At 63.7% G+C, this 57671-nt stretch carries 52 protein-coding genes and 3 tRNA genes (1 of these 55 running past the window's edge); 28 read left to right on the top strand and 27 right to left on the bottom strand.

The window, feature by feature from the left end; genetic code table 11:
- The 5 genes in view from BLT66_RS25815 to BLT66_RS25795 are tightly spaced (at most 19 nt apart) and all read left to right on the top strand, a layout consistent with a single transcriptional unit that may run on beyond the window.
- On the top strand, positions 1-29 hold the 3' portion of the coding sequence (locus BLT66_RS25815) for an SMP-30/gluconolactonase/LRE family protein (protein ID WP_092762750.1). 886 nt of this gene lie to the left of the window's left edge; 29 of the gene's 915 nt are visible here — the last part of the coding sequence; the start codon falls outside the window, past its left edge; the stop codon is at positions 27-29.
- A gap of 5 nt (positions 30-34) precedes the next feature.
- Positions 35-964, top strand: a complete 930-nt coding sequence (locus BLT66_RS25810) for a YncE family protein (RefSeq protein ID WP_092762748.1) — start codon at positions 35-37, stop codon at positions 962-964.
- Positions 961-2487: a sugar ABC transporter ATP-binding protein gene (locus BLT66_RS25805; RefSeq protein WP_092762746.1), complete on the top strand. Its 1527-nt coding sequence runs from the start codon at positions 961-963 to the stop codon at positions 2485-2487. The genes BLT66_RS25810 and BLT66_RS25805 overlap by 4 nt, the downstream gene beginning before the upstream one ends.
- Positions 2484-3593, top strand: coding sequence for an ABC transporter permease (locus tag BLT66_RS25800; protein WP_092762744.1), 1110 nt, complete (start codon positions 2484-2486; stop codon positions 3591-3593). Before BLT66_RS25805 ends, BLT66_RS25800 begins: the two co-directional genes overlap by 4 nt.
- Before the next feature lie 19 nt (positions 3594-3612).
- A complete protein-coding gene (locus BLT66_RS25795) occupies positions 3613-4722 on the top strand; it encodes an ABC transporter substrate-binding protein (RefSeq protein ID WP_092762742.1) in 1110 nt (369 codons plus the stop codon).
- Positions 4723-4834: 112 nt separating this feature from the next.
- Here the strand turns inward: BLT66_RS25795 and BLT66_RS25790 are convergent, their stop codons facing one another.
- A complete protein-coding gene (locus BLT66_RS25790; protein WP_092762740.1) occupies positions 4835-5053 on the bottom strand; it encodes a SlyX family protein in 219 nt (72 codons plus the stop codon).
- Positions 5054-5196: 143 nt separating this feature from the next.
- On the opposite strand from BLT66_RS25790, the gene BLT66_RS25785 reads away from it, so the two are divergent.
- Positions 5197-6885, top strand: a complete 1689-nt coding sequence (locus tag BLT66_RS25785; protein ID WP_092762738.1) for an AMP-binding protein — start codon at positions 5197-5199, stop codon at positions 6883-6885.
- On the opposite strand, the gene BLT66_RS25780 is transcribed toward BLT66_RS25785, so the two are convergent.
- From BLT66_RS25780 to atzF, 12 genes are all read right to left on the bottom strand, one after another.
- On the bottom strand, positions 6882-7625 hold the full coding sequence (locus BLT66_RS25780) for a GntR family transcriptional regulator (protein WP_255407093.1): 744 nt from the start codon (positions 7623-7625) through the stop codon (positions 6882-6884). The genes BLT66_RS25785 and BLT66_RS25780 overlap by 4 nt on opposite strands.
- Positions 7626-7667: 42 nt before the next feature.
- Positions 7668-8339 (bottom strand): cysteine hydrolase family protein, encoded by a 672-nt coding sequence (locus BLT66_RS25775; protein WP_176955172.1) that lies wholly within the window; start codon positions 8337-8339, stop codon positions 7668-7670.
- On the bottom strand, positions 8336-9949 hold the full coding sequence (locus tag BLT66_RS25770) for an ABC transporter ATP-binding protein (RefSeq protein ID WP_092762734.1): 1614 nt from the start codon (positions 9947-9949) through the stop codon (positions 8336-8338). The genes BLT66_RS25775 and BLT66_RS25770 overlap by 4 nt, the downstream gene beginning before the upstream one ends.
- Before the next feature lie 13 nt (positions 9950-9962).
- A complete protein-coding gene (locus BLT66_RS25765; RefSeq protein ID WP_092762732.1) occupies positions 9963-10646 on the bottom strand; it encodes a biuret amidohydrolase in 684 nt (227 codons plus the stop codon).
- A 5-nt stretch (positions 10647-10651) separates the two neighbouring features.
- Positions 10652-11572, bottom strand: a complete 921-nt coding sequence (locus tag BLT66_RS25760; protein WP_092762730.1) for an ABC transporter permease — start codon at positions 11570-11572, stop codon at positions 10652-10654.
- Positions 11569-12639, bottom strand: a complete 1071-nt coding sequence (locus tag BLT66_RS25755; protein ID WP_092762728.1) for an ABC transporter permease — start codon at positions 12637-12639, stop codon at positions 11569-11571. The genes BLT66_RS25760 and BLT66_RS25755 overlap by 4 nt, the downstream gene beginning before the upstream one ends.
- 21 nt (positions 12640-12660) lie before the next feature.
- Positions 12661-13776 (bottom strand): BMP family ABC transporter substrate-binding protein, encoded by a 1116-nt coding sequence (locus BLT66_RS25750; RefSeq protein WP_092762726.1) that lies wholly within the window; start codon positions 13774-13776, stop codon positions 12661-12663.
- A gap of 102 nt (positions 13777-13878) precedes the next feature.
- Positions 13879-14997 (bottom strand): cyanuric acid amidohydrolase, encoded by a 1119-nt coding sequence (locus tag BLT66_RS25745; RefSeq protein WP_092762724.1) that lies wholly within the window; start codon positions 14995-14997, stop codon positions 13879-13881.
- Positions 14998-15013: 16 nt separating this feature from the next.
- Positions 15014-15391 (bottom strand): oxalurate catabolism protein HpxZ, encoded by a 378-nt coding sequence (gene hpxZ / locus BLT66_RS25740; protein ID WP_092762722.1) that lies wholly within the window; start codon positions 15389-15391, stop codon positions 15014-15016.
- A 9-nt stretch (positions 15392-15400) separates the two neighbouring features.
- Positions 15401-16822, bottom strand: coding sequence for an AtzE family amidohydrolase (locus tag BLT66_RS25735; RefSeq protein ID WP_092762720.1), 1422 nt, complete (start codon positions 16820-16822; stop codon positions 15401-15403).
- Positions 16819-17028 (bottom strand): AtzG-like protein, encoded by a 210-nt coding sequence (locus BLT66_RS26905; RefSeq protein WP_176955171.1) that lies wholly within the window; start codon positions 17026-17028, stop codon positions 16819-16821. Before BLT66_RS26905 ends, BLT66_RS25735 begins: the two co-directional genes overlap by 4 nt.
- A gap of 22 nt (positions 17029-17050) precedes the next feature.
- Positions 17051-18769 (bottom strand): allophanate hydrolase, encoded by a 1719-nt coding sequence (gene atzF / locus BLT66_RS25725; protein ID WP_092762718.1) that lies wholly within the window; start codon positions 18767-18769, stop codon positions 17051-17053.
- Between the two features lie 228 nt (positions 18770-18997).
- On the opposite strand from atzF, the gene BLT66_RS25720 reads away from it, so the two are divergent.
- Together BLT66_RS25720 and BLT66_RS25715 are read left to right on the top strand one after the other, a co-directional pair.
- Complete coding sequence (locus tag BLT66_RS25720) at positions 18998-20656, top strand: hypothetical protein (protein WP_176955170.1); 1659 nt, start codon at positions 18998-19000, stop codon at positions 20654-20656.
- A gap of 116 nt (positions 20657-20772) precedes the next feature.
- Entirely contained in the window at positions 20773-22401 is a 1629-nt protein-coding gene (locus BLT66_RS25715; protein WP_092762713.1) for a peptide chain release factor 3, read from the top strand.
- On the opposite strand, the gene BLT66_RS25710 is transcribed toward BLT66_RS25715, so the two are convergent.
- The 3 genes from BLT66_RS25710 to ffh all read right to left on the bottom strand — a co-directional run bounded on the left by BLT66_RS25710 (position 22398) and on the right by ffh (position 25924).
- The gene (locus BLT66_RS25710; RefSeq protein WP_092762711.1) at positions 22398-22745 is read right to left on the bottom strand and encodes a hypothetical protein; all 348 of its coding nucleotides are present in this window, start codon (positions 22743-22745) and stop codon (positions 22398-22400) included. The two genes, BLT66_RS25715 and BLT66_RS25710, sit on opposite strands and share 4 nt — an antisense overlap.
- A 102-nt stretch (positions 22746-22847) precedes the next feature.
- On the bottom strand, positions 22848-24389 hold the full coding sequence (locus tag BLT66_RS25705) for a methyl-accepting chemotaxis protein (protein ID WP_092762709.1): 1542 nt from the start codon (positions 24387-24389) through the stop codon (positions 22848-22850).
- Positions 24390-24559: 170 nt separating this feature from the next.
- Positions 24560-25924, bottom strand: coding sequence for a signal recognition particle protein (gene ffh / locus BLT66_RS25700; protein ID WP_092762707.1), 1365 nt, complete (start codon positions 25922-25924; stop codon positions 24560-24562).
- 195 nt (positions 25925-26119) lie between these two features.
- On the opposite strand from ffh, the gene BLT66_RS25695 reads away from it, so the two are divergent.
- From BLT66_RS25695 to BLT66_RS25660, 8 genes are all read left to right on the top strand, one after another.
- Positions 26120-26920, top strand: a complete 801-nt coding sequence (locus BLT66_RS25695; protein WP_092762705.1) for a cytochrome C assembly family protein — start codon at positions 26120-26122, stop codon at positions 26918-26920.
- The gene (locus BLT66_RS25690) at positions 26917-27135 is read left to right on the top strand and encodes a PP0621 family protein (RefSeq protein WP_092762702.1); all 219 of its coding nucleotides are present in this window, start codon (positions 26917-26919) and stop codon (positions 27133-27135) included. Before BLT66_RS25695 ends, BLT66_RS25690 begins: the two co-directional genes overlap by 4 nt.
- Entirely contained in the window at positions 27132-28856 is a 1725-nt protein-coding gene (locus BLT66_RS25685) for a sensor histidine kinase (protein WP_255407092.1), read from the top strand. The genes BLT66_RS25690 and BLT66_RS25685 overlap by 4 nt, the downstream gene beginning before the upstream one ends.
- A gap of 3 nt (positions 28857-28859) precedes the next feature.
- On the top strand, positions 28860-30338 hold the full coding sequence (locus tag BLT66_RS25680; protein WP_092762700.1) for a sigma-54-dependent transcriptional regulator: 1479 nt from the start codon (positions 28860-28862) through the stop codon (positions 30336-30338).
- Positions 30328-30945: a 1,6-anhydro-N-acetylmuramyl-L-alanine amidase AmpD gene (ampD, locus tag BLT66_RS25675; protein ID WP_255407091.1), complete on the top strand. Its 618-nt coding sequence runs from the start codon at positions 30328-30330 to the stop codon at positions 30943-30945. Before BLT66_RS25680 ends, ampD begins: the two co-directional genes overlap by 11 nt.
- Before the next feature lie 398 nt (positions 30946-31343).
- Positions 31344-34283, top strand: a complete 2940-nt coding sequence (locus tag BLT66_RS25670) for a ribonucleoside-diphosphate reductase subunit alpha (protein WP_092762696.1) — start codon at positions 31344-31346, stop codon at positions 34281-34283.
- Positions 34284-34426: 143 nt separating this feature from the next.
- Positions 34427-35629, top strand: coding sequence for a ribonucleotide-diphosphate reductase subunit beta (locus tag BLT66_RS25665; protein WP_092762694.1), 1203 nt, complete (start codon positions 34427-34429; stop codon positions 35627-35629).
- A gap of 176 nt (positions 35630-35805) precedes the next feature.
- Complete coding sequence (locus BLT66_RS25660; RefSeq protein ID WP_092762692.1) at positions 35806-36411, top strand: histone; 606 nt, start codon at positions 35806-35808, stop codon at positions 36409-36411.
- A 59-nt stretch (positions 36412-36470) separates the two neighbouring features.
- Here BLT66_RS25660 and BLT66_RS25655 read toward each other — a convergent pair whose 3' ends face one another.
- From BLT66_RS25655 to BLT66_RS25630, 6 genes are all read right to left on the bottom strand, one after another.
- Positions 36471-37505 (bottom strand): DUF3426 domain-containing protein, encoded by a 1035-nt coding sequence (locus BLT66_RS25655; protein WP_092762690.1) that lies wholly within the window; start codon positions 37503-37505, stop codon positions 36471-36473.
- Between the two features lie 39 nt (positions 37506-37544).
- A complete protein-coding gene (gene prmA / locus BLT66_RS25650; protein WP_092762688.1) occupies positions 37545-38429 on the bottom strand; it encodes a 50S ribosomal protein L11 methyltransferase in 885 nt (294 codons plus the stop codon).
- Positions 38430-38442: 13 nt separating this feature from the next.
- The gene (gene accC / locus BLT66_RS25645) at positions 38443-39792 is read right to left on the bottom strand and encodes an acetyl-CoA carboxylase biotin carboxylase subunit (protein WP_092762686.1); all 1350 of its coding nucleotides are present in this window, start codon (positions 39790-39792) and stop codon (positions 38443-38445) included.
- A gap of 21 nt (positions 39793-39813) precedes the next feature.
- Positions 39814-40269 carry an acetyl-CoA carboxylase biotin carboxyl carrier protein gene (accB, locus tag BLT66_RS25640; protein WP_092762684.1) on the bottom strand — a complete coding sequence of 152 codons (456 nt, stop codon included), beginning with the start codon at positions 40267-40269 and terminating at the stop codon, positions 39814-39816.
- 137 nt (positions 40270-40406) lie between these two features.
- A complete protein-coding gene (locus BLT66_RS25635) occupies positions 40407-40955 on the bottom strand; it encodes a TlpA disulfide reductase family protein (protein ID WP_092762682.1) in 549 nt (182 codons plus the stop codon).
- The gene (locus BLT66_RS25630; protein WP_092762680.1) at positions 40952-41542 is read right to left on the bottom strand and encodes a hypothetical protein; all 591 of its coding nucleotides are present in this window, start codon (positions 41540-41542) and stop codon (positions 40952-40954) included. Before BLT66_RS25630 ends, BLT66_RS25635 begins: the two co-directional genes overlap by 4 nt.
- A gap of 64 nt (positions 41543-41606) precedes the next feature.
- Here BLT66_RS25630 and mpl point away from each other — a divergent pair, with 64 nt between their 5' ends.
- Entirely contained in the window at positions 41607-42977 is a 1371-nt protein-coding gene (gene mpl / locus BLT66_RS25625) for a UDP-N-acetylmuramate:L-alanyl-gamma-D-glutamyl-meso-diaminopimelate ligase (protein ID WP_092762678.1), read from the top strand.
- Positions 42978-43028: 51 nt separating this feature from the next.
- Here the strand turns inward: mpl and BLT66_RS25620 are convergent, their stop codons facing one another.
- From BLT66_RS25620 to BLT66_RS25600, 5 genes are all read right to left on the bottom strand, one after another.
- Positions 43029-43886, bottom strand: coding sequence for a hypothetical protein (locus tag BLT66_RS25620; RefSeq protein WP_092762676.1), 858 nt, complete (start codon positions 43884-43886; stop codon positions 43029-43031).
- A gap of 88 nt (positions 43887-43974) precedes the next feature.
- Positions 43975-45096 (bottom strand): 3-deoxy-7-phosphoheptulonate synthase, encoded by a 1122-nt coding sequence (locus BLT66_RS25615; protein WP_092762674.1) that lies wholly within the window; start codon positions 45094-45096, stop codon positions 43975-43977.
- Positions 45097-45326: 230 nt separating this feature from the next.
- On the bottom strand, positions 45327-46799 hold the full coding sequence (gene tldD, locus BLT66_RS25610; RefSeq protein ID WP_092762672.1) for a metalloprotease TldD: 1473 nt from the start codon (positions 46797-46799) through the stop codon (positions 45327-45329).
- Positions 46800-46860: 61 nt separating this feature from the next.
- The gene (gene rodA, locus BLT66_RS25605) at positions 46861-48015 is read right to left on the bottom strand and encodes a rod shape-determining protein RodA (RefSeq protein ID WP_092762670.1); all 1155 of its coding nucleotides are present in this window, start codon (positions 48013-48015) and stop codon (positions 46861-46863) included.
- A gap of 52 nt (positions 48016-48067) precedes the next feature.
- Positions 48068-49609, bottom strand: coding sequence for a GGDEF domain-containing protein (locus BLT66_RS25600; protein ID WP_092762668.1), 1542 nt, complete (start codon positions 49607-49609; stop codon positions 48068-48070).
- Positions 49610-49721: 112 nt separating this feature from the next.
- Here BLT66_RS25600 and BLT66_RS25595 point away from each other — a divergent pair, with 112 nt between their 5' ends.
- The 11 genes from BLT66_RS25595 to BLT66_RS25545 all read left to right on the top strand — a co-directional run.
- A complete protein-coding gene (locus tag BLT66_RS25595) occupies positions 49722-50312 on the top strand; it encodes a YqiA/YcfP family alpha/beta fold hydrolase (protein WP_092762666.1) in 591 nt (196 codons plus the stop codon).
- A gap of 43 nt (positions 50313-50355) precedes the next feature.
- Positions 50356-52404, top strand: a complete 2049-nt coding sequence (locus BLT66_RS25590; protein ID WP_092762664.1) for a ribonuclease catalytic domain-containing protein — start codon at positions 50356-50358, stop codon at positions 52402-52404.
- Positions 52401-53267 (top strand): energy transducer TonB, encoded by an 867-nt coding sequence (locus BLT66_RS25585; RefSeq protein WP_092762661.1) that lies wholly within the window; start codon positions 52401-52403, stop codon positions 53265-53267. Before BLT66_RS25590 ends, BLT66_RS25585 begins: the two co-directional genes overlap by 4 nt.
- A 26-nt stretch (positions 53268-53293) precedes the next feature.
- On the top strand, positions 53294-54121 hold the full coding sequence (gene aroE / locus BLT66_RS25580) for a shikimate dehydrogenase (protein ID WP_092762659.1): 828 nt from the start codon (positions 53294-53296) through the stop codon (positions 54119-54121).
- A 4-nt stretch (positions 54122-54125) separates the two neighbouring features.
- Positions 54126-54872, top strand: a complete 747-nt coding sequence (locus BLT66_RS25575; protein WP_092762657.1) for a transglycosylase domain-containing protein — start codon at positions 54126-54128, stop codon at positions 54870-54872.
- A 57-nt stretch (positions 54873-54929) separates the two neighbouring features.
- Complete coding sequence (trpC, locus tag BLT66_RS25570) at positions 54930-55724, top strand: indole-3-glycerol phosphate synthase TrpC (protein ID WP_092762655.1); 795 nt, start codon at positions 54930-54932, stop codon at positions 55722-55724.
- Positions 55725-55751: 27 nt separating this feature from the next.
- Positions 55752-56492, top strand: coding sequence for a uracil-DNA glycosylase (locus BLT66_RS25565; RefSeq protein ID WP_092762653.1), 741 nt, complete (start codon positions 55752-55754; stop codon positions 56490-56492).
- Positions 56493-56652: 160 nt separating this feature from the next.
- Positions 56653-56738: transfer RNA gene (locus BLT66_RS25560), tRNA-Tyr, on the top strand.
- A gap of 87 nt (positions 56739-56825) precedes the next feature.
- Positions 56826-56899, top strand: a tRNA-Gly gene (locus BLT66_RS25555).
- Between the two features lie 66 nt (positions 56900-56965).
- Positions 56966-57040 (top strand) — tRNA-Thr (locus BLT66_RS25550).
- Positions 57041-57117: 77 nt separating this feature from the next.
- The coding region (locus BLT66_RS25545) for a GTP-binding protein (protein WP_143029299.1) at positions 57118-57671 on the top strand (554 nt) is incomplete at its 3' end.

The raw sequence follows: 57671 nt of genomic DNA, 5'->3' as shown, positions 1-57671 counted from the left end.
GCATCACCCTCCACACCCGAGGAAACTGAAAACCATGTCCAAAGAAATCCTGCTGCTGGTAGAAAAATGCAGCCACTGCTTCAGTTACTACGATATTGATAGCGGCACACGCTTGCACAGCGTGCAGCTACCTGAGTTTCCGCATGAATTTGTGGTGGACGCGGCGCAGCGCTATGCCTACATAGGCCATTACGGCGTGGAGACCTCGGGCCATCTGGGCCATGGCGGCACCAGCATCTTCCAGATCGACATCGCCGAAAAACGCCTGGCGCGCACCATCGACATCGCGCCGTTCAACCGCCTGCACGGCATGCAGATCGACGACCAAGATCGGCTCTACGCGCTGAGCGAAGACCGCGCCCAGCTGGTGGTGATGGACCACCCCGCCACCGACACCGCACCCCGCCGCGCCGTGCCCACCGGCGGCATCAAGTCGCACCTGTTCGCGCTAAGCCGCGACGGGCAAACCGCGTATGCGATGAACCTGCTGTCGCACACCGTGACCAAGATCAAACCCTATGACGCGACCTTTGCCCCACAGGCCTGCGCGCCCGGCGACAAGCCCGAAGGCTATGCACTGAGCGAAGACGAAAAAACCTTGTTCGTCACCTGCCGCTGGAGCAACACCCTGGCCGCCATCGACACCGCGACCATGCAGGTGCTGCGCACCGCACCGAGCCGCGACGATGCGACCCGTTTGTACCTGTACCGCGATGGCCGCATCGTGGTGACCAACTACGGCGAGCGCTCGCTGAGCGTGGTGGACCCAGTCACTCTGAAGGAGCTGGCCCACATCCCCATGGAGGCCCGTGCCATCGCACTCAGCTACCACCCGACCAAGCCGCTGGCCTTCGTGAGCCAGGACAACGACAAGCTGGGCTACTTCAACATGGAGACGCTGAAGTTCGAGCGCTTCATCGCCACCCAGCGCGAACCCGATGTGTCGCGGGTGGTGATCCTGTGAACGCGCCGGTTGTCAGCATCCAGAACCTGGGCAAGCGCTTCGGCGGCACCCAGGCGGTGGATGGCGTGTCCATAGACCTGTTCCAGGGCGAGATCCTGGCGCTGCTGGGCGAGAACGGCGCGGGCAAGTCCACGCTGATCAAGATCCTGGCCGGGGTGTATGCGCAAGACGTGGGCAGCATCACGCTGCAGGGCGAGGCCGAATCCGTGTGGCGCGCCCGGCCCAAGGACAAGCAAGGCATCGCCTTCATCCACCAGGACCTGGGCCTGGTGGAATGGATGACGGTGGCCGAGAACGTGGCCCTGGGCATGGGCTTCCCCAAGCGCCGCGGCTTTATCGACTGGAAGCAGGCCGAGGTGAATGCCGCCCGCGTGTTAAGCCATGTAGGCTGCGACATCGACCCGCGGCGACGCGTCTTCACCCTGACCCGCGCCGAGAAGTCGTTACTGGCCATCGGCCGCGCACTGGACACCCAGGCTAAGGTGCTGGTGCTGGACGAGCCCACGGCCAGCCTGCCGATGGCCGATGTGCAGCGCATGTTCGAGCTGCTGCGCCAGCTGAAAAGCCAGGGCGTGGCGATGATTTACGTGTCACACCGGCTCGACGAGATCATGGACATCTCCGACCGTGCCGCGGTAATGCGCGACGGCAAGCTGGTCGGTACCCGCACCACGGCCGAGACCACCGATACCGAGCTGGTGGAGCTGATCGTGGGCCGCAAATTTTCCGGCACTCTGGCCAAGGCCGATGCGCGCAGCCGCGAGGTGGTGCTGCAGCTGGACCAGGTGTATTCGGCCAACGCAGGCCCGGTGAGCCTGGATGCGCGCAAGGGCGAGGTGCTGGGCCTGATCGGCCTGCGCGGCGCCGGCCACGAGGCCATCAGCCGCGCGCTTTTCGGCCTGGCCGAGGTGTCGCAAGGTCGCATGCTGCTAGGTGGCAAGGCCATCGCGCCGCGCAACCCCGCGCATGCGATTGCGCTGGGCGTGGGCCTGGTGGCGGCGGACCGGCTGGAAGAAAACCTGGGTGCGAACCTGAGCGTGCAGGAGAACCTGTTCCCCAATCCAGCCCTGGTGCTGGGCTCGCTGCTGGCCCGCTTGCGTCGCACCACCGAGGAGAAGCAGGCCCGCGCGCTGATCAAGCAGTTTGACGTGAACCCGCCCGCGCCCCAGGCCGATGTGCAGAACCTCAGCGGCGGCAACCAGCAAAAAGTGGTGCTGGCGCGCTGGATCAACCTGCAGTTGCCGCTCTTGATTTTGGAGGAGCCCACCGCCGGCGTGGACGTGGGCGCCAAGCGCCAGATCTACGACATCCTGCGCGAGCAGGCGAATGCCGGCGTCTGCGTGCTGGTGGTGTCCACCGACTTCGAAGAGGTGGCCAACGTCTGCACCCGCGCCCTGGTGTTCCGCGACGGCCAGGTCGCCACCGAACTCAGCGGCGATGCTCTCAGCGTAGCCGGCCTGCTGGTCGCGGCATCGGGCCAGCAAAACACAACAAACAAGTTAACGGAGACAAACACACCATGAGCAGTTCCATCAAAGCCACGGCGCTAGAGCCGGACCCATCTTTCGACAACCAGCAGAGAGGCTTGCTGGCCGGCATCAGCCAGCTGATTCCCGTCTACGGCCTGCCCGCGCTGACGCTGGGCCTGATCCTGCTGTTCTCAGTGCTGCTGCCCGACAGCTTTCCGACACTGTTCAACCTGCGCTCCATCCTCAGCGACAAGTCGGTGATCGCCATCCTGGCGCTGGCCGCCACCATCCCGATGATGACCGGCAAGATCGACCTGACCGTGGGCTACGGCATCGTGCTGTGGCACATCCTGGCGATCAGCCTGCAGACCAAGTTCGGCCTGCCCTGGCCGGCCGCGGTGCTGGTGGTGTTGCTGTGCGGCGCGCTGTTCGGCCTGCTGAACGGCATTCTGGTGGAGCAGGCGCAGATCGACTCCTTCATCGCCACCCTGGGCACCGGTACCGTGCTGTACGCGGTCGCGCTGTGGCACAGCGGTGGCCGCCAGGTGCTGGGCGAGCTGCCGGATGGCTTCTTGAACATAGCAGGATCGGACTTCCTGGGCCTGCCCATCACCGCCTTCTACGTGCTGGCGATTGCGGTGGTGCTGTGGCTGGTGAGTGAGCACACCCCCATTGGCCGGGCGCTGTATGTGATCGGCTCCAACCCCAAGGCGGCCGTGCTGAACGGTATTGCGCTGGAGAAATGCGTGATGGGCGCCTTCGTCGCCTCGGGCACCTTGTCGGCCTTTGCCGGTGTGGTGCTGGCATCGCGCCTGCAGATCGGCCAGGCCGGCGTGGGTCTGGAGTTCTTGCTGCCAGCCCTGGTCGGCGCCTTCCTGGGCTCGACCACCATCCGGCCCGGTCGCGTTAACGTCTGGGGCAGCCTGGTGGGCGTGGCGATTCTGGCGGTAGGCATCTCCGGCATCCAGCAATTTGGCGGCGCCTTCTTCGTCGAACCGCTGTTCAATGGACTGACCTTGCTGGTCTCCATCGGTATCGCCGGCTACGCACAGCGCAAGCGTGGCCAATCCATCAAACGCCGTATTGCCGAGCTGCATATGGCGGTTGCTCCCGCCGCGCCGTCACCCGACGGTGCACCTCTCAAAGTCCATTCCAACTAAATTATCAGGAGACAAAAAAATGGCTAAATTTTCCTTTCCACTGCGCGCCATCGTGCTGGCCGCAGCCGCCTTTGGCGTAGCGGGCCACGTGCTGGCCGACGACTTTCTGGACGCCGCTAAAAAGCGCGTGACCGTGGCCACCGCGCCGGCCGACAAATGGGATGGCCCCACCACCGGCCCCAAAGCCGCCGTGGGCAAAACCATCGTCTATGTCGCTGGCGACCTGAAGAACGGCGGCCACCTCGGCACCTCGCAGGGCGTGGAAGAAGCCGGCAAGGTGATCGGCTGGACGGTGCGCGTCATCGACGGCCAGGGCTCGGTCAGCGGCCGCACCGCCGCGCTGAACCAGGCGCTGGCGCTCAAGCCGGCGGGTATCGTGGTCGGCGGCTTTGATACCTCTGAGCAGAAGGTGGCTTTCGAAGCCGCGGCCAAGGCAGGCATTCCGCTGGTCGGCTGGCATTCGGGCGAGCAACCCGGCCCCAACCCGGCCGCAGGCCTGTTTGCCAACGTGACCACCCTGCCCGCCGACGTATCCGAAACCGCCGCCTCCTGGGTGGTGGCCGACTCGGGTGGCAAGGCCGGCGTGGTGATCTTCACCGACTCGCAGTACGCGATTGCGCTGTTCAAGGCCCGCGCCATGGAAGCGGTGATCAAGAAGTGCGGCGGCTGCACGGTGCTGAGCTTTGAAGACAGCCCGATTTCTGAGAGCTCGACCCGCATGCCCCAGCTGACCACCTCGCTGCTGCAGCGCTTTGGCGACAAGTGGACGCATTCGCTGGCCATCAACGACCTGTACTTCGACTTCATGGGGCCGACGCTGCAAGCCGGCGGCAAGAAGGGCGACGGCGCGCCCAAGGCCGTGTCGGCCGGCGATGGCTCCGAGGCCGCCTACCAGCGCATCCGCACCAAGCGCTACCAGGCCGGTACCGTTCCCGAGCCACTGAACATGCAAGGCTGGCAGCTGGTGGACGAACTGAACCGCGCGATGGCCAAGGTCGCCTGGTCGGGCTACTCGCCCAAGGTGCATCTGGTGACGCCGGAGAACGTGGGCAAGGACGGCGGCCCGAAGAACATCTTCGACCCCGACAACGGCTACCGCGCCCAGTACAAGGCGATCTGGGGCAAGTAAGCGGCACCGGGCAAAAGGCGGACCGAAGCATCCGCCTTTTGCATTTCGCTATCAAATAAAGAGCTGCTTGCGCAATCAATACCTGCGCTTGCGGCCTTTTTCTTATGTAGGTTCAATAATGCGGTGGCAGCTCGTCGCGCAGGCTGCGCGGCGCACCCAGGCCGCCGTCGGTAGAAGGCTGGTCCAGTCGGGCCACTTGGCGCAGCAGCAAGTCGATCTGTTGTTGCTGGCGGATGATGATCTGTTCCAGCTGCTCCAGCAGGTCTTCGCTGAAGCTGGCCTTGATCTCCAGCGCAGTCAGGCGCTGGTCGGTGTCGTGCGGGTGTTCCATCGCCCTATTGTCTCAGTGGTCTCAGCCTGCCAACTATGTCCCCCAAGCGACCGCAGCCTGCTGGCCCTAGGGGCTTGCCCGGTAACACCTGCTGACACTCCCCTCCCAGAATGGCCCCAACTGACAACCGACGGAGACACCGCATGGACAAACCCTGGCTGAAGAACTACCCCGCCGACGTAGCGCACGAGATCGATGTCAATGCCTATGGCTCCTTGACGCAGCTGCTGGACGAGTCGTTCGCCAAGCACGCCGACAACCCGTTCTCGGTCTGCATGGAGCGCTGGATGTCCTATCGCGAGCTCGACCAGCTGTCCACCGCGCTCGGCGCCTGGCTGCAGGCCCAGGGCTTGGCTCCCGGTGCCCGGGTCGCCATCATGCTGCCGAACATCCCGCAGTTTGCCGTCACCATGGCCGCCGTGCTGCGCGCCGGCTATACCTGCGTGAACGTGAATCCGCTGTACACCCCGCGCGAGCTGGAGCACCAGCTGAAGGACTCGGGCGCCACCGCCATCGTGATCCTGGAGAACTTTGCCCGCACCCTGGAAGAAGTGGTAGACCGCACCCAGATCCAGCATGTGGTGCTGGCCAGCATGGGCGACCTGCTGGGCGCAGTCTTTGGCACGGTGGTCAACTTCATGGTCCGCCACGTGAAGAAGATGGTGCCCGCCTTCAACCTGGGCGGCAGCGCCCGGCTGAAGATCACCCACTTCAACGCCGCCCTGGCCGACGGCCGCGGTCGCCAGTTGCAACGCACCGCCAGCACGCTGGATTCGGTGGCCTTTCTGCAGTACACCGGCGGCACCACCGGCCTGTCCAAGGGCGCGATCCTCACGCACCGCAACATCGTGGCCGCCGTGCTGCAGGCCGAAGCCTGGTTCAAGCCGGCGCTGGCGCGGGTCGGCGATCCGCACAAGGTCAACTGCATTGCCGCCCTGCCGCTGTACCACATCTTCGCGCTGACCCTGTGCCTGATGGGCATACGCCTGGGCTCGCACATGACGCTGATCCCGAATCCGCGCGACTTCAGCAAGTTCATCGCTACGCTCAAAAAGCGCCCCTTCCATCTGCTGCCGGCGGTCAACACCTTGTTCAACGCCCTGCTGCTGCAGCCGGACTTCAAGACCATCGATTTCTCGCAGCTCTACGTGTCGCAGGCCGGCGGCATGGCGGCCTCGGAGGGCACGGCCCAGCGCTGGCTGGAAGCCACCGGTTGCCCCATGGTCGAAGGTTGGGGCATGAGCGAAACCTGTGCCATCGGCACCAACAACCCGGTACTGGCCAAGACCTTCAGCGGCACCATCGGCCTGCCCCTGCCCAGCATAACTCTGGCGATCAAGGACGACGACGGCACCGACCTGCCCCTGGGAGCAGCCGGCGAGATCTGCATCAAAGGCCCGAACGTCACCGTGGGCTACTACAACCAGCCGGAGGAAACCGCCCGCTCGTTCACCGCCGACGGCTATCTGCGCACCGGCGACATCGGCATGATGGACGAGCGCGGCTACACCCGCATCGTCGACCGCAAGAAGGACATGATCCTGGTCAGCGGCTTCAACGTGTTCCCGAACGAGCTGGAAAACGTGATTTCGCTTTGCCCCGGCGTAGTCGAATGCGCGGCCATCGGCGTGCCCGACGAAAAACAGGGCGAGGCCATCAAGGTGTTTGTGGTCAAGCGCGACCCGGCCCTCACCGAGGCCGATGTGATGCTGTTCTGCAAACAGCAGCTCACCGGCTACAAGCTACCCAAGTCCATAGAGTTCCGCAAAGAGCTGCCCAAGTCCAACGTGGGCAAGATCCTGCGCCGCGAGTTGCGTTCGCCGACGACTTAGGTCGCCGGGCTTTGGCCCACCTGCCGGGCCACGTGCACCTGGTGCAGCGTGATCTTGCGCACCTCGGCCTGGCTGGCCTGGATGTGGGCACGCAGCAGCATCGCCGCCTGGTCACCGCGCCGGCTGCGGATGGCTTTCAGAATCTTCGCGTGCTCGTCGTAGGTGGCGGTGATGCGCGCCTGCTTGGTGAAATCCAGCCGGCGGATGATGCGGATGCGCTCGGTGACGTCGCTGTGCACGCGGGCCATCTCGGTATTGCCGGCAGCCCGCACCAGGGCGCAATGGAATTCCTCGTCCCACTGCGCAACCTGCAAGGTGTCGGTGCTGCGCTGGGCCACAGGCACCAACCAAATGGCGAGCAGCTCGTCGAGCAAGCGGTGGTCGATCTGGATATGCGGCGCTGCCGCACCCGCGCCACATTCGCATAGGCGGTGGGCGGCGGTGGTTTCCAGCACCATGCGCAGGTCGTACAGCTGCTCGAACTGGTCAAAGTCGAACGGCAGCACACGCCAGCCGCTGCGGAACAGCACCTCCACATAGCCCTCTTGCTGCAGCCGGGTCAGCGCCTGGCGCACGGGGGTGCGCGACACGCCCAGGCGCTCGCTGATCTCGTTTTCGGTAAAGCGGTCGCCGGGCACGAGCTTGAACTCGGCAACGTCGCGCTTCAGCTGGGCGTACACCTCTTCGGCGCGCGAGCGGTATACGGCGGGTTCTACAGGGGATATGGGGGATGGGGTCAAGGAGTGCACAGGGCAAACTTTAGCAGCTGCAATGCAGCGGGCTCACAGCGAGGCCAATGCCTGCAGCACCACCGTGGACGGCGCCGTCCATCCAACGATGCCGCCCTGGGCCCGCACCATCTCCAGCGTGGCGGCCTTGAACTGCGGAAAGTAGCTCTCGGTGCAGTCCTCCAGCAGCAGACCGTCGTAGCCGCGGTCATTGGCCTCGCGCATGCTGGTCTGCACGCAGACCTCGGTGGTCACTCCCATAAACAACAGCTGCTGGATGCCGTGCTCTTGCAGCATCTCGTGCAAGCCGGTGGCGTAAAACGCGCCCTTGCCGGGCTTGTCGATGACGATCTCGCCATCCACCGGCGCCAGTGCATCGATGATCTGGTTGCCCGGTTCGCCCGCGATCAGGATGCGGCCCATATTCCCTACATCGCCGATGCGCAGCGCCGGGTTGCCGCGGTTCAGCTTAGCCGGCGGGCAGTCGGACAGATCCGGCTTGTGCGCCTCACGGGTGTGCACCACCAGGCCACCGGCCTGGCGCCAGGCCGCCAGCATCGCCTGGCTGGCCGGCACGATGGCCTCCAGCAAGGCCACGTTGTTGCCCAGGGTCTCGCCAAAGCCGCCGGGTTCGATGAAGTCGCGCTGCATGTCGATGATGACCAGGGCGGCACGGGCCACATCCAGCGGGTAGTCGAACGGCAGCGCGGAGATATTCAGGCTCATGCGGCCTCCTTGTGGTCGTCATGCCCACCGCCCATGTGGGCACCGAGTACGTGGCGCTCGGCGGTGGCGGCGGGGGTTTCAAACACGATGCGGCCTTCGCTCATCACCACGATGCGGTCGGCCAACTCCAGCAGTTCGTCCAGGTCTTCGCTGATCAGCAGCACCGCGCCGCCGCGATCCCGCACGCCGAGGATGCGGCTGTGGATTTCGGCCACGGCGGCAAAGTCCAGGCCGAACACCGGGTTGGCGGCGATCAGCACATTGATGTCGCCGGCCAGCTCGCGCGCCAACACCGCGCGCTGCACATTGCCGCCGGACAGGCTGCGTATCGGCGCGCCCTCGCCCTGCGTCTTCACGCCGTATTCCTTGATCCAGTCGCGTGCCCGGTTGCGCCAGGTGGAAAAGCGCAGCAGCCCGCCGACGTTCAACGGCGGCTGGTCAAAGTCGCGCAGCGCCATGTTCTCGGCTACCGACAGATCGCCGACGCAGGCGTTGCGCAGCGGCTCTTCCGGCAGGCTGCGCACCTTCAGGCGGTGGTTGTCTGCGCGCCGCGCCGCGTAGTCTTCGCCCATCACCTGCACCCGGCCGCCCAGGCGTGCCCGCTGGCCCACCAGCGCCTCGACCAGCTCGCGCTGGCCGTTGCCCGAAACCCCGGCCACGCCCAGCACCTCGCCCTTGCGCACCGCCAAGCTCAGGCCGTGCAGCGCCAGGGTGCCGCGGTCGCCCTGGGCTTTCAGGCCGTCTACCTGCAAAGCGATGGGGCCGTCGTTTGCTGCACTTTGTGTAGCACGTTGCGCAGGTGCTTCCTGCGCCAGAGCACTATTCGGCTCTAAACTTTCGCCCATCATCGCCTGCGCCAGGGTTTGCGTCAGCCGCTGCGGCGCGGTGCCGGCGACGCGGCCGTGGTGCACCGCCTTGCCGCGGCGCAGCACCGTCACGCCATCGGCATAGGCCAGTACCTCGCGGAACTTGTGGGTGATGATCAGCACGCTGCACTGACCGCTCTGGGCGAAGGCGCGCACATGGCCCAGTACCTCGTCGGCCTCTTGCGGCGTCAGCACCGAAGTAGGTTCGTCCAGGATCAGCAGGCGCGGCTTCAGGTACAGCTGCTTCAGCAACTCCAGCTTCTGCTTTTCACCGGCGGCCAGCTCGGCCGGGCGTGCGTCCAGGTCCAGGCTGAATGGCGTGGTGGCCAGGAAGGCTTTCAGCTCGGCGCGCTTAGCCGTCCAGTCGATCACCGCCGGCAGGGTGCCGCCGGCCAGCAGCAGGTTCTCGGCCACCGTCATGCCCGGCGCCAGGGTGAAGTGCTGGTAGACCATGCCGATGCCCAGGGTGCGCGCGACGATGGGGTTGGCGATCAGCTGCTCGCGTCCGTCGAGCATGATGCTGCCCTCCTCCGCGCGCTGGAAGCCGGCCACGCACTTGACCAGCGTGCTCTTGCCGGCGCCGTTCTCGCCCAGCAAGGCATGCACGGTGCCGGGCTCCACGCGCATCGAGACACTGTCCATCGCGGTGAAGCTGCCGAAGCGCTTGGTCAGCAGATAGGTTTCCAGCGCCAGCGCGCCGGTGCCTGCGGGAAGCGCGCCAATGGGGGTGGAGTCTGGGGCCATGGCATTCCTTGGGTTAGACAACGTCGAGCAGCGCGCCCGATGGCGCGTGCGCACCGAAGACGCCGCCCTGCATGGTCACCATATTCAGCGCCGCCTGGTGGTTCGCCGGGTCGGTGGCCGCGGTGCAGTCGGACAGCAGCAGGCATTCGTAGCCGCGGTCGTTGGCATCGCGCATGGTGGTGTGCACGCAGACATCGGTGGTGATGCCGGCCAGGATGATGTTTTGCACGCCGCGCTGGCGCAGCACCATGTCCAGGTCTGTGGCGTAGAACGAGCCCTTGCCGGGCTTGTCGATGATGACCTCGCCCGGGAACGGCACCAGCTCGGGAATGATTTCCCAGCCCGGCTCGCCGCGCACCAGGATGCGCCCGCAGGGGCCGACGTCGCCAATGCCGACGCCATCAGCGCCGATCTGCCGCGAACGCCAGCGTTTGTTGGCCGGCAGGTCTGAGAGGTCGGGTCTATGACCTTCACGGGTATGGATGATGTGGTAGCCCAAGGGGCGCAGCCGCGCCAGCACATAGGCTATCGGCGCAATCGGCGCGCGGGTCAGGCTGATGTCGTAGCCCATCACATCCACATAGCCGCCGACGCCGCAGAAGTCGGTTTGCATGTCGATGACGATCAGCGCCGTGTTGTCGGGGCGCAGCTGGCCGTTGTAGGGCCAGGCGTAGGGATTCGCAGCAACATAGGCCATAAGATTTACCTTGTAGAAGACAGCTCGCCCGGGCTGCCGACAGCCACGCTGCCGGGCTTGCAGGTGAAAACCAGAATCACCAAAGTCAGCACATAGGGCACGGTATTGAACAGGTGGTAGCCCCAGCCTATGCCGACCGACTGCATCGCCGGACCGATGGCGCCGGCACCGCCGAACAGCATGGCGGCACCCACGCAACGCAGCGGGCTCCAGCGCGCAAAAATCACCAGAGCCACCGCGATCAGGCCTTGGCCGCTGGAGATACCTTCGTTCCAGCTGCCGGGGTAGAACAGGGTCAGCGACGCACCGCCCAAACCCGCCATGAATCCGCCGGCGGCCGTGGCCGCAATGCGGATGCCGGACACCGAATAGCCCAGCGCCCGCGTGGCATTCGCCGAGTCGCCCGCCAGTCGCACCAGCAGCCCCCAACGGGTGCGGGCGAAAGCCCACCACAGCCCCACCGCCAGCGCGATGCCGATGGGCAGCAGCGCATTGATCTGCAAGGCCGACTGCAACACGCTGGAGCCGCTCCAGCCGCCGAGGGGAATGGCCGGAATCTGCGGGGCCTGCGGCTGGATCAGCGGCTTGCCCAGGTAGAACGCCAGGCCGGTGCCGAGCAGCATCAGCGCGATGCCGGTGGCCACGTCGTTCACCCGCGGCAGTGAGCACAGCACGCCGTGCAAGGCGGCCAGCAAGGCCCCGGCGCAGGCACCGGCCAGCACGCCCAGCCAGGGTGATCCGGTGAGGTAGGCGCCGCCGAAGGCGCTCATGGCCGACAGCACGAGAACGCCTTCCAGACCCAGGTTGATACGGCCAGATTTTTCTGTCAAACACTCACCGAGGCTGACGAATAGGAAGGGCGTTCCAACGCGTAAAGCGCCCCCCACAATCCCAGCGAATAACGCCACCCATTGGTCAGCGGTCATGTTGCCTCCACGCCAGCAATCGCCGGTTTACGCATCTTGGAAAACAGCAGCTTCCAGTCCACATCGCGCAGCGCTTCGCTGGCCAGGATCAGCACGAAGGCAATGCCCTGCAACACCATCACGGACGCATCGGGCAAACCGAGGCGACGCTGCAGCAGGCTGCCCGCCGCACCAAAGCCGCCGAACAAAATGGCCACCGGCACGATGGCGACCGGGTTATGCCGGGCGATGAAGGACACCAGGATGCCGGCATAGCCATAGCCGGCGATCAGCGCGGCATTCGCATTGGTGTGCACGGCGGCCACTTCCACCGCGCCGGCCAGGCCGGCACTGGCGCCACCGAGGGCGCAGGCCGTCAAGATCAGTTGCGTGGCAGGCAAGCCCACCAGTTGCGCGGCCCGCGGGTTGCCGCCAACCACACGAATCGAAAAGCCGGAGGCCGTCCAGCGCAGCCACAGCCCCAGCGCCACGCAGGCCAGCACACCCAGCACCAGCCCCCAGTGCACGTCCGAACCGGCAATGCCGGTGATCAGCAAGCCCTCGGCCAGGCTGTGCGTGGCCGGCTTGTTCAGGCTGGCCGGGTCGCGCAGCGCGCCCTCGACCAGGTGCTTGAAGATGCCGATCGCCACATAGGCCAGCAAGAGGCTGCTGATGGTCTCATTGATACCGCGCGCCTGGCGCAGCCAGCCCGCCAGCATGATCCACAGCGCCCCGGCCAAGGCGCCAGCGGCGCAGGCGATCACGGTGCCCAGCAGATTCGCCGGCAGCGGTAGCAGCGTGCCCACCGCGGCACAGGCCAGGCCGCCCAACACCAAAGCCCCCTCGCCTCCGATGATGATCAGGCCAGCGCGCGCCGGCAGCGCCACGCACAGGGCGGTGAGCATCAGCGGCGCCGAGCGCTGCAGCGTGTTCTGCCAGGAGAACCAGTCGCCGAACGCGCCCTTGAACAGCGTCAACCACATGTCCACCGGGTTGACGCCCGCGAACCAGACGAAGACGCCGAACAGCAGCAGCGCCAGCAGGATCGCCGTGACCGGCAGCAGGATGTCTTTGGCAGTGGAGTGCATGCGAGCTCCTGTGGGCGGGGTTTAGAAACTGCCTTGCACGCCTTCCACCAGGTAGTTCATTCCTTCCAAAACCGGATCGGTCTGCTTGAGCACCTTGCCGGCCGCAATCACGGTAGCGCCCTTGTTGTCCTTCAGCGGGCCTTTGAAGATGTCGAAGCTGCCAGCCACCATCTGCGCCTTGATGCCATCGGCCTGCTTCTTCGCCGCGTCGGTAACCATGCTGCCGTAGGGCGACATCTTCACGTAGCCCTCTTTCAGACCGCCGCGCAGGAAGTTGGGGTGCGGCTTTCCCGCCTGGGCCGCGTCGATGGCGGTTTTGTAGGCGGTGAACCAGTTCCATTCGGCGCCGGTGAGGTAGGCATTGGGTGCCAGCTTGGCCTGGCTGGCGTGGTAGCCGCAGACCATCTTGCCGCGCTTGGCGGCGGTCTCGACGATCACCTTGGGGCCGTCCACATGCATGGTGAACACGTCGCAGCCCTGGTCGGCCAGGCTGTTGGTGGCCTCGGCTTCTTTCACCGCCATCGACCAATCGCCGGTGAAGATCACGCTGCAGGTGATGCCGGGCTTGACGGAGCGTGCCCCCAGCGTAAAGGCGTTGATGTTGCGCAGCACCTGCGGAATCGGTTTGGCCGCCACGAAGGCGATCTTGCCGCTCTTGCTCATATGGCCGGCGATCACGCCGTTCAGGAACTGGCATTCGTCGATGTAGCCGAAGAAGCTGCCCACGTTCTTGGGGTTCTTTTCGGTCCACATACCGCCGCAATGCGAGAAGCGCACATCGGGGTACTTGGGCGCCAGTGCCAGGATGTGCGGGTCGAAGTAACCGAACGAGGTAGGGAACAGCAGGCTCGCACCATCCTGGGCAATCATCCCGGTCATGGTTTTTTGCACGGCCGAGGTCTCGGGTACGTTCTCTTCTTCCACCACCTTCACACCGGGCAGCTTCTTGATTTCGGCCGCGGTTTGCGCATGCGCTTGGTTGTAGCCGTAGTCGTCGCGCGGGCCGACGTAGATCACGCCCACGGTGAGCGGCTTTTGGGCCAGTGCACGTGGCGCCCAGCTACCCAGGGTGCCCGCAGCCGTCAGGGCGGCCAGCGTTTGGAGGGACTTGCGGCGATTCAGGCTGTCAGAGCTCATACGTTTCTCCAGAAGAGTGGTTACCAAAATAGTGCGTAAGACGATATTCCAACTTGGATACAAGATGGGACGCAAAATGCATGCCTGCGGATTCAGCCATGCTCAAGCCCCACCCACCCGCACGATGGCCGCCACCGGCCCACCGCCAGCAGGCCCCTGGTGCTCGGCCCCGCCAGACACATACAGCGCGGTGCTGCCCACCAGCGATGCCAGCACCGCGCCCACGGCGGCGCGGGCATGGCGTGTGGCATTGATGTCGGAGTCGTTCAACATGGTGTGGCGCAGGCCGCGCACCAGGCCATCCGGGCTAGCCTCGGCCTTGGCCAGCAGATTCACCAGGCCGGGCAAGGCCGATGCACCATCACCCTCCATGCCGAAGGCGCTGCGCAGCAGTTGGCGCACGCTGGCGGCATCCACCGCATCGCGCATCACCGTGTGGGCGATGCGGTAGGGCGACAGTGCGCCTTCGGCCTCGCCCAGCACGATCACCACATTGCCCTCCAGCTCGATACCTGCCGAGGCGGAGGCTCGGGCTGAATACAGCGACCAATCATTCAGCAGCGCGGCTGCGGCATCAGCCTGCGGTGGCACTTCACCCAATGCCACGGCCACGGCCAGGGCCGAAGCGCCACGCGAGTACGCCATGGACTCGTAGCTGTCCTGCGTGACCGTCTGGGCGCCGCGCTGCAAGGCGGCATTGACCTTGGCCGAGGTCAGCAACGGGCATTTGATCTGCACAAAATGCACGTCGGCCGCGTCGTATATGCCGGCGTCCTGCATGGCCTGCCGCACCGCCGTGGCCGTGCACGCGATCTGGGCGGCACGGCCTATCTCCTCGGGCAGGAAGTCGCGCGTATGGGCGACACCCACCACCAAGCGCTTGCCTTGGGCCGGCACCGCATCGACCCAGCGGCGCGAGAAGACCGTCCAGTGCGGCGACAGCACCCCTTCGGTGCCGCCCGACATGACCAGGGCCACGCGCTGCCCCACTTCGGCGGGCGTGCAAGCCAGATGCGGGCCGAGGAAATGGCACCAGCTGGTGGCGGCGAAGTCGCGGGTGAAGTCATTCACACAGCCATTGCCCTCGGTCTTGCCCATCACGGCTACGATGTCCGCTGGGTGCAGACTGCCGCTGGTGATCAAGGCCTGCACACCCGACAGATCCCCAGGGCCGCTGCACAGCACCCGGTGCACCTCCACGTGTTGGACCTTGGGGTTCATGCGCGCACCACCGGCATCACAACAAGCTGACGTGGGCCGCCACCACGCGCCAGCCCTCGGGTGTGCGCAGCCAGGTCTGGCTCTGGCGGCCGGTCTGGCTGCTGCCGTCGCGTTGGAACTCCACGTTGGCTGTAGCGAAGTCTTGCCCATAGGTGGTGATCACCGTCTTCAGCAGCTGGCGCTGCAGGCCTTGGGCCGGGCGCCCAGCGCGGAAGGCCTGGATCGCATCGAAACCATAGAGGTTCTCGGTCGCGCCGTAGCGCAGGGTGTGCGGGCTGCGCCAAAACAGTTCGTCCAGCACCTCGACGCGGTTGTTCACCAAGGCATCTTCGTAGCGGTCGAACACGGCCTGCACCTCGGCCAGCACTCCGGGCAAATTGATAGCGTGGTCCATCGTGGTCCCTCAAAGTTTGGCTACCGGAGCGCGGCACACGCCAGCCGCCTCCAACGCCGCGGCGGCGCGCAGCACCAGGTCTTCGCGCCAGGGCGCAGCAATCACCTGCACGCCTATTGGCAAGACCGGGTGCGCGCCCCACACCGGCACCGCGCAGACCGGCAGGCCGATGCAGGAAATCGGCTGCGTCAGCACACCCATATTCGGGCGCAACGGCAGGTCGCGGCCATTCAGGTTCAAACGGTCTGCGCCCAAGGGCGTGGCGGCGCACGGCGTAGCGGGCGCCAGCAGCAGGTCGTACTTTTCAAACACCTGGGCGGCGGCCCGTGCATACCGGGCGCGCACCCGTTGGGCCCGTGCCACCCAGGCCGCAGGGATCAGCGCGCCGGCCAGAAAGCGGTCGCGCGACAGGGGTTCAAAGTCGCCAGGCCGCTGGCGCAGGTTGTCCAGGTGCAGGGCCGCGCCCTCTGAATTAGTGATCAGAAAAGCCGCGGCGCGGCCGGCTTCGACGAGAGGCAGCTCGACCGTATCGCGCGCACCCAAGGCTTGGGCGACCTTGGCCACGGCGGTGCGGGCCTCGGGCAAGGCGTTGTCGTGGAAATAGCCGCCCAGCACGCCAATGCGCAGACCCTGGATGCCCAAGTTCACATCAGTCACTACAAATTCTGTAGCGCGCTGCGCACATCCTGCATCCCGGTGCAGCCCTTTTTCTTCAAAACCCTGCATCGCGTCATAAGCCAGTGCGAGGTCGCGCACGCTGCGCGCGAACGGCCCCAGGTGGTCCAGGCTGGTGACGAACGGAAAGCTGCCGGTGCGCGGCAAGCGCCCGAACGTAGGCTTCAGGCCAAAAATGCCGCACAGCGAGGACGGCACGCGGATCGAGCCATTGGTGTCCGAGCCCAGGGTCAAAGGCACCTGGCCAGCTGCCACAGCGGCAGCACTTCCGCCCGAGGAGCCGCCGGCCGTAAGGTCCAGGTTGTGCGGATTGTGGCAAGCGCCTTCGTGGCTGTTCTCGGTGGTGAAGCCGTAGGCGTATTCGTCCATGTTGAGCGCGCCGACCAGGATGGCGCCAGCCGCCTCCATGCGCCGCACCAGCAGGCCGTCTTGAGTGGCCGGCACGCTATCGCGCTCGATCTTCGAGCCGGCCAGGGTGCGCAGGCCGGCGATGTCAAACAGGTTCTTCACGGCGAAGGGCACGCCCAGCAAGGGCAATGCGGCCTGGGTACCGTCGGCCAGGCCCGCATCGATCTGCGCCGCACGCTGCAGGGCTCGCTCCTGGACCAGATCGGTGAAGGCGTTGACGCGCCGGTCGGTGGCCGCAATCCGGTTTAGGCAGGCTTGTACCAGCTGCGTAGCCGTTACTTCGCGGGCTGCCACGGCATAGGCCATGCGGGTTGCGTCCTGCTGCCACCATGCCTTAGTGGGCGTCATGGCGCGTCTCCGGGCACAACTGGCGAAACGGGGATGAAGGCCATGGGCGACTCGTCCTGCACCGTCAAGGGCACGGCCTGCACCAGCTCGGCCATGCCCGCAGCCAGCGCGAAATAGCGCAGCACGCCAGGGCGCGCATCGCCCAGCGCCAGGCCCAGCGCGGTGGCGGCCGCATCGACATAGGTTTCCATTTGCTGCTCCGTCATCACCGCGCCTTTCGCTGAAAAATCACCCGGCATGGCTGCCACCGGCCATGTACGCACGCCACCCGCCGAAATGCGAGATGTCCGTAGCCCCGTGCAAAGCCTGCGGCTCGCAGATAAAGCCCTGCACCGTGCTGCCATCGGACAGGGTCAAGCTGCCGATACCCAATGGCGCAGGAATGAGCGCAACGAACGAACCGTAGTGCGCCAGCGGCATCTCCCACACCTCGACCGCAATCTGCGTGCCCGCGCCGGGGGCGACGCGCAGCAGGCCGGGCTTGGGCGGCACGGTGCCGGGCAAGGCGTACAGCTGGTAGTCCGATGCAGTAGTGGTGCTGGCGACCAAGGTGGCCTGGCGTTCGGTCAACTGGCCGTTCAGCGGCATGCCGGACAGGTGGGCGCCGACCACGGCCACGCGCACCACCACCGCGGGGAGCAGGCCCGGCACGGGTTGCGGCGCAGGCAAAGGCAGATCCAGCGCGCCTTGCAGCAGGCCCGTCGCATGGTGGTAGCGCTGGCCCAACTCGGCCAGCTGCCAGTCGCTGCCACAGGGTCCAATCAAGGTGATGCCAAACGGCAAGCCGTCGGGCCGGATGCTGCTGGGCACGGAGATAGCCGCGTAGTCCAGCAAATTCACAAAATTGGTGTACGCACCCAGATTGCGGTTCAGCACCACCGGGTCGGCCTGCATGGCCGCAATCGTGTAGTGGGTGGGCGCGGTGGGCACCAGCAGCAGGTCGATGCCACTCCACATGGCAGCGGCCTGCTGGCCGTAGGCGCGCAGCTTGACCTGGGCCTCGTACACATCGGCCGCGCTATAGCCTCGGCCGGCCGCCAGAATGCTGCGCACGGGCTCGACCACCTGGTCGGCATGCGCATCAAAGAAGCTGCGCACCGCGGCGTAACGCTCTGTCACCAGCGCGCTGTCGTACAGCAGCGCCGCAGCGCCGGCCAGCGGGGCGTAGTCAATGGCAACGGGCGTGCCGCCCATATCGCGCAGCCGCTGGATGGCTTGCTGGAAGGCCGCCTCGGCCAGACTGTCACCGAAGAATGCCAACTCAGACGGCACACCAAAGCGGAACTGCGCCGGCAAAGCCTGGCTTGCGAGGTTCAGCGCGCGCGAATACGGGTCCAGCGGGTCGTAGCCGATAGCGGCTTGCAGCACGCTGGCGGCGGTGGCCACAGTGCGGGCAAAGATGGACACGCAATCGACGCTCTGCGCGGCCGGCACCAGTCCGCGCGTGCTGATCAAGCCCTTGGACGGCTTGATGCCAACAATATTGTTCAGCCCAGCCGGCACCCGGCCCGAGCCAGCAGTGTCGGTACCCAGAGCGAAATCCACCTGCCCCGTGGCCACCACATAGGCCGAGCCGGAGCTGGAGCCGCCGGACACATAGGCTGGATCAAAGGCATTCGGCACCGCGCCATACGGGGACCGGGTGCCGTTCAAGCCGCACGCAAACTGGTCCAGATTGGTCTTGCCCTGTAGCGACGCACCAGCCTTGAGCAGCTTTTGCACCACAGCGGCGTGGGCTGTAGGCGCGTAGGCAAAGGCCGGACAGGCCGCCGTGGTGGGCAGGCCCTGTACGTCCAGGTTGTCTTTCACCGCAAACCGGAGGCCCGACAAAGCGCCCTCCGGCATGCCCGCCAAGGGCGGATCGCACCGCGACAGCCAGGCCGTAGCCGCATGGCCGGCAGGAGGGCCTAAGGTTTCACCAGCTTCCAGGATTTCGGTTCGCACCATTTTTAAGCATCCCAACTTGTATCCAAGATGAGATGCAAACACTGTGCCAGTTTGAACGATCACAATGGGCATCGGGCCGAGCGCCTCAAGCGCTGTGTGTTCTGGGTCGCATCGTGGCCCGCAACGCGAATAAGGGCAAAGTCTGAGGGGTGTGCGGGTGCTGTAAAAATGCCCCATATGAAAAACACGATGTCCCACCGCAAAACCTCGCCCGGCACTAGCGCACCGATGTTGACAGTGATCGCCATCGTCTGGAACGCGCTGGCCTGGGGGCTGGTTATGCCCCACCCCGGAACCGCTGAATGGTTCAAGGGCTTGGCGGTGCTCGCGGGTATGGGGATTGCGGCCGGCGCCCTGCTGCTCTGGTTCGGTCGTCTGCGGGGCACTGGCGTCACGCTGCATCTCTCGCAGGACCCGGTGCCCCACGGCGTCCCCACAAGGGCGACGTTCAACCTGACCCGGCCTCTGAAGGCGCAGGCATGGACGCTGCTGGCGACCATTGACTCGCCGGACGAAGATCTGAGTGGCTTTGGGAGCGTCTGGGAGCGCAAGTTTGTCGCTAGCCCCGTCCCCATGCTGGTGGCCGGCGAGCTCATGGTGCAGTCGGTCACGGCGGAATTCACGCTCCCTACCGATCTGCCAAGTACGCAGAACGACTTCTGGTACGTTTCCCTGGTGCTCCAGGGCGAGAACGACGTATGGCCATTTGAAATTGCGACCCGCCCCGCAACGTCCGGCGCAACGGGTTTAGACAGCGGGCACGACGCCTGGGATGCATCTCAGCCGGCGACTGACGCGCCGCCGCAGCCGTCGAGCCTGCCCGCACCAGACACCGGGTCTCGATTGCCGTCTCCAGCACGCGTCCGAAGTGGCCTTCGCTGGGTCCGGCGCGGCGCGTTCGCAATGTCGCTCGGTGTGGTGGGCTGGGTCGCGTGGAGTTGGCTAATGCCCATGTGGTCCTCAGATGCGCAGCCCGAGGACTGGCCGGTCATGACCATGTCGGAGGACAGCGTGGCGGTCGATGACGCATCGGTAGCGGGGGTGGAACGCGCGCGGGGCGTGGACGAAACCGATGCCTCCTGGCGCCTGAGCACGCGCGTGCGCACACCGGAGTTTGGAGTGCTGCTAAGCAACTGGTTACTCGACGATGGGCACTTGCGCGCCCACCTGCAAGGCCAGGCACAAGTGAACCGCGGGGAGTTGCGCATGCGCATTCAGCAGCTGGCGCTCGCGCCAGCGAGTGCCTGTAAACCGGCTGTCAACTGCCGGGTGGAAAGCATTCGTCTGGTGCTGAGCCAGGCCGCCAGCGACGGCACCACCGCCACCTTGGCGCAAAGCGAGCCCCTGCCCTGGGTGGTCGATCTGGCAAAAGACCCCGTGGCCCTGCGCAGCGATGGCATCTTTCAACTCACGCTGCCGCAGAGCCTGGCAGGCGACCAGGATGTACGCTTGCAGTTGGTGGTGCAAACGGCGAACGCCGATGGGCACTCCACCTTTCTGCTCTCGGATGACACGACGTATGCGTCGAACGGCAACTACATGGGCTTGCAACTGGCGCTGCGCGCGGCCGGCCCCGCAGGCGATAACGTGATGGACCCATGCGACCGGGTGGGCTCCTTGGGCGAAGCGGTGCGCGCCCATTGCGAAGGACAGGTCCAGTTTCGGCTCGACTCCAACGCCTTCTCAGGGCGCAAGGAACTCGACGCAGCCTTGATCGACGCCATCAAGCACTACAACAGTGCTGCCGTGGGCCCGCTGCTCAAGGCGGGCGCGAGCCCCAATGCGGTCGACCCCGGACAAAGGAGCATCAGCGCGCTGATCCTGGCAACCTCCGGCGATCAACAAGAGGTACGGGCTGCGCTGATCAAGGCGGGCGCCAAGGTCTAGGGACGCTCTGCAAAACTCCCTGGCAAGGGCGCGACGCTGCACGGCGGGGGTCGCTGGTTAAAATTGCGGGTTGCCTGCCCACCCGGCAGTGCCCCGCTCTTGCCTTGGAAACCACCTTGTCCTACGCCTCCGAAACCCGCCGCCGCCGCACGTTTGCGATCATTTCCCACCCGGATGCGGGTAAAACCACGCTGACCGAAAAGCTGTTGCTGTTCTCGGGCGCGATCCAGATCGCAGGATCGGTGAAGGCCCGCAAGGCGACCCGCCACGCCACCAGCGACTGGATGGAAATCGAAAAGCAGCGCGGTATCTCGGTGGCCTCGTCGGTGATGCAGATGCTGTACCGCGACCACGTGATCAACCTGCTGGACACCCCGGGCCACAAGGACTTCTCGGAAGACACCTACCGCGTGCTGACCGCAGTGGACTCGGCACTGATGGTGATTGACGCGGCCAACGGCGTGGAAGCGCAAACACGCCGCCTGATCGAGGTCTGCCGCCAACGCGACACGCCCATCATCACCTTCGTCAACAAGATGGACCGCGAAGTGCGCGAGCCGCTGGACATCCTGGACGAGATCGAACGCGAACTCGGCATGCCTTGCGTACCCATGACCTGGCCGGTCGGCCAAGGCAAGACCTTCGGCGGCATCATGAACCTGCGCACGCAAACCATGACGGTGTTCGACTCCGGCAAGGAACGCCTGCCGCAGGAATTTGAAACCATCGCCCTGGACAACCGCGATGAGCTACTGAAGCGCTTCGGCCACGAATTCGAAACCGCCGAACAAAGCATGGAACTGGCTGCCGGTGCCTCGCCCGCCTGGGACCTGCAGGCCTTTCTGGCCGGCAAGCAGACGCCGGTGTTCTTCGGCTCCGGCGTAAACAACTTCGGGGTGATGGAAGTGCTGGACGCTCTGGTCGACCTGGCACCCGCGCCGCAGCCACGTACTAGCACCACTCTGGTGAACCGCCAGCCGGTGGTCAAGGAAATTCAGCCCGAAGACAAAGCCTTCGCCGGCGTAGTCTTCAAGGTGCAGGCGAATATGGACCCCGCGCACCGCGACCGCATCGCCTTTGTGCGCATGGCCTCCGGCAAGTACACGCCGGGCATGAAGCTCAAGGTGCAACGCACTGCCAAAGAGCTGCGCCCGACCAGCGTGGTGACCTTCCTGAGCCAGCGCCGCGAAGCCGTGGACGAGGCCTATGCGGGCGACATCATCGGCTTTACCACCCACGGCGGCGTGCAGCTCGGCGACACCATCACCGACGGCGCCAGCCTTCAGTTTACCGGCCTGCCTTTCTTCGCGCCCGAGCTGTTCATGACGGTGATCTTGAAGAACCCACTGCGCACCAAGCAGCTGCAGCAGGGCCTGGCCCAGCTGGGCGAAGAAGGCGCGATCCAGGTGTTCCGCCCCAACGTCGGCGGCCCAATGCTGCTGGGCGCCGTGGGCCAGCTGCAGTTTGAAGTGGTACAGCACCGCCTGAAAGCCGAGTACGACGCCGATGTCCGCCTGGAAGGCTGCCAGTACACCGGCGCGCGCTGGATCACCGCCGACACCCCGGCCGAGCTACGCGCGTTTACCGACGCGTATCCGATGCGCATGGCCAACGACGCGGCAGAAACCCTGGCCTACCTCTGCACCTCGCCCTACGACGTGCGGCTGGCGCAAGAGCGCTTTCCGAAGATCCATTTCCACCCGCTGCGCGAGCATGCGGGGTTGGCGCTGCAGAGCGCGGGCTAAACCGGGGGCGGCGGTTCGACCTGCAAGCTCGAATCACAGCCCACACCCGCCGCGATCCAGCGCCGCGCCCAACGACTTAGCAGCGGCGCCGCCCAGCGCCAGCGCGGGGCAAGAACATCGGCGGGCTGGCTGATGGCGCCACACAAATAGCGGCTGTGCTCACCATCCCAGCGCAGAGCCGCGCAGGCCCCCGTGCGGCGGCGCGACAACAGTATGCCCAGTGGGCATGGTGCCGACAGGCAGCACACGCCGCAGCCATTGCAGGGCGCGCCGACCACAGGTTTGGCCGGTGCAGCAGGATGGATGTGCAGCACCTGCCATTCGGACGCTGGGGAATGGGGCATACGCGATTGTGGCCCAGGCGGCAATCGCTATGGATTCAAGAGCTGCCTCCGCTTACCGCATGTGCACTACAAGCCTAAAAGGCTTGAAGTTTGCGCGCAGCGCTAGGCGAGCTTGAAGACCGCCACTGCGTCCACCAGGTCCTGCGCCTGGGCGCGCATGCTGCTGGCGGCGGCTGCCATTTGCTCGACCAGGGCGGCATTCTGCTGGGTGGCCTGGTCGATCTGGGTCACGGCTTCGCCGATCTGGGCTACGCCCGAGCTTTGCTCGCTGCTGGCGGCGGTGATCTCGCCCACGATGCCGGTGACGCGGCGGATGGCGTTGACCACCTCGGTCATGGTGGCGCCAGCTTTGTCCACCTGGGCGGTGCCGCGCGCGACCCGCTCGACGCTGGTGGAGATCAGCTGCTTGATTTCCTTGGCCGCGTCGGCCGAGCGGCCGGCCAGGCTGCGCACTTCGCTGGCCACCACGGCGAAGCCGCGGCCCTGTTCGCCGGCGCGGGCGGCTTCGACCGCGGCGTTGAGTGCCAGGATATTGGTCTGGAAAGCGATGCCGTCGATCACGCCGATGATGTCGGCGATCTTCTGCGAGCTGTCGTTGATGCCCTTCATGGTTTCCACCACGTCGGCCACCACGGCCCCGCCCTCGGCGGCGACCCTGCTGGCGCTGAGGGCCAACTGGTTGGCCTGCGTGGCGCTATCGGCGTTTTGCCGTACGGTGCTATTCAGTTCCTCGGTGGACGCCGCCGTTTCCTCCAGCGCGCTGGCCTGGTGTTCGGTGCGGGCGCTGAGGTCGTGGTTGCCCTGGGCGATTTCGGCGCTGGCGGTGGCCACATTTTCAGAGCCCTGGCGCACGGTGGCCACCACTTGGGACAGGCTGATCTGCATCGCGGCCAGAGCCTGCATCACCGTGGCGACTTCGTCCGTGCCGGTGGTATCGATGCTCTGGCTCAAGTCGCCGCGGGCCACAGCGTTGGCCACCTCGCCGGCCTGCAGCAGCGGCTGGGTAATGCCGCGCATCAGCGCCAGGCCGAACAGCACGGCAAACAGCACGCCGCCGGCAATCGAGGCGACGAAGATATTGCGGATGGTCTGGTAGCGGGCCGCAGAGTCCTCGTAAGCCAGGGCCGCCTCTTGCTTGGTCAAGGCCAGCAAGGCACTGATGTCCTCGGCGATGGGGTCGAACAGATCGTCGAATTTGCGCACCACCAGCACCCGGGCAGTGGCCACGTCAGAGTCCTTCAAGGCGGCGAGCGCGGGGCTCAGCCCGTCTTTCATGATGCGCTGGTGTTTGCCGGCGATCACCTGCACCAGCTTCTCGCCGTCCGGGCTCATCTCAACGGCCACCAGGGATTCCCAGACTTTGTTGCTCTTCAGGATATTCGCCTCGGCCTCGGCGATGGCCTTGGCGACTTTTTCTGGCGCGGGGGACAGCAGCGCGTTGGAGATGAGCTGCCGGTTGCGGGTGGTCAAAAACTGGAAGTCGGCCACCGAGGCCTGGGCCTGCATGCGGTCCTGGTACATCGATGCCATGGCGGCATTCGACTTGGCGATGCCAAACAGGCCCAGCGCGCCAATCGCCACCAGCAAAGCCGACAGCACGCCCACCAGTACCAGCAGACGGGTGGATATCTTGAAGTTTTTCATGCGCGATTACCTGCAGCCACTTGTAAGCAAATGTGCAGGGTAACCGAACCAATGGGGCATTTCCGCCGCAAACCGCGCCTATGGCTGGCACACCAGGGTAAAGCCGGATAGGTTTTTTAACCGCCAGCGATTGCCATTTAGGTATCGCGGTGGCGCAAGCGTCCGATGCTTTAGAAGGGCATCTTCGGCATGCCCTTCATGCCGCCCATGCGCTTGAGCATCTTCATCATGCCGCCGCCCTTCATCTTCTTCATCATGTCCTGCATCTGGCCGAACTCGTTGAGCATGCGGTTGACCTCTTGCACCTGCACGCCGGCGCCGGCGGCAATACGGCGCTTGCGGGTGGCTTTGATGAGCTCGGGCTTGCGACGCTCCAGCGGGGTCATGCTGTAGATGATGCCTTCTTTGCGGCGGATGTCGCGCTCGGCCTTGTCCATGTCCATGGTTCCGGCCTTGGCGGCCATTTGGGCGGGCAATTTGTCCATCAGGCTGGACAGGCCGCCCATCTGCTTCATCTGCTGGATCTGGCCCAGGAAGTCGTTCAGGTCGAAGCTTTCGCCGCTTTTGACCTTGGCTGCCAGCTTTTGCGCAGCTGCCATGTCCACCCCGGAGGTGACTTGCTCGACCAGCGCGAGGATGTCGCCCATGCCCAGCACACGGCCTGCATGGCGCTCGGCGTCAAAGACTTCCAGGCCGTCGATCTTTTCGCTGGTGCCGGCAAACTTGATCGGCACGCCGGTCACGTGGCGCACCGACAGCGCCGCACCGCCGCGCGAATCGCCATCGGTCTTGGTCAGAATGATGCCGGTCAGCGGCAGGGCATCGGAGAAAGCCTTGGCGGTGTTGATAGCGTCCTGACCTTGCATGGCATCGACCACAAACAAGGTTTCCACCGGCTTCAACAGCGCATGCAGGCCCTTGATTTCGTTCATCAGCACTTCGTCAATCGCCAGGCGACCGGCGGTGTCGACCAGCAGCACGTCAAAGTAGTGCTTGCGCGCATAGTCGAGCGCGGCGGCGGCGATGTCGGCCGGCTTTTGGTCGGCCGTGCTGGGGAACCACTCGGCGCCCGCCTGCTTGGTCACCGTCTTCAGCTGCTCAATGGCAGCCGGGCGGTACACGTCACCCGACACGGTCAAGACCTTCTTCTTGCGCTTTTCGATCAGGTGCTTGGCCAGCTTGGCGGTGGTGGTGGTCTTACCCGCACCTTGCAGGCCAGCCATCAAGATCACCGCGGGCGGCTGGGCCGCCAGATTGATGTCGCTGACGCCCTCACCCATGGTGCGGCTGAGCTCACGGTTGACGATGCCGACCAGCGCCTGGCCAGGCGACAGCGAGCCCATCACCTCCTGGCCCAGGGCTTTTTCCTTTACCCGTGCGATGAAGTCGCGCACCACCGGCAAGGCCACGTCGGCTTCCAGCAAGGCCATGCGCACTTCGCGCAGCATGTCGGCCACGTTCGACTCGGTAATACGGGCCTGACCACGGATTTCTTTGACCAGGCGGGAGAGTTTGTCGGTAAGGGCGGAGGCCATAAGAAGTTTCCGAAGAAGGTTGTATTGCCAGGCGAAACTCGGATTCAGCCCCCAGAGAGGCCAGAACATAAACCCGCCAGAAACACCGCAGAACTGGCTACGCCAGGCTGCTGGTGTTGCCCCCTGCAAGGGGGTTGGCGAAAAGTGCGCAGCACTAGAGCCTGGGGGTGAGCCACTAATAGTTAAACTGCGGACATGATTTTAACGACTGCGCCTCTTGCCACCGTGCTGCTGTTCACGGCTACGGCGCTGGCCTACGCGGTGCCCGCGCTGGGTGCCGCGCACTTGAGCATGCGCGCCAGTCGGTCGGCCTTGTGGCTGGCCTGGCTGCTGCATGCCCTGGTGCTCTGCATCGGCCTGTTTGACAAGCCCGCACGCTTTGGCTTTGCGCCGGCGCTGTCGGTCACGGCTTGGCTGGTGTTGACGGTCTACGCGGTGGAAAGCCACTTATTTCCCCAACTCAAGGCGCGCTGGACCTTGGCCGGATTGGGCGCAGTCGCGGTGCTGCTGGCATTGCTGTTCCCGGGGAGCCCGCTGCATGCCATGGCCTCGCCCTGGCTGCCCTTGCACTGGGCGCTGGGGATTGCCTCGTATGGCTTGTTTGCCGCGGCAGTAGTACATGCCTGGCTGATGACCCGGGCCGAACAACAAATGCGCCTGGCCGCCGACTCGCCCAGCGGTATCCCGCTGCTGACCCTGGAACGGCTGACGTTTAGACTGGTCAGCGCGGGCTTTGTACTGCTGTCGGCCACCTTGCTGGCGGGCTGGCTGTTCGGCGAGCAGCTGTACGGCGTGAGTGGCTGGAAGTGGAGCCACAAGACGGTGTTCTCGGTACTGTCGTGGCTGACATTTGCGGTGCTGCTGATCGGGCGCAGCCGGTTTGGCTGGCGCGGCCGTACCGCCGTGCGGGTGCTGTACGCTGGCGCCGGCCTGCTGCTGCTGGGCTATGTGGGCTCGCGCTTTGTGCTGGAAGTGGTACTGGAGCGCATCGCATGAAGCTGTTGCTCGTCTTGGTGGTGCTGCTGTTTGGCGTGTGGCTCTGGCGCTCGCGGCGGATAGCGAACAAACCGGTACCACCGCGCCCCCCCAAAGTGCTGCCCAGCATGGTGACCTGCGAAGTTTGCGGCCTGCATCTGCCCCAGACCGAAGCTCTGGTGACCGAACGCGGCGTGTACTGCAGCCCACAACACCAGCAGCAGGCCAAGCAGTGATACCGGGTCTGGCTCGCTCCACGGAGCAGCCCCTGCTGCCTACCGACCCAGAAGCCGACCCGATGGCGCTGGCCCGGGTCTGGTACGGATTTATGACCGCCCGGGTCACGATTGCCCTCGCGATCTTGCTGCTGCACAGCTCCCTGCTGGCACTAGGCCAGCCTATTTCCCCCTGGTTGCTGCTGTTTTGCCTGGGCTACTTTGCCAGCGCCTTATTACTGCGGCTCAGCACCCGCCCTAGCCAGACCGAACGCCCTTCGGCCAAATTCTGGATCGGCACAGTGGGCATCGATGCGGTGGTGTTCTCCACCCTGCAACTGCTGCAGTTGGGTGGCATCAACTACAGCCCTTTGCTGGGTCTGCCGGTCTTGCTGGCCGCGGTACTGGGCTCGCGCATCATGGCGCTGGGCACCGCTGCGGGCATGACGTTGCTGCTGCTACTGCTCGACACCTGGCGCATTTCGACCCACCAAGTGGGCGACGAAACCACTCTGCTGGTGCAAAGCGGCTTCACCGGCATGGGTTACTTCATCCTGGCCTTTCTGGTCAACCAGCTGGCAGCCCGGTTGGTTCGGGAGGAACAGCTGGCCCGGCGCAGCCAGATGGATGTCCGGCTGCAAACCCATGTCAACGAGCTGGTGATCGAGGCATTGACCGATGGCGTGCTGGTCGTGGACGGCAGCGGCGCCACCCGGGCCGCCAACCCCGCCGCCCGGCTGCTGCTGGGCACCGATGGAGGCGCCGACCGCGCGCCGCTGCAGCTGGGCAGCGAACCCGGCTGGCGGGCGCTGCTGGCCTTAGCCCAGAAAACCTTTGGCGAAGAAACAGCACAGCAGGCCGACATCCGCGTGCAGTACCCGGGGAAAAGCCCGCGCCGCGTGCGGGTGCGAACCAAGCTGACGGTGGCCCACGAGGTGCAGGCCGAAAGCCTGTGTGTGATGTTCCTGCACGATCTGCGCGAAATGGAGGCCCGGCTCCGCACCGAAAAGATGGCTGCGATGGGCCGCATGTCTGCGGCCGTGGCGCATGAAATCCGCAATCCCCTGGCCGCCATCAGCCAGGCCAATGCCTTGCTGGAAGAAGACCTGAGCGATCCGGCCCAGCAGCGGCTGACCGCCATGGTGCGGCAAAACGCCTTGCGGCTGTCCAAGATCGTCGACGAGGTGCTAGAGATCGCCCGGGTGCCGCAACACGCCATCCAGCGCAGCACACCCATGCAAACCCAGCTCGACGAAGCCACTGAAAGCATCTGCCGCGACTGGTCGCTGCACGACAGAGCCCGCCGGCAGGTCCAGGTATCTCTGGGCACACTCGGACTGCCGGTCGACTTCGACCCCGAGCACCTGCGGCGCGTGCTGGTGAACCTGCTGGACAACGCCTTGCGCTATGCCAGCAACCAGGCCGATGCGATCCAGGTCAGCACCCACCTGGCCGCCAACCGCCAGTCCGGTCTGCAGGTCTGGAGTGACGGCCCGCCCATGGAGCAGGCGGTAGAACAGCATTTGTTTGAGCCTTTTTTCAGCTCGGAGAGCCGCTCCAGTGGCCTGGGTCTGTATATTTGCAGGGAACTGTGTGAGCGCCACCGCGCCACCATCGGCTACCAGCGTGCGTCCCGCATGCGGGACGGCTTGGCGGTGCAAGGCAACGAGTTTTTTGTGCAGTTCAGGCCCCCCAAACCACCGACGCGCCCCGCGCATCCTGAAGACATCCAACTGGTTTAACCCATGGCCCAGCCTCTTTCCAACCCTGCTGCCACCGTTCTGGTCGTTGACGACGAGCCCGACCTGCGCACGCTGTATGAGCTGACATTGCTGCGCGAGGGCTACCGCATCGAGACCGCCGGCGACCTGCAGGAGGCGCGGCAACTGCTGCAGCACAGCCGCTTCGACGTGGTGATCACCGATATGCGCCTACCCGACGGGCTGGGGCTGGAGTTGTTGCAGGCGCTGAAAGCCCAGCAACGGCCCGAGCGGGTGATCGTCATGACGGCCTACGGCTCGGCCGAAAACGCGGTGGAAGCGCTCAAGGCCGGCGCCTTTGACTACCTGACCAAACCGGTGGATCTGAAGCAGTTTCGTGCAGTAGTGGCGTCCGCCATCCAGGACAACGGCAAGGCCCCCCGCGCATCCATTAATGCCGAAAAGCCCTCGCAGCGCATATCTGGCGGGCAGGAGGCGCTACAAAAATTGGTAGGCGACTCTGAGGCCATGCAGTTGGTCAAGCAGCGCATCGTCAAGGTGGCGCGCAGCATGGCCCCGGTGCTGGTGCGCGGCGAATCCGGCACCGGCAAGGAACTGGTGGCCCAGGCTCTGCACGCCAACAGCCACCGCGCCGCTGGCCCGCTGGTGGCGGTGAACTGCAGCGCGATCCCCGAGAACCTGCTGGAAGCCGAGTTCTTTGGCGCCAAGAAAGGCTCTTACACCGGCGCGGTGCAAGACCGACCCGGCTACTTCCAGGCGGCCCGTGACGGCACCTTGTTCCTCGATGAAATCGGCGATCTGCCGCTGGCCATGCAATCCAAGCTGCTGCGTGCCATCCAGGAGCGCAGCGTACGCCCGCTGGGCTCGACCCAGGAAGACGCTGTGGACGTGCGTATCGTCAGCGCCACCCACAAGGACCTGGCGGCCGACGTCAAGGCCGGACGCTTCCGCCAGGATTTGTACTACCGCTTGAATGTGATCGAGATCGCCATCCCGCCGCTGCGCGAGCGCCGTGGCGACCTGCCGGCCCTGTGCGAGGCACTGTTGGCGCGGATTGCCCACGAGTCCGGCATGCCGCTGCCCCGGCTGTCGCCCGAACTGTTGGAACAACTGGCCTGCCACCCGCTGAGCGGCAATGTGCGGGAGCTGGAGAACCTGCTGCACCGGGCTGTGGCCATGGGCGATGGCGATGCCTTGCACGTGGACTTCGAGCCCACGCAGGAACCCGCACCGCTGATGCCACAAATTCCACCCGTGCCGCCCATGCCGCTGGACGAAGCCCGCCCGGAACAAGTACCGCCCCCCGCTGGCGCCATTCCCACCGATCTGCAAGCCTACCTGGACCAGCAGGAGCGCGAAATCCTGGTCAAGGTGCTGCATGAAACCGGCTTCAACCGCACGGCCACCGCGAGCCGGCTGGGCCTGAGCCTGCGCCAGATCCGCTACCGCATCGAACGGCTGAACATCGCAACCCCGCAAGACAATGAACCCCATGACGCCTGAAGCCCCGTCCCCTGCCGCTTTGTGGTCTGGCGGCTGGTACCGGTTTGCCCACCAGCAGCGGTCGCCAAATTTTGGCCCACGCCCGGAGGGCGCGCACACCGACCTGGTGGTGCTGCATTCCATCAGCCTGCCGCCTGGCCAATATGGCGGAGAGGAGGTCATGGCGCTGTTCGGCAATACCCTGGACTGGAGCGCCCACCCCTATTTCGAAAGCATTCGCGGCCTGCAGGTATCGGCGCACTTCTATATCCGTCGCAATGGCGAGCTATGGCAGTTCGTCAGCGCAGACGACCGCGCCTGGCATGCCGGCGCTTCGCACTACCGAGGCCGCAGCAACTGCAATAACGACTCGATCGGCATCGAGCTGGAAGGACTGGAGGGCGATAGCTTCGAGCCCGCCCAGTACGAAACCCTGGCCAGCCTGCTGCCCGCCATCGCCCAGGCCTATCCGATCCGCCATGTCGCCGGCCATGAGCACATTGCGCCGAACCGCAAGCATGACCCAGGCGCGGGATTGGACTGGCAGGCGGTGCAGCGCGGCACGGGCTGGAAAACCCGGTGTTTCCCCCCATCTGTACAAAGTAGCCTCCACGCAGAAAAAATGTAACAGTGCAGACGGTAGGCAGATTCATCCGGAACCCCAGTTATCTGCGCCAAGCCAGTCGTTACGCCGCAATGCCAGGCAAAACCCCTGCAAAGCCGCATGCTTGCTGCGTTTAAATGCACCAGCCCTGATGGAACAAAGCCTGCCGCCCAGTTGACCAGCAACCGCCTCCAAAGACTGGGCCAAAGAGCTACAACTTCAGTCGAGATACACTACCGGTAGTGGCTTGAATTGATTTCAGACCCTATATATAGTGTCTGACTTGTGCTGCAAGCCAGATCAATTCCACTGCATCGGCGTGGTAGTCAAAGTACTTGCAACGTATTTTTAGCCTCTGCCCACCGCCAGTTTCAGCCCCCCATACCGTCCACCGTCCTTACACCGATAGAACCAAGGAAACCATGCAAACAGCATTGAACACCCCGTCCGCTACCCTGCCGTTGCAACCTGCACCCCGCAGCACCGACCGCAGCGAATCCAGCACCCCCGAGATGCTGGCGCACTACCAAATCATCCGCCGCAACGGCGCGGTGGTGCCGTTCGAGCCGGGCAAGATCGCCATCGCCATGATGAAGGCCTTTCTGGCCGTGCATGGAACGCAGGGTGCGGCTTCGGCCAGCGTGCGCGAAGTGGTGGACACGCTGACGCAAGGTGTTATTCGGGCTCTGGTGCGTTCGCGTCCCGGTGGCGGCACCTTCCATATCGAAGACGTGCAAGACCATGTGGAACTGGGCCTGATGCGTGGCGGCCACCACGAAATCGCCCGCGCCTACGTGCTGTACCGCGAACGCCACACCCAGGAACGCGCCAAGCAAACCATCGAACAAGCGCCTGCAGCACCCGTGCTGCATGTACTGGACGGCGGCCAGCGCGTAGCCCTCGACACGGCACGCTTGCAGCAGTTGATCGAACAGGCTTGTGCCGGTCTGGGCAGCGAAGTCACCGCCGCCCCCATCGTGGCCGAGACCATGCGCAACCTGTACGACGGTGTGCCCATGGAAGAGGTCTACAAAGCCGCCATCCTGGCTGCCCGGACCCTGATTGAAACCGACCCCGACTACACCTACGCCACCGCCCGCCTGTTGCTGCATACGATCGCCAAAGAGGTCCTAGGCCTGGATGTCACCCAAGCCGAACTGGCCGAGCGCTACGCCGATTACTTCCCCCAGTACATCCAGAAGGGTGTGGACGCCGAACTGCTGGACGCCAAGCTGTTGGGCTACGACCTGAAAAAACTGGGCGCTGCCCTCAAGCCCCAGCGCGATCTGCAGTTTGACTACCTGGGCCTGCAGACCCTGTACGACCGCTACTTCCTGCACATCCGCAAGACCCGCATCGAGCTTCCACAGGCTTTCTTCATGCGCGTCGCCATGGGCCTGGCGCTGAACGAGACCGACCGCGAAGCCCGCGCCATCGAGTTCTATGAAGTCATGTCCTCGTTCGACTTCATGTCCAGCACGCCCACGCTGTTCAACAGCGGCACGCTACGGCCCCAACTCTCCAGCTGCTACCTGACCACGGTGCCCGACGATCTGGACGGCATCTACGAATCCATCAAGGAAAACGCCTTGCTGTCCAAGTTTGCCGGCGGCCTGGGCAATGACTGGACCCGTGTGCGCGCCCTGGGCAGCCATATCAAGGGCACGAATGGCGAATCCCAAGGCGTGGTGCCGTTCCTGAAAGTCGTCAACGACACCGCTGTGGCAGTCAACCAGGGCGGCAAGCGCAAGGGCGCGGTCTGCACCTACCTGGAAACCTGGCATCTGGACATCGAAGAGTTCCTGGAGTTGCGCAAGAACACCGGCGACGACCGCCGCCGTACCCACGACATGAACACCGCCAACTGGGTGCCGGACCTGTTCATGCGCCGTGTCATGGAAGGCGGTAGCTGGACCCTGTTCTCGCCCAACAACACCCCCGACTTGCACGACAAGTTTGGCGCCGACTTCGAAACCGCCTATGTGGCCTACGAAGCCAAAGCCCAGCGCGGTGAAATTACCCCATCCCGCACCCTGCCTGCCAGCGACCTGTGGCGCAAGATGCTGACCATGCTGTTCGAAACCGGCCATCCCTGGATCACCTTCAAGGACGCCTGCAATGTGCGCAGCCCGCAACAACACGCAGGCGTGGTGCACTCTAGCAATCTGTGCACCGAAATCACCCTGAACACCAGTGACACCGAAACCGCAGTCTGCAACCTGGGCTCCGTCAACCTGCTGCAACACATTGTGACCGGTGCCGATGGCAGCAAGACGCTGAACCATGACAAGCTAAAGAAGACCATCACCACGGCCATGCGCATGCTGGACAACGTGATCGACATCAACTACTACGCCGTCAACAAAGCGCGTGACTCCAACCTGCTGCACCGCCCGGTCGGCCTGGGCCTGATGGGCTTCCAGGACAGCCTGTACGCGCTGCGCATTCCCTACGCCAGCGAAGCCGCCGTGGCATTTGCCGACACCTCGATGGAAGCCATCTGCTACTACGCCTACTGGGCGTCCAGCGAGCTGGCCAAGGAACGGGGCCAGTATTCCAGCTACAAGGGCTCGCTGTGGGACCAGGGCATCCTGCCGCTGGACACCCTGGACATGCTGGCCAAAGCCCGCGGCGGCTATGTCGATGTGGACCGCTCGGCCACCCTGGACTGGGGCTCGTTGCGCCAGAAGATCCAGTTAGATGGCATGCGCAACTCCAACTGCGTTGCCATCGCGCCCACGGCCACCATCTCCAACATCATTGGGGTGGATGCGTCGATCGAACCCTGCTTCGGCAACCTGTCGGTCAAATCCAATTTGTCGGGCGAGTTCACGGTCATCAACAGCTATCTGGTGCATGACTTGAAGCGCCTGGGCCTGTGGGACAACGTGATGCTGATGGACCTGAAGCACTTCGACGGTTCGCTGCAATCCATCGACCGCGTGCCGAACGAGATCAAGGCGCTGTACCGCACCGCGTTCGAAGTCGAAACCACCTGGCTGGTAGAAGCCGCGTCGCGCCGCCAGAAGTGGATCGACCAGGCCCAGTCGCTGAATATCTACATGGCAGGCGCCTCGGGCAAGAAGCTCGACGACACCTACAAGCTTGCGTGGACGCGTGGTCTGAAAACCACCTACTACCTGCGTACCCGCAGCGCCACCCACGTGGAGAAATCCACCGTGGCGGCAGGCCGTATGAATGCTGTGTCATCGGGCCAGGCACCGAGCCAGCAAATGAGCGCCATCGACACCGCTGCGATGGCTGCACGCCAGCAAATGAATGCCGACGCACTGAGCGCAAGCCCTGCGACCGACATCAAATTCTGCGCGATTGACGACCCTGGTTGCGAAGCCTGCCAATAAAGCGCAGACCGACCGATGTGCATCGCGAAAACCGGTTTTTCGCGATGCACATGAGCAACACAAACCCTACAAATTTGCGGTGTTGAAAATGAGCACTTTTCATTTCGCTGCGCCGCTCTCATAATCCTAGCATTGGAAAATCTATGTTGACCTGGGACGAAGAAGTCAAGCCCTCACCGCCATCTGCAGCCACCCTCGGTTTACCCATCAACCGGGAGGAGCAACACACTGCTTTTTCTGCAGCAGCCCCATCGACCACCGCACCTGTTGCAGCCCAACCAGCCATCGCTGTAGCCGCTGCCCACGTTGCCGTGCAAGCCACGGCCGCACGCCGCGTCAACGCTGCAGACAAGCGCATCATCAACGGCCAGACCGACGTCAACCAGCTGGTGCCGTTCAAATACAAATGGGCCTGGGAAAAATACCTGGCTTCGTGCGCTAACCACTGGATGCCGCAAGAGGTCAACATGACCCGCGACATCGCGCTCTGGAAGGACCCGAACGGACTGACCGAAGACGAGCGTCGCATCGTCAAGCGCAACCTCGGCTTCTTTGTCACGGCCGACTCGCTGGCCGCCAACAACATCGTGCTGGGCACCTATCGCCACATCACGGCCCCTGAGTGCCGCCAGTTCCTGCTGCGCCAGGCATTTGAAGAAGCCATCCACACCCATGCCTACCAGTACATCGTGGAGTCGCTGGGCCTGGATGAGAGCGAGATCTTCAACGCCTACAACGAAGTCGCATCGATCCGCAACAAAGACCAGTTCCTGATCCCCTTCATCGAAGCGATCATGGACCCCAACTTCCACACCGGCACGCCCGAGAACGACCAAACGCTGCTCAAGTCGCTGATCGTTTTTGCCTGCCTGATGGAAGGCCTGTTCTTCTACGTCGGCTTCACGCAGATTCTGGCGCTAGGCCGTCAGAACAAGATGACTGGTGCCGCCGAGCAGTACCAGTACATCCTGCGCGACGAGTCCATGCACTGCAACTTCGGCATCGATCTGATCAACCAGCTCAAGCTGGAAAACCCACACCTGTGGACGGCCGAGTTCAAGACCGAAATCAAAGACCTGTTCATGCGCGCGGTAGAACTGGAGTACCAGTACGCCGAAGACACCATGCCGCGTGGCGTGCTGGGCATGAACGCTTCCATGTTCAAGGGCTACCTGCGCTATATCGCCAACCGCCGGGCCACCCAGATCGGCCTGGAAGCCTGCTTCCCACACGAAGAAAATCCGTTCCCGTGGATGAGCGAAATGATCGACCTGAAGAAAGAGCGCAATTTCTTCGAAACCCGCGTGATTGAGTACCAATCGGGCGGCGCGCTTTCTTGGGATTAAACCCGTCAGATCCATGCCATCCACTACCGCGCAAACCCCAGCCTGTACTACTACAGTGCATGGCCGCGTTTGCGCTTCCGAGTCCATGGTGCTGGGCATTCGCCCAACACCATGCATCGCTCTATGCCTAACAATCGGTATAAAGTGCTCTTTGTAAACAGATCAAGGAGAAAATAATGGCAACTGCAAAAAAACCGGCCGCAAAAAAGGCCGTTCCAGCAAAGAAAGCGGCTCCCGTAAAGGCTGTCGCAGCAAAGAAAGTAGCTCCGGCTAAACCTGCCGCAAAGAAGGCTGCCCCCGTCAAAGCAGCTCCCGCCAAAAAGGCCGCGCCCGTCAAAGCCGCGGCAAAGGCTGCTCCAGCGAAAAAAGCTGCTCCGGCCAAGAAAGCCGTCGCAGTGAAAGCCGCTCCAGCCAAGAAAGCAGCTGTCAAAGCGGCACCAGCCAAAAAGGCAGCACCCGCCAAGAAGGCCGCCGCTCCAGCGAAAAAAGCTGCTGCCAAAGCCGCACCCGTGAAAGCTGCACCCGCCAAGAAGGCTGCCGCTCCCGCGAAAAAGGCTGCTACCAAAGCTGCAGCACCAGCCAAAAAGGCAGCTCCTGCCAAGAAGGCTGCAGTTGCCGTGAAGGCCGCCCCTGCCAAGAAAGCAGCTGCTCCCAAGGCCGCTGCAAAAAAGGCAACCAAGGCGCCTGCAGCAAAGCCTGCATCGGCTCCAGCCGCTGCATCGGCACAAACCACGCTGAACCCTCAGGCAGCGTGGCCATTTCCGACGGCCAGCAAGCCCTGACCGGACGACTGCGGTCCGCATCAGGCCTGGCATCGCAAGATGCCAGGCCTTTTTTATAGCTAAGGGTAAAACGCCAGCAAGCGATAGCCCACGACACGGGCCTTACCAGCCTTATCGGTAACACGTAAATCCACCGACGTCGCCCACTCCCGGCCCGCAAACAAAACCCTGGATGCAGCCCCCAATTCAACCGGCGACAGCACACGCTTGGATACTGCTTGCTCATCGCTATCGGTCAACACAAATTCGATGGCCGGCATGGCGAGGTCCACCCGGGCTTGGTTCTTCAGCACCAAGCTCAAGCGATAAGCCTCACCATTTTGCAAGCTGCTCAAGGTAGAGCTATCAATCACAATGGATTCAATTTCCTGTAGTGGATCGATGGTGCAGCCCAGGGGCTGGCATAAAGCCAACAATCCGGGCCGGCTCTCAGGCCAGTTCGCCGCCAACCGGTTACGCTGATTGACCACCACCTGCAAACCGAGCAGCACCAGCAATACACAGGCGGAACAGACTCCCAGCCAATACAGCGCAGGTCGGGACGCTACCTCGCTCGGAACCGCATCACGAACAAAAGAGTAGGCGCCTGCCTCAGCATCCGCCTGAGGTGGCTCCGGCTCCACAGCAACGACTGGACTCAGAGTATCTTCCTCGGTAGAGGCACCCTCATCTACGCCAGCAATGTCTTCCGCCGCCAGCATCTGCGGCTCCGAATCGGCGGGGATTTCAGTTTCTGGAATGGCTTCTGGTGGCGGAAATGGCGCAGCGTTCCACACAGCCAACTCAGGCTCTGAGGACACAGGTATCTCTGTATGAACCGTAAGCTCCGGCTCTGGCGCTAGCTCCTGCGAATCTGCCAGGGGCTCAGGCGCGGGCTCAGGTATGTGCGCTGGAACGTCTGGCTCTGCAGACTCCGGCACAGCATCTGCAGCATAGACACTGTGGTGTTCCGCGTCGCTTTGCTGCAAGTCACCCGATGCATCGAAAATCTCGGCACAGTGTCCACAGCGAACCCAGCCTTCCGAAATGCGCAGCTGATCAGGGACAACCTTGAACAGCGTCCCACACACCGGGCAACGGGTTATCAATGCCATGGGCTATCGTGCTGGTTCAAGCCTGACACGGCAAACGCCCTATATCTGGGCTGTCATGAGGACCCAGCCATCTTCACGGTCGGCTACGTCCAGCACCGCCCAGGGCGCATAGGCGGATTTCAGCTCCTCCACTTGGCGCTCCAGGATACCTGCCAAGACCAAGCTGCCGCCGGGCGCAACATGCGCGCACAGCAATGGCGCCAACACCTTCAGGGGAGTGGCTAGGATATTGGCCAGCACCGTCTGGTAACCGCCCACCGCCTGGTCTGGCAAGCCCGCTTTGAGCTGCACCTGGTTGGCCTCGGCATTGAGCAAAGTGGATTGCACAGCCGCTTCGTCGATATCCACCGCGTCGATATCCGTCGCACCATATTTGGCCGCCCCAATCGCCAAGATACCCGAGCCACAGCCGTAGTCGAGCACGCGCGTGAAGCTGCTGGCGTCCTGCCGAGCAATCCAGCGCAAGCACATACGGGTTGTGGGGTGTGTGCCCGTGCCAAAAGCCAGGCCCGGATCTAGCCGGATGACTTTGGTCGCTTGCGCAGGAGGCTCGTGCCAGGTGGGAACGATCCAGAAATCAGAGGTAATCTCCACCGGCGCAAACTGCGACTGGGTGAGCCGCACCCAGTCTTGCTCTGGCACCACGGAAAGCCCCAGTACATCACAACCGGCAAAAAAATCCTGCAGCTTGAGCACCGACAGAGCGTCCTGGGCCAAGTCTTCGGAAGCAAACAGCGCCTGGATGCGCGAACGCTGCCAGCCGTCTTGCGGCGGCGGCATGCCAGGCTCGCCGAACAAGGCTTGCTCGGCATCGGTCTGCGCGTCTGCGTCTTCTACGCTGACACTCAAGGCATCCAAGGCATCCAGCGCATCGCTGAGCGTCTCTACCCTGTCTTGCGGGCACATCAGGCTGATTTCAAACATGTGCGACGCGCTCTTAACGTTTGTGCTGCGAGAGCCACTCTTCCAAATAATGGATGTTGGTGCCTCCCGCCATGAACTTGGCATCCACCATCAACTCGCGGTGCAGCGGGATATTGGTGTTGATACCCTCAATCACCGTTTCCAGCAACGCGGTACGCATGCGCGCCATGGCTTGCTCACGCGTGTCACCGTGCACGATGATCTTGCCGACCATGGAGTCGTAATTCGGCGGCACGTAGTAATTGGTGTAGACGTGCGAATCGACGCGCACGCCAGGGCCACCTGGTGGGTGCCACATCGTGATGCGGCCCGGTGACGGCGTAAATTTGTACGGATCTTCCGCATTCACGCGGCATTCAATCGCATGGCCACTGATGGTGATCTGGCGTTGCGCAAATGGCAGCTTCTCACCCGCGGCCACCATGATCTGGGTCCGGACGATATCCACGCCGGTGATCAGCTCCGTCACCGGATGTTCGACCTGCACACGGGTGTTCATTTCAATAAAGTAGAACTCGCCGTTTTCATACAGGAACTCGAAGGTGCCCGCGCCACGGTAGCCGATCTTTTTGCAGGCCGCCGCGCAGCGCTCGCCGATCCGCTCGATCAGTTTGCGCGGAATACCTGGAGCCGGCGCTTCTTCCAGCACCTTCTGGTGGCGGCGCTGCATTGAGCAGTCGCGCTCACCCAGATACACCACGTTCTTAAATTTGTCGGCCAGGATCTGGATTTCGATATGGCGCGGATTCTGGAGGTACTTCTCCATATAGACCGCACCATTACCGAATGCCGCCTTGGCCTCTGCCTTGGTCATTTGCACGGCATTGATCAACGCCGCTTCGGTGTGCACCACGCGCATACCCCGGCCGCCACCGCCGCCAGCGGCTTTGATGATCACCGGATAACCGACGGCCTTGGCCGTGCGCCGAATCGTGGCGGCATCGTCCGGCAATTCGCCTTCAGAGCCTGGAACGCAAGGCACACCCGCTTTGATCATCGCCTGCTTGGCCGACACCTTGTCGCCCATCATGCGGATGTTCTCAGGCGTAGGTCCGATGAACTGGAAGCCACTCTTTTCCACGCGCTCGGCAAAATCTGCGTTTTCGCTCAGGAAACCGTAACCGGGGTGGATGGCTTCGGCATCCGTCACCTCTGCCGCGGAAATCAGCGCGGGCATATTCAGGTAACTCAAACCCGATGGGGCGGGACCGATACACACGGCTTCGTCCGCCAGCTTGACGTACTTGGCTTCGCGATCCGCCTCGGAATACACCATGACCGCCTTGATACCCATCTCGCGGCAAGCCCGCTGGATACGCAGGGCGATCTCGCCTCGATTTGCTACCAGTATTTTTTTAAACATGCGCCACCAAACTCTGTGGGTTCACTCAATCACGAACAAGGGCTGGCCGTATTCCACAGCCTGGCCGTTTTCACACAGCATCTGCACCACGGTACCGGCCTTGTCGGCTTCGATTTCATTCAAGATCTTCATCGCTTCGATGATGCAGATGGTCTCGCCTTCCTTGACCTGGCTGCCGACTTCCACAAAAGCCTTGGCGCCTGGGCTGGACGAGCGGTAGAACGTACCCACCATCGGGGACTTGACCACGTGGCCCGTAGGAGCCTCTACGGCCGGTGCAGCCACTGGCGCAGCTGCAGCCTGGGCGGCCACATCGACCACGGGCGCTGCCATCATGGCAGGCGGTGCGGCCTGGTACACCATGGCACCACCGCCCTTGACGATGCGTACCTTGCCTTCAGCTTCGGTAATTTCGAGTTCCGACACGTTGGAATCAGACACCAAGTCGATCAACGTTTTGAGTTTGCGCAAATCCATAAAACCTCCAGCCACGACCAACCAAAAAGAGGTGGAATCTACCTCAATTCCGCCGAACGGTCGCTTATTTCTTGTATTTCATTTGTAAATCGCCTTCCAAGGCCTCTGTCAAAAGGGCTTGGAAAGGATCAAACTGCCTATTTCAAGGCGGCCCAGACTTGCAAGTCGGCCGCGCTTAGCTTGCCCATTTTACGATGAAGCACTGCGCCGCTGGCACCCAACACCACCGTAAAAGGCAGGCCGCCGGTCAGATTGCCTAGGGAGCGGCCGAGCTCGGTACCGCCCAAACCGGCCATCCCGACCGGGAAACTAACCGGTGTTTTCTGCAAAAAGCCCTGCACTGCAGGCAATTGGTCAACCGCCAAGCCCACCACTTGCCAGCCGTTGGCCGCATGATCCTTGAAGAAGCGATCAATCAAGGGCAGCTCTTCCACACACGGTGGACACCAAGTGGCCCAAAAGTTCAGCAACACGGGTCGCCCGCGAAAAGCCTGCATCTCCAGTGGACTACCGGTTGGACTGTCCAGGCGCAGACGCCACAGTGCCTCTTCGGCATCGGCCAGCACTGGGCCAGGCTGGTGATGCCACCACGCCAGGCCCGTACCGGCCAGACCGGCAGTAGCGGCCACGGCAGCCAGCAGGCGACGACGCTGGGGCACAGCCGGAGGAGAAATAACAGTGTTCATGTCGCCGTATCCTGCAGCAAACGGCGCACCGCGGCGATGTCCCCGCGCGGCGTACGGCCTTTGCTGTCGGGCTTCAAAGCCCCGCGCAAGTCGTCCAGGTCATACACCATAAGGTGCACACCCACCACCACGCCCAGTTCGGGGCTGCGGCTGGCAAAGCTCAGTGCCTCGACCGCGTCGCCGCGAAACCCGGTCACGGTTGTCGGCTCGTAGGGCACACGGTGGTCAATCAGCGCGATCTCTGCCGATTTGGGGTCATCGCAAAACATCTGGATGCTGATGTCGGACAACCGGGTTGCTGTACCAAACCATACGGCGCCGCATAAATGTGGCCTGAAATGGGCCATGCGCTCCATCCAGGTCAGCGCCAGCACCCGCAGCGCACGCAGCTCCTCGGGCTGGGTGTCGCCGCAGAACAGCTCTATATATTCACGCACCGCGTCTTCCAGCACGTCATTGCCGGGCAACGGCGCGCGGCCCATGCCCAACTGGGCCACGGCACGGCGCTTGGCGGGGCCGTATTCCAGCCCCTCCTCCACAACCAAGCGGGCGGCGGTTGCGGCAATTTCAGAAGTCATTGCATCCATGCCCCGGATTTTGCACCTTTTGCCGGCCCGGCCCAGCCACTGCCCCGCCCTCTAAAATCTGCGCATGCACATTCATATTCTGGGTATTTGCGGCACCTTCATGGGCGGTTTGGCAGCTTTGGCGCGGGAGGCCGGCCACCGCGTCACCGGTTGCGATGCGGGGGTGTACCCACCCATGAGCGACCAGTTGCGGGCGCTGGACATAGGCCTGATCGAAGGCTTCTCGGCCGACCAGCTGGCGCTCAAGCCCGATATGTTCGTGGTGGGCAACGTGGTATCCCGGGCCAGGCTGGCCGACGGCAGCCCCAAGTTCCCTTTGATGGAAGCGATCCTGGACGCCGGCCTACCCTACACCAGCGGACCGCAATGGCTGGCCGAGCACGTGCTGCAGGGCCGGCACGTAATGGCGGTGGCCGGCACCCACGGCAAAACCACCACCACCGCGATGCTGGCCTGGATTCTGGAATATGCGGGCCAGCAGCCGGGATTCTTGGTCGGCGGCGTGCCTTTGAACTTTGGCGTGTCGGCCCGCCTGGGCGCGGGCAGCAGCTTTGTGATCGAAGCGGACGAGTACGACACCGCGTTTTTCGACAAGCGCAGCAAGTTCGTCCACTACCGCCCGCGCACGGCTGTGCTGAACAACCTGGAATTCGACCACGCCGATATTTTTGACGACCTGGCCGCCATCGAACGGCAGTTCCACCATCTGCTGCGCACCGTGCCCGCCACCGGGCGGGTGGTGGTGAACGGCCTGGAGGAAAGCCTGGCACGCGTGCTGCACCAGGGCTGCTGGAGCGAGGTACGCAGCTTTGGCGCGGCCGTCAGCGACTTCACCGCCCGGGGCGAACCCCACCATTTCGAAGTTCTGCAGCGCGGCGAGCGCGTGGCCACGGTGGAATGGGCGCTGGGCGGGGTCCACAACCAGCTCAACGCGCTGGCCGCCATCGCCGCCGCCGACCATCTAGGCGTAACCCCGGCCATCGCAGCCCGCGCACTGGGTGAATTCCAGAACGTCAAGCGGCGCATGGAAGTGCTGGGCACGGTGCGCGGCATCACGGTGTACGACGATTTTGCCCACCACCCCACGGCCATCCGCACCACGGTGGACGGCCTGCGCCGCCGGGTCGGCCCCACGCAGCGCATCCTGGCGGTGTTCGAGCCGCGCAGCAACACCATGAAACTGGGCGCCATGAAGGCCCAGCTGCCCTGGAGCCTGGAAGATGCAGACCTGGCGTTCTGCCATGCGGGCGGGCTGGGCTGGGATGCGCGCAGCGCCCTGGAGCCTATGGGCGCCAAGGCCCAGGTTGCCGACAGCATTGACGCGCTGGTAGACCAGGTACTGGCAGCCGCACAGCCGGGCGACCATATTCTGTGCATGAGCAACGGCGGCTTTGGCGGCATCCACGCCAAGCTGCTGCGGGCACTACAAAAGTAATAGCTGCTGGCGCTTATGAAATATGCGCCAGCAGCACTTTTTACTTAAATTTCAGAAGAGCAGGCCGCGATCGGATAGCAGCACATTGGCCGAGGGTAACCAAGCCATGTCGCCAGCTGCGGTGGTGATGGCGCCGTCAAAATACAAACCGGCCAGATCCCGCGCCAACTGGCCGGGATTCAAGCCGCTTTTCTGCAGCTGTGCCATGCTGGTGGGGCCAGCCCCCAGGGCCTGCAGCACCGTACGCAAAGACTCTTTCAGCCAGGAGGCGGGCACCTGGGGGGGACGCACCAGGCGGATCAATTCGGTGTGGTAGACCGCAGGCAGCAGATCGACGGCCGAATGCTGGGCAAATTGCCACATCACCTCGACCAGGCCTGCGCGCTTGAAGCGCGGCGGCAAGCCGTCGGTCGAGGCCGCGCGCTGCGTCCAACTGGCTTGCTCCAGCTGCACCGGGCTGGCATCCACACGGTAGTCGACGCGGCGCCGGGGCAAGTCGACCACGGCTAGCAGCACCGACTGGTGCACCACCTCATAGACCGCATGCCGCAGCCCACCCAGGGTCTGGTACAGCAGCGCCCCCAGGAAATACTGGGCCCGCAAAGGCTGCAGCCAGACCTCAAACTTCTTCAACACCATCTGCACCGCACGCTCGGACTCGGGGTCAAAGGTGGTCAAAGGCTCAATCTCTTGCGAGGCCAGCGGTGTGGTGAAGGCCATCGGGCGGTCTACCGCCTCCAGCTGCAGTTGCAACGGCGGTGCGGCCCGCCGGCTGTCGGGAATCGCCAGCACGCCATCGTCTTGCAACTGGGCGGCCTGGCCACTCACGCACCAGGCATCGGCCTCTTCGAACCGGGCCACACGCCAGGCCGGCAGACTGCCCGGTTCATAGGGTAGGAAGCCCAGCAATGCCGCCCTTTGCGGTGGCGAGAGGCCCGCCACCCCTAGCCAAAATATAGGTCGATCCAATGCCATAGCGTTCCTCCGATGTTGAGGTTCATCCTGCCCGGCGTGCTTTCACCGCCTCGGACAGGATATCCAGCGTCTGCAGGGATTGGTCCCAACCCAGGCAGGCATCTGTAATGCTACGGCCATATTCCAAGGATTGCTGGTCTGTTTTGCCAGGAGTGAACTTTTGTGCACCTTCGACCAGGTGGCTTTCCACCATCAGGCCGAAAACCTGGCGCGAACCACCGGCGACTTGCCCAGCGATATCGCGCGCCACCTCGATTTGCTTCTCGTGCTGCTTGCTACTGTTGGCGTGGCTGCAGTCGACCATCAAGGTGGCCGGCATCTTGGCAGCGCTGAGTTCGGCGCAGGCCGCAGCAACGCTGGCGGCGTCGTAGTTCGGCGCTTTACCGCCGCGCAGGATCACGTGGCAGTCCTTGTTGCCATTGGTCTGCACGATGGCGACCTGGCCATTCTTGTGCACCGACAAAAAGTGGTGACCGCGCGCCGCCGCCTGAATGGCGTCGGTGGCGATACGGATATTGCCGTCGGTGCCGTTCTTGAAGCCGATGGGTGCCGACAGGCCGGATGCCAGCTCGCGATGCACCTGGCTCTCGGTGGTGCGCGCGCCAATCGCGCCCCAGGCAATCAGATCGCCGATGTACTGCGGCGAAATCACGTCCAGGAACTCGCTGCCGGCGGGCAAGCCCAGGCGGTTGATGTCGATCAGCAGCTGGCGGGCGATGCGCAGGCCTTCGTCGATGCGGTAGGTTTCGTCCAGGTAGGGGTCGTTGATCAGGCCCTTCCAGCCCACGGTGGTGCGGGGCTTTTCGAAGTAGACGCGCATCACGATCTCCAGCGTGTCGGCGTATTTCTCACGCTGCTCCTTCAGGCGGCGCGCGTATTCCAGTGCCGCCATCGGATCATGGATGGAGCACGGGCCAATCACCACCAGCAGCCGGTCGTCGGTGCCGGCGATGATGTTGTGGATGTTCTTGCGGGTGGTGGTGATCAGCGACTCCACGGGTGTGCCGCGGATGGGGAAGAAGCGGATCAGATGTTCTGGAGGAGGTAGCACGGTAATGTCCTTGATGCGTTCGTCGTCGGTTTGGCTGGTTTTTTCGACGCTCGCATACCAGCTGTCGCTGGTGGGGTGGGCTTTGGCATTCATGGGCTGTGCTCCTGTGGGTATTAAAAATAAGTTGAGAAAAACGGTGGGGCAAAAAAAAACCGCCGGAGTGGTGAAACTCCGGCGGTTTTTATGAAGGGCTTTATTTGCTTACAGACACGCCTCTCATCCGCCGGGGACCGAGAACCAAAAGTAAAAGTAGGCAAATACGTGCTGCTGCATAGCGTTTCAATGTAACACAGAGATAGGCGGGGGCAAAACCGGGTAAGCCCTCAGGCCGTGCCGCCTACCGTCAAGCCGTCGATGCGCAGGGTGGGCTGGCCCACGCCCACGGGCACGCTCTGGCCTTCTTTGCCGCAGGTGCCGACACCGGGGTCGAGCTTCATGTCGTTGCCGATCATGCTGACTTTCTTCAGGCATTCGGGGCCGCTGCCGACGATGGTCGCGCCCTTCACCGGGTACTGGATCTTGCCGTTTTCCACCCAATAGGCTTCGCTGGCGGAGAACACAAACTTGCCCGAGGTAATGTCCACCTGGCCGCCGCCGAAGTTGCTAGCGTACAAGCCCTTCTTGATGCTGGCAATGATTTCCTGCGGGTCCTTGTCGCCGCCCAGCATGTAGGTATTGGTCATGCGCGGCATCGGGATGTGCGCGTAGCTCTCACGCCGGCCATTGCCGGTGGGCTTGACGCCCATCAGGCGCGCATTCATCGCGTCCTGGATGTAGCCCTTCAAAATGCCGTCTTCGATCAGCACATTGCGCTGGCTGGCGCAGCCTTCATCGTCCACGTTCAGCGAGCCGCGGCGGTCGGCAATCGTGCCATCGTCGAGGACGGTCACGCCCTTGGCGGCAACGCGCTGCCCAATGCGACCGCTGAAGGCGCTGGAACCCTTGCGGTTGAAGTCACCTTCCAGCCCATGGCCGATGGCTTCGTGCAACAGGATGCCGGGCCAGCCCGAGCCCAGCACCACCGTCATCACGCCAGCCGGGGCGGGGCGGGACTCGAGATTGGTCATGGCCGCATGCACGGCGGCATCCACGTATTCGTTGAGCATGGCGTCGTCAAAATACGCCAGGCCGAAACGGCCACCGCCGCCGCCCGAGCCCATCTCGCGGCGCACCACGCCCTTGACCGTGGCCTCGGCAATCACCGTGACGCTCAGGCGCACCAGTGGGCGCACATCGGCAGCCAGCGTGCCGTCGGCCCGCGCCACCATCACCACATCGTATTCCGCGGCCAGACCGGCCATCACCTGGGCGACGCGCGGGTCTTTGGCTCGGGCCAGCTTTTCCACCCGCTCCAGCAGCTTGACCTTGGCCGTGCTGTCCAGCGAGGCGATGGGATCGACGCCGGGGTACAGGCTGCGTCCTTTTGCTACCTTTTGTGCAGCTACCTTCGCACGTTTTGTCTGCGCTGCAGCCGAAATAGACCGCACAGTGCGGGCGGCATCCAGTAGCGAAGCCTCAGAAATATCGTCGGAATAGGCGAAGGCGGTTTTCTCGCCGCTGACGGCCCGCACACCCACGCCCTGGTCGATGCTGAAGGAACCGGTTTTGACGATGCCCTCCTCCAGGCTCCAGCCTTCGCTGCGCGTGTACTGGAAGTACAGGTCGGCATCGTCCACTTTGTGGGCGGTGATTTCGGCCAGCGCGCGGCTGAGGTGGGCGGGCGTCAGGCCAAAGGGCTCCAGCAGGAGCGATTGGGCAATGGCGAGGCGTTCGAGTGTGGGTTCGCGAGAGATCATTCAATCATTTTAGGCTTGGCCCGCGGCCGCCGCTGTGCCGCCGGCCATACCCCGCCAGGACTCAGGATTGGACCAGGCGCCGCGCCTTGGCAATCGACATCAGAATGCCCAGCCCCAGCCCCAACGTGACCATGGCGGTGCCGCCATAGCTGATGAAGGGCAAGGGCACGCCGACCACCGGCAAGATACCGCTGACCATGCCCATGTTGACGAAGGCATAGGTAAAAAAGATCAGCGTCACGCTGCCCGCCAGCAGACGCGAGAACATGGTGGGCGCGTCCATCGCGATCACCAGCCCGCGCAGCACCAGAAACAGAAAGCCGGCAATCAGCAGCAGGTTGCCGATCAGGCCGAATTCTTCGGAAAACGCGGCAAAGATGAAGTCAGTCGTCCGCTCGGGGATGAATTCCAGATGGGTTTGCGTGCCTTGCATAAAGCCCTTGCCCGTGACCCCTCCCGATCCGATGGCGATCATGCCCTGGATGATGTGGAAGCCCTTACCCAGCGGGTCGCGGCTCGGGTCCAGCAGCGTGCAGATGCGCTGCTGTTGGTAATCGTGCAGTACCACCCAGCGCATGCCGTCGGCACATAGCGCCGGCTCGTTCCAGACCAGCAGGCCTATGCCCACCAACCCCAGCAGCACCGGCGGCACGATTAGCTTCCAGCTCAGGCCGGCAAAGAACAGCACCGACAAGCCGGTGGTCATGACCAGAATCGCCGTGCCCAGATCGGGCTGCTTGACGATCAGCGCCACCGGCAAGGCCAGCAGCAAGCCCCCGACCAGAAAGTCCAACGGCCGCAGCTGGCCTTCGCGCCGCTGGAACCACCAGGCCAGCATCAAGGGCATGGCGATCTTCAAAATCTCGCTGGGCTGGATGATGATGCCCAGGTTCAGCCAGCGTCGCGCGCCCTTTTTGGTGATGCCAAAGATGGCCACCGCAATCAGCAAGGCCACGCCCAGGGTGTACATGGGCACCGCCAGCGCCATCAGGCGTTGCGGCGGAATTTGCGCCACCACGAACAGAATGGTGCCGGCCAGCAGCATGTTGCGGCCATGGTCCACGAAGCGCGTGCCATGGTCGTAGCCCGACGAATACATGGTGAGCAGGCCCGCGCAGACCAGCATGAACACCGCAAACGCCAACGGCCCGTCAAAGCCACGGAACATGGGCGTGACGCGCTGCCACAGCGGGGATTTTTCAAAAACTACAGACATACCCGATTATCGCGCTGGCCACGAATCAGCCCCCAAGGTTGAGCGGGAAAAACTACCCGGCCAGTACCCGGTTCTTGCCGCTGCGCTTGGCCAGGTACATGGCTTGGTCGGCGCGCTTGATGCAGTCCACGCCCGATTCGCCGGCTGCCAACTGCGCCACGCCGGCGCTGAAGGTGATCAGCACCTTCTGGTTGTCGCGCAGAAAGAATTTCTTGGTCAGCTCGCGCTGCAAGCGGGTCAAGGCGCCGACACCCAGCTCCAGCCCGGTATCGGGCAGCACGATCACAAACTCTTCGCCGCCAAACCGGGCCAGGGTGTCCTGGGGCCGCATCGAGACACGGGTGACGTCGGCCAGGTGGGTCAGCGCGGCATCGCCGGCCTCGTGGCCCAGGTCGTCGTTGAGCTTCTTGAAGTTGTCGATGTCCAGCAGCGCCAGGCACAGCGGCGTGCCCTTGCGCGAGGCCCGGGATATCTCGCGCTGGATGGCTTCGTCCAGGCCGCGGCGATTCAAGGCGCCGGTCAAGGGGTCGTGCCGCGCTTGGGCGCTGACCCGGTCTAGCTCCAGGTGCAGCTTGCTGATTTCAGCCTCGGCTTGTTCGGTCTTCTCGCGCATGAACTGCAGCTGGTCACGCGAATTCTGAGTATCCAGCGCCATGCTGCGGGTGGCGCTGAGCGCTGTTTGCAGCACCGGCGCCAGTTCTTCTATGGAGGTGACCTGCTCGATCTGGCGCGCGCACTCCTCGATCCGCACCTGGTAGACGCCGCTGGACTCGCCCATCAGGGACAGCCGGTCGACAAACGCCACCAGCAGCTCGCGCATCTGGGTCTGGGCCTCGTGCGCCCGGGTCTTGGCCTCGGCCTGCTTGGCAATCACATCGACCAGGCGCCGCTGCACGTCGTCGAGCCGGCGCAAGCTCAAAGGCGGAGTCGAGGCTTCCATCAGCGCGTCGATCTGACCCTTGAGCCACTGGTCGTCTATGCAGAGTTCGCCGATGTTGGTGAACACCAGGTGCAAGAGCTGCAGCAGCACGATCTTGATTTCAGCCTGGTCCTCGGCGGTAAACGACAGGCGGTGGCTGAAGTTGGCCAGCATGGTCTTGGTGCGCGGCAAATCAGGCACCGGCTGGCGGATGAAGGCCAGCAGCTCGCGGGCCTGCTCCAGAAAGCGGTCGTCGTCGGTGCCCAGGGCTGGCAAGGCGTTGTCGATCAGACGCGCGATCTGCTCCATGAATTCGGGGGTCAGCGCCGGGTTGCTATGCGGGCTGGCAGCCAGGGGCGTCAGCCCGCTGTCCGATACCGTGGGCGCCACCATGCCAAAGCCGGCGTAGCCCACCAAGGCGTTTTGCACGCCCTCCCAGCTGCGCTGGGAAATGGCCGACTCCAGCAGGCCGCATTGCTTTTGCTGGCCCGGGTTCTTGGCCGGCAGGGCGGCGGAAATTTGGCGCAGGCGGTCAAACGGGAAATGCGCGGGCGGCAGGGTGCCAGCCACCTCGTGGTACAGGGTTTGGTAGTTCTCAGGCGTAGGCGCCAGCTTCTTGAGACTCAGCTGCTTGAATGTTTCACGCGCAATTTCACTTGGAGATCGATCAGCCATGGGACTCGCAGTTAAATCTGTCATGGGCAGTAGCCCCCAAAGAGGTTGATCGTATCTGGTAAACCCGGCAAATCCAAGGCAAGAAACCGCTTATGTTTGCTAGCATAAGCTTATGCCTGTCACCCATTTGCTGTACCTCCACGGCTTTCGCTCATCGCCCCAATCAGCCAAGGCCCAGCAGGTGGCAGAACGGGTACGCAACCAGTACCCCGCCGTCACCTGGTGGTGCCCGCAGCTGCCGCCGTCCCCGCAGGCAGCCATGGCCCTGGTCCAGCAAGGCATTGCCGACTGGCCGCGGCAAACCATGGCGGTCATAGGTTCTTCGCTCGGCGGCTTTTATGCCACCTGGGTCGCCGAGCACACCGGCTGCAAGTCGGTGCTGCTGAATCCCGCGGTAGACCCGGCGCGGGACCTGGCCCGCTACATCGGCGAGCAGACCAGCTGGCAGAACCCCGAAGAGCGGTTTTTCTTCGAACCCGCCTTTATTGGTGAATTGCAGGCCCTGACCCTGCACAACCAGCCCCCACCCGAGCGTTGCCGGGCCATCATCGCCAAGGGCGACGAGGTACTGGACTGGCGCGAGATGGCGGCCCGCTACGCCAGCGCCCAGCCTTTGCTGCTGGAGGGTGGCGACCACGCCCTGAGCGACTTCGAAGCGCACATCGACGGCATATTTGCGTTTCTCGACCTGCTCAAAAACTGACAGCCAGGTCGGACCGGCCGCGCCGCATGGGAGAATTCGGCCCATGTTTGCATTATTTGAAGAAGCCGGAAAATTCATGGCCGGGCGCATCTTGTCCGAAGCGGAGTCGTCCGCCCAGGTCGAGCTCGACAGCGGCAAGCGGGTCAAGGTCAAGGCCGCCAACCTGCTGCTGAAGTTCGACAAGCCGACTCCCGCGGTCCTGCTGCGCGACGCCCAGCAGGTAGCCGCCGATATCGAGCTGGAAATGGCCTGGGAGTTCGCGCCCGAGGACGATTTCGGCTTTGCCGACCTGGCGCGCGACTATTTCAGCGACAAAGCCACGCTGGAGCAGCAAACAGCCATGCTGCTGCGTCTGTTCGAGGCGCCGCATTACTTTCGCCGCGCGGGCAAGGGGCGCTTCCGCAAGGCTTCGGCCGAGATCCTGCAATTGGCGCTGGCCGCGATCGAAAAGAAGCAGCAGATTGCTATACAAATTGCGGCCTGGGCGGAGGAGCTAAGTCAAGGTTCGTGCCCGCCCGCTGTGCGTGAGCAGCTATACAAAATACTCTTTAAACCCGATAAAAACGGCCCCGAGTACAAGGCCGTGGTCGAAGCCTCGCGCGCCACCCACAAGGCGCCGCTGGTGCTGCTGCAGCACGCCGGCGCCATCGACTCGCCCTACCAGTTCCACTGGAGGCGCTTCCTGCTGGAGAACTTCCCCAAGGGCACGGGCTTCCCCGCACTGGAGGCGCCGCAAATCCTCGACGATTTGCCGCTGTCCACGGCGCAGGCCTTCTCCATCGACGATTCGCAAACCACCGAGATCGACGACGCGCTGTCGGTGCAGGGCCTGGGTAGCGGCACTGTCACGCTGGGCATCCACATCGCCGCGCCCGGCCTGGCCGTCAGCCCCGGCAGCGCCATCGACCAGTTGGGCCGGGCCCGCCTGTCCACCGTTTACATGCCGGGCTACAAACTGACCATGCTGCCTGATGCCGTGGTGCAGCACTACACGCTGCAAGAGGGCCGCGACTGTCCGGCCGTGTCGCTGTACGTCACGCTGGACGAGGCGACGCTGGAGATCAGCGCCACCGAAACCCGACTGGAGCGGGTCCGCATCGCGGCCAACCTGCGCCACGACCAGCTCGACACCCTGGTGACGGCCGAATGGCTGGAGAATCCAGCTTTTGAGCATGAAAACGGCACTTCAAGCATACCAATGGAGCGCGAGCAGCTATCATTTTTATACCGCTTGGCAAAACACCTGAAAGCCCAGCGCGAAGTGGTGCGCGGCAAGCCGGAGAACTTCAACCGGCCCGACTACAACTTCAAGCTGGTCGGCAAGGAAGGCAACGAACCCGCCGGTACCGAGCAGGTGCAGATCACCACCCGCCAGCGCGGCGCCCCCCTGGACTTGATGGTGGCCGAGGCCATGATCCTGGCCAACAGCACCTGGGGCCAGTGGATGGCCGAGAACGGCGTGCCCGGCATCTACCGCAGCCAGGCCAGCCTGCTGCCCGGCGTGAAAGTGCGCATGGGTACCAAAGCGCTGCCGCACGCGGGCATCGGCGTCAAAAGCTATGCCTGGAGCACCTCGCCCTTACGCCGCTACACCGACCTGGTGAACCAGTGGCAGATCATCGCCTGCGCGCGCCACGGCAAGACCGCCGCGCTGGCCGCGCCGTTCAAGCCCAAGGACGCCGACCTGTTCTCCATCATTTCGATGTTTGACGCGGCCTACGCCACCTACAACGGCTACCAGGGCGCGATGGAGCGCTTCTGGACGCTGAAGTACCTGCAGCAGAACGGCATTACCGAAATCATTGGCAGCGTCTTCAAGGATGGCATGGTGCGGGCCGACAGCCTGCCGCTGGTGCTGCCGGTGCTAGGCGACGCGCCGCGCGGCGCCAAGGTGCGGGTCAAGCTGGGTGAAATCGACGAGATCACGCTGGACATCAGCGGCACCGTGGTCGAGCGGCTCGACACCCCGGTCGAAACCGCGGAAGACGCACCGGCCGAGGAAGAAGACGACGACACCACGGCCGGCCCGATCGCCATTGCCGTCGACATGAACGAAGCCGAAGCGGCCCCGGCCACTGATGTAGCACCGTGAACCTGCGTTTTCTCCCCAGCTTCAGCCCCCTGCAGCTTGCGCTGGGGTTCTCCATCGGCCTGCACGCGGTGCTGCTGACGCTGCGCTTTGTAGACCCGGAAAGCTTCAACCGGGTGTTCCAGGACACGCCGCTGGAGGTGATTCTGGTGAACGCCAAGTCTGCCACCCCGCCCGACCGCGCGACCGCCATCGCCCAGGCATCGCTGGCCGGCGGCGGCGAGGCTGAGCAAGGCCGCGCCACCTCGCCGTTGCCGCCCTCGGCCTTGACCGACCTGGGCGAGACCATGGAGGAAACCCAGCGCAAGATGGACGCGATGCAGCAGCAGCAAACCATGCTGCTGGCGCAGGTCAGCCAGCAGCTGGCCAGCATGCCGCTGCCCGACCCGAAGCAGGCCAGCAATTCACCCGAAGCTGCGGCCCAGGAGGAAAAACGCCGCCAGCTGCTGAACCTGCTGGCCGAAATCGAGCGGCGCATCAACCAGGAAAATTCTCGCCCCAAGCGCCGCTACGTCAGCCCCGCCACCCGCGAAGAGGTGTACGCGGTGTACTACGACGGCCTGCGCCGCCGGGTCGAAGACCGGGGCACCGAGAACTTCCCCGAATACGCGGGCAAGAAGCTCTACGGCGCATTGACCATGATCGTCACGGTTAACTACGACGGGCAGGTGCTGGCCACCCAGATCGCCGAAAGCTCGGGCAACCGCACGCTGGACCGGCGCGCCGAGGCCATCGTCCGCAGCGCTGGCCCATTTGGCCAGTTCAGCGACGCCATGCGGGCCAAGGTGGACCAGCTGGTGGTGGTGTCGCGCTTCCGCTTCACCCGCGACCAAACGCTGGAAACCAAAGTCGGCGCCACGCCCTGACCCTCTCATTTTCGAAAAGAGTTTTTATGGACCGCTATTGCGTGATGGGCAACCCGGTAGAGCACAGCAAATCGCCGTGGATCCATGCCCGCTTTGCCGAGCTGACCGGCCACAGCCTGCAGTACGGCAAGCGCCTGGTGCCCTTGGATGGCTTCGTCCAGGCCGTGGCCGAGCTGCGCGCCGAGGGCGGCCTGGGGTGCAATATCACCGTGCCCTTCAAGTTTGAAGCCGCCCGGCTGGCCCAGCACGAATCTGCGCGTGCCCGCCTGGCAGGAGCCAGCAATTTCCTGCACTTCCGCAGCGACGGTATCTATGCCGACAACACCGATGGCGCCGGCCTGGTCAACGACATCCAGTCCAACGCCGGCGTCGCCCTGGCGGGGCGCGATGTGCTGCTGATCGGCGCCGGCGGCGCGTCCGCCGGGGTGCTGGGGCCGCTGATCGAAGCCCAGGTGGGCCGCATCACCGTTGCCAACCGCACGCTGGACAAGGCCCGGGCGCTGGTGGAACGCCACGCCGCGCTGGCTCGGCAACACGGCGTGCGCGTCGACAGCTCCGAGCTGGCCGCGGTGCAGAGCCCGTACGACGTGGTCGTCAACGCCACCGCCAGCAGCCTGAGCGGCGCAGGCGTGCCAGTGTCCCCCCAGGTGCTGAAACCCGGCGCCCTGGCGCTGGACATGATGTACGGCCCGGCCGCCGCCGGCTTTATGGACTGGGCCCGCGCGCACCAGGCCGTGCCCCGCGATGGCCTGGGCATGCTGGTCGAGCAGGCGGCCGAGGCCTTCTTGCTGTGGCGCGGCGTGCGCCCGCCATCGGCCCGGGTGCTGGCCGAACTGCGCTCCACTCTGGCCTGACGCCATGCGCTCCGTCTTGCGCTGGCTGCTGCTGGTGGCGTTTGCCACGCTGGCGCTGCAACTGTTTTTTGTCGGCCGTATCGCCATGATGGCGGCCGTTGACCCGCAATCCACTGCATTTGAACGCTCGGAGGCCTGGCGGCTGCTGACCAGCGCCGACACCCGCATGCGCTGGCGCCAGCAATGGCTGCCGTACAGCCAGATTTCGGACAACCTGAAACGCGCAGTGATTGCCTCCGAAGACGGCAGCTTCACCAACCACGAAGGCGTGGATTGGGAAGCACTGGAAAAAGCCTGGCAAAAGAACGAAAAAGCCCAGGAACGCGCCGCCAAGCTGGCTGCCCCGACCAAGGCCAAAACACCGACCACGCCGCGTCCGCCCAAGGTGATTGGCGGCTCCACCATCACCCAGCAATTGGCGAAAAACCTGCTCTTGTCCGGTGAACGCACGCTGCTGCGCAAGGGGCAGGAATTCGTGCTGACCATGCTGCTGGAGCTGCTGCTGGACAAGCAGCGCATCCTGGAAATCTACCTCAACAACGTGGAATGGGGCGAAGGCGTGTTTGGCGCCGAAGCCGCGGCCCAGCACTACTTCCGCAAGCCCGCGGCCCGCCTTTCGGCCTTTGAGGCGGCCCGGCTGGCGGTGATGCTGCCGCGCCCCAAGTATTTTGAGAAACTGCCCAACTCGGGCTACCTTTCGAGCCGGGCCTCAACCATCGTGGCCCGCATGGGCAGCGCAGAACTGCCCTGAGCAGGGGGCGGTGGATAATGTGGGCCGCATTCCCGCTGAATCCGCCTGAGCCACCCCATGTCTGACATCCTAGAAAAAATCATCGCCGTCAAACGCGAAGAAATCGCCACCGCGCTGAAGCGCAAACCCTTGTCGGAAGTGCGCGCTGACGCCGAATCACGGGTACTGACCCGCGACTTTGTGGGCGCCATGCGCAGCAAAATCGCCGCTGGCCAGGCCGCGGTGATTGCGGAAATCAAAAAAGCCAGCCCCTCCAAAGGCGTGCTGCGCGAAGACTTCATCCCCGCCGATATTGCCCAAAGCTATGCCGAACATGGCGCCGCCTGCCTGTCGGTGCTGACAGACCGACAGTTTTTCCAGGGCCAGGTGGATTATTTGAAGCAAGCCCGGGCGTCCTGCCAGCTGCCGGTGCTGCGCAAAGACTTCCTGGTCGATGCCTACCAGGTGTATGAATCGCGTGCCATGGGCGCCGACTGCATTCTGTTGATCGCAGCGGTACTGGAAGATGGCCACATGGCCGAGCTGGAAGCTATCGCCCGCTCACTCGATATGGCGGTGCTGGTAGAGGTGCACGATGCAGCAGAGCTGCAACGCGCTTTGAAGCTCAAAACTCCGCTGATCGGTATCAACAACCGGAATCTGCGCAGTTTTGAAGTCAGCCTGGACACTACCCTGGCCTTAAAAAAAGACGTTCCAGCCGACCGCCTACTGGTGACGGAAAGCGGCATCCTGAGCAAGGCCGATGTGCAGCGCATGCGGGATGCCAAGGTGGACGCCTTCCTGATAGGCGAAGCCTTCATGCGCGCAGCCGACCCCGGCGAGGCGCTGGCCAGCCTGTTCGATGCAGGCTGATGCCTAGCTAAAAGAGAGCACAAGGTCGTGTCACTGTGGTCCCATGACCGGCTGGAGACCTGGCCACCGGCGATTACGGCGGTTGCGCCAGATTGGCAGCCCACCGTCGCTGACTTCCTCGCCAGCCCAGCTGGCCAGCGCATCAGCCAGCTGCTGCATCAGCGCCTGGCGGCGCACGCCACCATCTATCCGCCCCAGCCATTCCGCGCGCTGGAGCTGACACCGCTGCATACGGTCAAGGTGGTGATCCTGGGGCAGGACCCCTACCACGGCCCCGGTCAGGCAGAAGGGCTGGCCTTCTCGGTCGCTCCCGGCATCCAGCCACCGCCGTCTTTGCGCAATATTTTCAAAGAATTGCAGCGCGAAGACATGGCCCCCAGCACTCCCGGCGGCTCCTTAGCAGCCTGGGCACGCCAAGGGGTTTTGCTACTCAACACCAGCCTGACCGTCGAAGATGGCAGCCCCGCAAGCCACGCCAAGCAAGGATGGGAAGCACTGACCGATGCCGCCGTCATGCGGGTGGCCCAAACTGCGCCGGCCTGCGTCTACCTGTTGTGGGGCGCCCATGCGCAAAGCAAAGCACCGCTGATCCAGCAAACAGCACAGGCCCACCAGCACCAAGCCCTGGTCCTGCAAGCCAACCACCCCTCGCCCTTGTCTGCCTTGCGCCCGCCCGTGCCATTCATCGGCTGTGGGCACTTTCGAGAAGCCAACGATTTTCTGGCCCAAGCCGGCCTCAACCCAATTGACTGGGCTCGCCTCTCATAGTGGTCGGGTGTTACCCAAACCGGCATCCGCAAAGATCAATTCACGCCTTTTTACACAGGCCGATCGAACATTGCCCGCAATCAGGCTATGATTGAGGGCTGTCGCAAATGAAGACATTAGTTTCAAACTATAGTTCTATGCTATAATTTGAGGCTTCGCCGGAGAGGTGGCCGAGTGGTTAATGGCAGCAGACTGTAAATCTGCCCTCTTACGAGTACGCTGGTTCGAATCCAGCCCTCTCCACCAGCGATGTGCTGATTTTTGAAAGTATTGACAAGCGGGTTTTGGGTTTGGCGTGAATGTTTCGCCTTGAGTGCATTAAAGCAAGCAAGTGCGGGAGTAGTTCAATGGTAGAACCCTAGCCTTCCAAGCTAATGACGCGGGTTCGATTCCCGTCTCCCGCTCCAAAGGCGCTTGTCAGTAGGTAAGTTTAGGTTGTATTGCTGCGAGCCTTTCGTAGCAATGTAACAAGTGCCCATTTGGCTCAGTGGCAGAGCACTCCCTTGGTAAGGGAGAGGTCCCGGGTCCGATTCCCGGAATGGGCACCAGTATTTCGAAGGCGCGCCGAATCCAGTAGGTGCCGATGTTTGGGTAAATTTGGTTTATTTTTTTCGGAGCCGAAAAAATGGGAAAAGAAAAGTTCACACGTACCAAGCCCCACGTCAATGTGGGCACGATCGGCCACGTTGACCATGGCAAGACCACGCTGACCGCCGCCATCACCACCGTGCTGGCAGCCAAGTTCGGCGGTTCGGCCAAGGCCTACGACCAAATCGACGCAGCACCTGAAGAAAAAGCCCGCGGTATTACCATCAATACCGCCCACGTCGAATACGAAACCGCCAACCGCCACTATGCCCACGTGGACTGCCCAGGCCACGCCGACTATGTGAAGAACATGATCACCGGCGCAGCCCAAATGGACGGCGCTATTCTGGTGTGTTCCGCTGCTGACGGCCCTATGCCACAAACCCGCGAACACATCCTGTTGGCCCGCCAAGTTGGCGTGCCTTACATCATCGTGTTCCTGAACAAGTGCGACATGGTCGACGACGCCGAACTGCTCGAACTCGTTGAAATGGAAGTCCGCGAGCTGCTCGACAAATACGATTTCCCTGGCGACTCCACCCCCATCATCCACGGCTCGGCTAAGCTGGCCATGGAAGGCGACAAGGGTCC

Source organism: Rhodoferax sp. OV413, assembly GCF_900104385.1.
Taxonomy (GTDB): Bacteria; Pseudomonadota; Gammaproteobacteria; order Burkholderiales; family Burkholderiaceae_C; genus Rhodoferax_B.
The sequence above is the reverse complement of the archived record's forward strand: the minus strand, read 5'-3'. Positions and strand labels throughout refer to the sequence as shown.

Bases quoted from the DNA above. Each gene is read 5' to 3' on its own strand.
- BLT66_RS25810 (WP_092762748.1), top strand. From the start codon at position 35: ATGTCCAAAGAAATCCTGCTGCTGGTAGAAAAATGCAGCCACTGCTTC.
- BLT66_RS25800 (WP_092762744.1), top strand. From the start codon at position 2,484: ATGAGCAGTTCCATCAAAGCCACGGCGCTAGAGCCGGACCCATCTTTC.
- BLT66_RS25795 (WP_092762742.1), top strand. From the start codon at position 3,613: ATGGCTAAATTTTCCTTTCCACTGCGCGCCATCGTGCTGGCCGCAGCC.
- BLT66_RS25790 (WP_092762740.1), bottom strand. From the start codon at position 5,053: ATGGAACACCCGCACGACACCGACCAGCGCCTGACTGCGCTGGAGATC.
- BLT66_RS25785 (WP_092762738.1), top strand. From the start codon at position 5,197: ATGGACAAACCCTGGCTGAAGAACTACCCCGCCGACGTAGCGCACGAG.
- BLT66_RS25775 (WP_176955172.1), bottom strand. From the start codon at position 8,339: ATGAGCCTGAATATCTCCGCGCTGCCGTTCGACTACCCGCTGGATGTG.
- BLT66_RS25770 (WP_092762734.1), bottom strand. From the start codon at position 9,949: ATGGCCCCAGACTCCACCCCCATTGGCGCGCTTCCCGCAGGCACCGGC.
- BLT66_RS25765 (WP_092762732.1), bottom strand. From the start codon at position 10,646: ATGGCCTATGTTGCTGCGAATCCCTACGCCTGGCCCTACAACGGCCAG.
- BLT66_RS25760 (WP_092762730.1), bottom strand. From the start codon at position 11,572: ATGACCGCTGACCAATGGGTGGCGTTATTCGCTGGGATTGTGGGGGGC.
- BLT66_RS25755 (WP_092762728.1), bottom strand. From the start codon at position 12,639: ATGCACTCCACTGCCAAAGACATCCTGCTGCCGGTCACGGCGATCCTG.
- BLT66_RS25750 (WP_092762726.1), bottom strand. From the start codon at position 13,776: ATGAGCTCTGACAGCCTGAATCGCCGCAAGTCCCTCCAAACGCTGGCC.
- BLT66_RS25745 (WP_092762724.1), bottom strand. From the start codon at position 14,997: ATGAACCCCAAGGTCCAACACGTGGAGGTGCACCGGGTGCTGTGCAGC.
- hpxZ (WP_092762722.1), bottom strand. From the start codon at position 15,391: ATGGACCACGCTATCAATTTGCCCGGAGTGCTGGCCGAGGTGCAGGCC.
- BLT66_RS25735 (WP_092762720.1), bottom strand. From the start codon at position 16,822: ATGACGCCCACTAAGGCATGGTGGCAGCAGGACGCAACCCGCATGGCC.
- BLT66_RS26905 (WP_176955171.1), bottom strand. From the start codon at position 17,028: ATGACGGAGCAGCAAATGGAAACCTATGTCGATGCGGCCGCCACCGCG.
- atzF (WP_092762718.1), bottom strand. From the start codon at position 18,769: ATGGTGCGAACCGAAATCCTGGAAGCTGGTGAAACCTTAGGCCCTCCT.
- BLT66_RS25720 (WP_176955170.1), top strand. From the start codon at position 18,998: ATGTTGACAGTGATCGCCATCGTCTGGAACGCGCTGGCCTGGGGGCTG.
- BLT66_RS25710 (WP_092762711.1), bottom strand. From the start codon at position 22,745: ATGCCCCATTCCCCAGCGTCCGAATGGCAGGTGCTGCACATCCATCCT.
- BLT66_RS25705 (WP_092762709.1), bottom strand. From the start codon at position 24,389: ATGAAAAACTTCAAGATATCCACCCGTCTGCTGGTACTGGTGGGCGTG.
- ffh (WP_092762707.1), bottom strand. From the start codon at position 25,924: ATGGCCTCCGCCCTTACCGACAAACTCTCCCGCCTGGTCAAAGAAATC.
- BLT66_RS25695 (WP_092762705.1), top strand. From the start codon at position 26,120: ATGATTTTAACGACTGCGCCTCTTGCCACCGTGCTGCTGTTCACGGCT.
- BLT66_RS25690 (WP_092762702.1), top strand. From the start codon at position 26,917: ATGAAGCTGTTGCTCGTCTTGGTGGTGCTGCTGTTTGGCGTGTGGCTC.
- BLT66_RS25680 (WP_092762700.1), top strand. From the start codon at position 28,860: ATGGCCCAGCCTCTTTCCAACCCTGCTGCCACCGTTCTGGTCGTTGAC.
- ampD (WP_255407091.1), top strand. From the start codon at position 30,328: ATGACGCCTGAAGCCCCGTCCCCTGCCGCTTTGTGGTCTGGCGGCTGG.
- BLT66_RS25670 (WP_092762696.1), top strand. From the start codon at position 31,344: ATGCAAACAGCATTGAACACCCCGTCCGCTACCCTGCCGTTGCAACCT.
- BLT66_RS25665 (WP_092762694.1), top strand. From the start codon at position 34,427: ATGTTGACCTGGGACGAAGAAGTCAAGCCCTCACCGCCATCTGCAGCC.
- BLT66_RS25660 (WP_092762692.1), top strand. From the start codon at position 35,806: ATGGCAACTGCAAAAAAACCGGCCGCAAAAAAGGCCGTTCCAGCAAAG.
- BLT66_RS25655 (WP_092762690.1), bottom strand. From the start codon at position 37,505: ATGGCATTGATAACCCGTTGCCCGGTGTGTGGGACGCTGTTCAAGGTT.
- prmA (WP_092762688.1), bottom strand. From the start codon at position 38,429: ATGTTTGAAATCAGCCTGATGTGCCCGCAAGACAGGGTAGAGACGCTC.
- accC (WP_092762686.1), bottom strand. From the start codon at position 39,792: ATGTTTAAAAAAATACTGGTAGCAAATCGAGGCGAGATCGCCCTGCGT.
- accB (WP_092762684.1), bottom strand. From the start codon at position 40,269: ATGGATTTGCGCAAACTCAAAACGTTGATCGACTTGGTGTCTGATTCC.
- BLT66_RS25635 (WP_092762682.1), bottom strand. From the start codon at position 40,955: ATGAACACTGTTATTTCTCCTCCGGCTGTGCCCCAGCGTCGTCGCCTG.
- BLT66_RS25630 (WP_092762680.1), bottom strand. From the start codon at position 41,542: ATGGATGCAATGACTTCTGAAATTGCCGCAACCGCCGCCCGCTTGGTT.
- mpl (WP_092762678.1), top strand. From the start codon at position 41,607: ATGCACATTCATATTCTGGGTATTTGCGGCACCTTCATGGGCGGTTTG.
- BLT66_RS25615 (WP_092762674.1), bottom strand. From the start codon at position 45,096: ATGAATGCCAAAGCCCACCCCACCAGCGACAGCTGGTATGCGAGCGTC.
- tldD (WP_092762672.1), bottom strand. From the start codon at position 46,799: ATGATCTCTCGCGAACCCACACTCGAACGCCTCGCCATTGCCCAATCG.
- rodA (WP_092762670.1), bottom strand. From the start codon at position 48,015: ATGTCTGTAGTTTTTGAAAAATCCCCGCTGTGGCAGCGCGTCACGCCC.
- BLT66_RS25600 (WP_092762668.1), bottom strand. From the start codon at position 49,609: ATGGCTGATCGATCTCCAAGTGAAATTGCGCGTGAAACATTCAAGCAG.
- BLT66_RS25595 (WP_092762666.1), top strand. From the start codon at position 49,722: ATGCCTGTCACCCATTTGCTGTACCTCCACGGCTTTCGCTCATCGCCC.
- BLT66_RS25590 (WP_092762664.1), top strand. From the start codon at position 50,356: ATGTTTGCATTATTTGAAGAAGCCGGAAAATTCATGGCCGGGCGCATC.
- aroE (WP_092762659.1), top strand. From the start codon at position 53,294: ATGGACCGCTATTGCGTGATGGGCAACCCGGTAGAGCACAGCAAATCG.
- BLT66_RS25575 (WP_092762657.1), top strand. From the start codon at position 54,126: ATGCGCTCCGTCTTGCGCTGGCTGCTGCTGGTGGCGTTTGCCACGCTG.
- trpC (WP_092762655.1), top strand. From the start codon at position 54,930: ATGTCTGACATCCTAGAAAAAATCATCGCCGTCAAACGCGAAGAAATC.